Below are 57,289 nucleotides of genomic sequence, written 5' to 3' on the forward strand. Positions count from 1 at the left end.
CCGGCCGGCGGCCGGGACGGGCCCGCCGCCGGGGTCGCCCCCCCCCGCGCCGGCCCGGCGGCCGGCGGCCGGCGGCGCCCCGTCGGCCGCCGCCCGACGGCCGGCGCCGGAGACCGGGCGGACGCCCGGGTCGATGCCGGGTGCACCACGACGGCCCGGTGCGGGCGCGCCACTCTCCGGGGCCGCCCGACGGCCGGCGCCGGAGACCGGGCGGGTGCCCGGGTCGGCGTCGTCGGGCAGGGCCCGCCGGCCGCCACCGGAGACGGGCCGCGCCGCCGGGTCCACGCCATCCGGCCGGGGGCCGCCGGCCGGACCGGCGGGCGCGTCGGCGCCGTGCCGGCCGCGGGGGGTGGGCGGAACCGCGTTCCGGGCACCGCCCGGGCCCGGCCAGGCGGGACCGGGGTTCGGCCCGCCGTAACCGCGTTCGGGGGCGGGACCGGCGCCCGGTACGGCGCGGCCGGGAACCGGGCCGGCGGGGGGCGCGACGCGCGGGCCGGACGGGCCACTCACCCGGCCGGGAGCCGACGGCTGCTGACCGGTCGGCGCATCCGGCTCACGGCGCGGCGGGCGGGACGCCTCACCGGGGCCGCGGGTGGGCTCGGCGGGGCGCCGGGGCGGTTCCGGTGCGCCGGGCCAGGGGCCGTCGACGGGGCGGCGTGGGGCCGCCGGATCCGGGCCGCCGGGGCGGGCCGGTGGCGTGGCGGGGCCCGCCGGGTGGGCATCGGGAGCACGGCGGGCGGGCGGGGCCTCCGGTCCGGGCCGGGGGGCCCCGGGCGGTGGCGTCATGCCCGGGCGGGCACCCCCGGATGGTTCGGGTGCGGGCGGACCGGGCCGCGGCCCGGGAGCCGCGGGCGGCTGTCCGCCCCGCGCGGGCGGCACCGCGCCGGGCGCCTCGCCGTCCGGGCCGAGGTCGCTGCGCTGCTGCTTGGCCGTCCGCAGGTCGTCGATCCAGCCGAACTCCTCGCCGCCGGTCGCCTCGGCCGGCTCGGCGTCGGCCCTGCCCCGCCCCCACCGGCGGCCCTTGGCACGCGGGTCCCGCCGCTCGTCGGGGCCGTCCGCCGGCCGCTCCGGACCACGCGCCATCACTGCTGACCCTCCCCGACGGCGTCGCTGCCGCCCTCGTTCGCGCCGTCGGCCCGCGCGGCGTCCGCCGGGCGGCCACCGCTCACCGCGGCCTCGACCCGCGCCGGCGGCGCGGGCAGCCCGCGCACGATCCGCCGCAGCAGCGGGAGCCGGGTGGCCACCGCCCGCTCCGCGCCGTGCCCGCTGGGCTGGTAGTAGTCGGTCCCGACGAGGTCGTCCGGGACGTACTGCTGCGTGACCACGCCACGGTGGTCGTCGTGGGGGTAGCGGTAGCCGGCGCCGTGCCCGAGGCCCCGGGCGCCGGCGTAGTGGGAGTCGCGCAGCCCGCGCGGCACCGCCCCGCCGCGGCCGGCGCGCACGTCGGCGATGGCCGCGCCGATGGCGGTGGTGGCCGAGTTGGACTTCGGGGCGGTGGCCAGGTGGATGACCGCCTGGGCCAGGTTGAGCTGGGCCTCGGGCAGGCCGACGTATTCCACGGCGTGCGCGGCGGCGGTGGCGACGGTCAGCGCGGTGGGATCGGCCATGCCGACGTCCTCGCTGGCGAAGATCACCATGCGCCGGGCGATGAACCGGGCGTCCTCGCCGGCGACCAGCATCCGGGCCAGCCAGTGCAGGGCGGCGTCGACGTCCGAACCGCGCATGCTCTTGATGAACGCGCTGGTCACGTCGTAGTGGGCGTCACCGTCGCGGTCGTAGCGGACGGCCGCCACGTCGACCGCCTGCTCGGCGACGGCGAGGTCGATCCGGTCGACGCCGCGCGCGGTCGCGGTGGCCGCGGCCGCCTCCAGCGCCGTGAGCGCCTTGCGGACGTCACCGCCGGCGAGGCGGACGAGGTGGTCCTCGGCGTCGGTCGCCAGCGTGAGCGCGCCGCCCAGCCCGCGCTCGTCGGCGACCGCCCGGCGCAGCAGCCCGCGGACGGCGTCGTCGTCCAACGGCTGGAGGGTCAGCAGCACGCAACGGGACAGCAGCGGCGAGATGACCGAGAAGTACGGGTTCTCGGTGGTCGCCGCGAGCAGCGTGACCGTGCGGTCCTCGACGGCGGCGAGGAGCGAGTCCTGCTGGGTCTTGCTGAACCGGTGCACCTCGTCGATGAAGAGCACGGTCGGGGGGCCGCCGGCGCGGCGCTGGCGGCGCGCGGTCTCGATGACCGCCCGGACGTCCTTCACCCCGGCCGTCAGCGCCGACATGGCGACGAAGCGGCGGTCGGTGGCCCGGGCCACCAGGTGCGCGATCGTGGTCTTGCCGCTGCCGGGCGGCCCCCACAGGATCACCGACATCGGGGCCGCGGACTCGACCAGTTGGCGCAGCGGGGCCCCGGGAGCGAGCAGGTGGTCCTGACCGACGAGCTCGTCGATGCTGGCCGGGCGCATCCGGACGGGCAGCGGCGAATCCGCCGCGGCGGCGGTGAACCCGTCGACGCCGCCGGAACCCGCGTGGGCGCTGGGCGCTCCGGCGGGTTCGCCGAGGGTGAAGAGGGCGTCGGATTCCATCACGAGAACAGTACCGGGCCGGGCCGACGACGCTGGAATCGCGCCGCCGGGCCGGCCCGGATGGTCGTTTCCGGTCAGCCGCGGCCCGGGCGCCGGCCCCGGTACCACCGGCCGCCGCCGGCGCCGCGCGGGCCGGAGCCGACGCCGGCCAGGTAGAGGGAGAGCAGCAGGAAGCCGATGAGCATGAGGGTGTGGGTGTTGAACAGGTCGGGCGCGCCGAGGTTCGTGTTGAGGAAGTCGATCAACAGGGCGAAGCCGAACACGATGGCCGCGAGAATGGCGAGCATGGTCGTTCCTCCGGTGGGGGGTCCCAGTAGGTCGGCGACGGATGTACCCGATCGGTCTGTTCGCCAATCTCCACCGTGGAACGCCCGTCCCGGGAACGGCGGGTCGCGTCAGCGGTCGGTGGCGAGGATCGCGTACCGCACGGAGTCCCACCAGGAGCCGCGGACCAGCAGGTGATCCCGGCTGATCCCCTCGTCGCGCAGGCCGGCCTTCTCCAGCACCCGCCGCGAGGCGGCGTGGTCCGGCCGGGTGGTCGCCTCCACCCGGTGCAGCCCCACCGGCCCGAACGCCAGGTCGAGCAGCAGGCGGGCGATCTCGGTGCCGAGGCCCCGGCCCCAGTGGTCGGGGTGCACCACGTAGCCGATCTCGCCGCGCCGGTGCGGCACGCTCTCCACGGTCAGGGTGCCCAGCCCGAGCAGGCGGTCACCGTCGACGGCGGCCAGCCGGTACTCGGGCCGCGGCTCATCCCCCGCCTGCTCCCGCCAGGTCGACACGGCGTCGCGGACCTCGGCCCGGGTGGGCGCCCGCTCGTCGAGCACGCGGTCCAGCACCCGCGGCTCGGTCAGCAGCGCGTGCAGTGCCGGCACGTCGTCGTCGGCCCATTCCCGCAGCACACAGCCCCGGCCGGGCAGGCGCACCGGTCGTACGGAGTGGATGGGGGTCACGACTTCTCCTCTCGTAGGCTGGTCGCATGATCACTGCCGACCAGGTCCTGCTGGGGCGGGAGACCCTGCTCGCCGCCACCGGTCACCACCCGTACGCCCGGCACGCCCTCTGGCGCGACCAGCAGGCGCAGGGCTGGCGTCGGGACGGCGCGGTCGGCTGGCTGCTCCCGCCGGAGCACGGGCCGGCCGGTGGCGCGCTCGGGGCGGCCGGGCCGGCGCTGGACGTCTTCGCGGGCCTGGTGGCGGACGGGACGCTGCGGGCCGGCCAGTGGCTGCACCTGCCCCGGACCGCCCCGGCGGAGGTGGCCGACCGGCTCACCGTGGCCCGGCTCGACGAGTGGGACTTCCTCTGGACCGCCTCCGCGCCGCCGGAGCAGCCGGCCGAGGAGCGGGTGGTCCGCCTCACCGCGGCCGACCACCCCGCGCTGGCCGCGCTGATCGACGAGGCCTTTCCCAGCACGACCTCCCGTCCGGGCGACCCGCGCGTCGTGGACTGGTACGGCATCCGCGACGGCGACCGCTTGGTGGCCTGCGGCGCCGACCGCAGCCGGGGCGACATCGGTTTCCTGGCCGGGCTGACGGTGGCGCCCGACCGCCGGGGCCGGGGGCTCGGCGCGGCGCTCACCGCCGGGATGACCCGCGCCCTGCTGGCCCGGTTCGACCAGGTGGCGCTCGGCGTGTACACCGCCAACACCGGGGCGATCCGGCTCTACCGGCGGCTCGGGTTCGCCGGCACCGAGCCCCGCACCTCGGTCCACCTGGGCTGATCCACCGACCACCGCCACCTCCTCGACTGCGGCTTCCGCACGCTGCCCGGCCCCGCCGGGGCGGCGGGGCCGGGCAGGGGCGGTCAGTCCGACCGGCCGGGCGCCGAGGCGGCGGCCGGGATCGGGTCCACCGGGCCGGCGGGGTCGAGCGCCGGGCCGGGGTGCCCCGGGCCGGCTGCCGAGTCACCGGGCCGCTGCTCGCCCGCGTCGGGCTCCGCCGCCCGGCGCCCGGCCCGCCAGGCGGGCAGGTAGAGCGGGGCGGCCACGGCGAGCACCACCCCGCCGACCAGCATGGCGATCGTGATGCTGGTGGCGTCGGCCAGGGCAGTGAGCACCACCCCGCCGAGCGCGCCGGCCGGCTGGCCCATCATCGAGTTCAGCGAGAGCACGCTGGTCCGGTAGGGGCCGTCGACCTGCCGGTGCAGCAGCCCCATGTGCAGCGGGTTCGACGCGCCGTGCACGGTGTAGCAGGCCAGGTAGGCGACGAGCACCCCGACCGGGCCGGCGAGCAGGCCCATCCCGACCACCGTGACGCCCTGGAGCACCCGCATGAGCGCGGCGGCGGGCGCGGCGCCGAGCCGGCGCAGCAGCAGCGGGGTCAGCGCGGCGCCGGCCGCGTTGGCCAGCCAGGCCGCCGAGCCGGCGGGGCCGAGCAGCGCCGCGGCCCGGTCGGAGTCCCCGACCACCTCGGCGAGGCGCACCGGCAGCAGCGACTCGAAGGTGATCATGCCGAAGCCCCAGAACAGCTCGACGGCGACGAGCGCGAGCAGCACCCGGTTGCTGCGGAGCAGGCCGACGGCCTGTCCGACCATCCGCGGCGCCTCGGCCACCGAGGCCCGCACCGCGGCGGCGCCCTGGGCGGGCCGGTGCTCGACCAGCAGCACGGTGAGCGCGACCAGTGCGACCGCCTGGAGGACGATGGCCACCAGCACGGGCAGGGCCAGCGCGCTGACCGGCCCGACCGGCCCGAGCGCGACCAGGCCGCCGCTGAGCAGCGCGCCCGCGCCGATGGCGATGCCGATGACCGTGCCGGCCCAGCCCAGGCCGCGCTCGTACTCGGCCTTCGGGTCGGCGGCCAGGGTGGCGTCGACGTACCAGGACTCCAGCGGGCCGCTGTCGAGCGCCCGGTAGACCCCCTGCAGGGCCCAGACCAGGAAGAACATCCAGAACGTGTCGGCGACCGCGAAGAGCACCAGCGAGGCCAGGCAGACCACCCACGCGACGACCAGCACGGGCTTGCGGCCGAGCGCGTCGGCGAATCCGCCGGTGGGCAGTTCGAGCGCCAGCACGACCAGGCCCTGCGCGGTGGCGACCAGGCCGATCTGGGACAGCGAGAGCCCGCGCTCCTGCATGAGCAGGATCATCACCGGGATGAGCAGACCGCTGGGCAGCCAGCGCAGCCCGTAGAGGGTGAGGTAGCGGAACCGGATCTGGCGTACGGACAGCACGCTCACGACTTCTCCTCGGTCGACGGCAGGGCGGACTGCGGAAGCGCCGCCCGCATCGGGAACGCCGCGAGGTAGAGCTGCACCGTCTCGGCGTCGGGGTCGGCGGGGTCGGTCTCGTCCCGGTGCCGCTCGAAGACGGCGAAGACCTCCTCCTTGATCGCTTCGAGGCGGGCGACCGGGATCCGCATGAAGAAGTCACCCATGCCGAACGCGTCGCGCCAGGCGGCTGGCCACTCGTGCCGCTGGGCGAACCACCGCTCGGCGTGCTGGGCGAAGAAGCGGACGTAGTCCGCCTCGATCCACTCGATGGCCGCTCGGGAGTCCGGATCGTCGTCGAAGTCGCTGGACTCCCAGTTGGTGACGTCGTGCGCGGCCCGCCAGTAGCGCTGCCGGCCGGTGCCGAGGCTCGGGTCCTCGACGACCAGGCCGACCTCGGCGAGCTGGCGCAGGTGGTAGCTGGTCGCGCCGGTGTTGGTGCCGAGCATCTCGGCAAGGGCGGTCGCGGTGGACGGACCCACCACGCGCAGCGCCCCGACCAGCCGCATGCGCAGGGGCTGGGCCAGGGCGCGCACCTGCCGGTGGTCGATGCGTACCGCACGTGGCCCGGGCCGCTTCTGCTCTTCCATGAGATGCACAATATCTGTGCACACTTTCCATGCACAAGACCGTTGCAAAGAAAGTGTGGAATCAGGCGTACAACTCGGTGACGCCGCGCAACCGCGTGCGCAGCAGCCCGGTCGCGCGCGCGGAGTCCAGCACCACCTCGGCAGGCCGGTGCAACCCGGCTTCCGCGATCGTGGTGGTCGTCAGCCCGTTCGCATCCACTCCGTCGTGCCGGGCCACCAGCAGGCCCAGCTCGGCCCGGCTCACCGCGTCCGGCCCGGCCACGTTCAGCGACCCGGCGTGGCCGCCCGGCACCAGTTCCAGCACGGCGGCGGCGAGGTCGGCGACATGGATCGGGCAGCGCAGCTCGTCGGTGAAGAGGACGGCCCGTCCGGCCAGGGCGTCCCGGCAGAGCTGGATCTGCTTGCTCCCCTCCCCCACGATCAGCGACGTCCGCACCAGCAGCGCCCCGGGATCCACCGCCCGCACCGCCGTCTCGGCGGCCGCCTTCGCCGCCCCGTACGGGTGCACCGGCGTGGGCACGTCGTCGTCGGCGTACGGCGTCGGACGGCCGGCGTGCAGCGCGTCGCTGGACAGGTGCACGAGCCGGGCGCCCACCTCGGCGGCGGCGACCGCGATGTGGGCCGCCCCGTCGGCGGTGACCGCCCAGTCGTCGTACCGGTAGGGGGTGGCCACGACGGCGTCGGGGCGTACCTCGGTCAGCAGCGCGCGGACCGCGGCCGGGTCGGTGACGTCGAGCCGGCGCCGCACGACACCCGGCACCGCGACGGCGCCCGAGTGGCACGTGCCGACCACCCGGTGCCCGGCGGCGACCGCCTGCCGGCACACCTCCGCGCCCAGGAAGCCGCTGGCCCCCACCACGAGCAGGTTCATCCCGTCCTCCAGACGTCGAAAGGCCCGCGCCATCATGGCGCGGGCCTCTCGGCGGATCCGGATCAGGTCGGGTCGGCCACCGGGGCGGCCGGGCCGGCGGTCCCGGCGTGCGGGCCCGTCGGGGCCTTCGGCTTGGCGTCGATGCCGGCCTCGGCGCGCTGCTGCCCGGTGATCGGCGTCGGCGCGCCGGTCAGCGGGTCGAAGCCGCCACGGGTCTTCGGGAAGGCGATGACCTCGCGGATGGAGTCGGCGCCGGCCAGCAGCATGCAGACCCGGTCCCAGCCGAACGCGATGCCGCCGTGCGGCGGGGCGCCGTACTTGAACGCCTCCAGCAGGAAGCCGAACTTGTCCTGCGCCTCCTCGGCGGTGATGCCGAGCAGGTCGAACACCCGCTGCTGCACGTCGCCGCGGTGGATACGGATCGAGCCGCCGCCGATCTCGTTGCCGTTGCAGACGATGTCGTACGCGTAGGCCAGCGCCCGGTCCGGCGCCTCCTCGAACCGGTCCACCCACTCGGCGTTCGGCGAGGTGAACGGGTGGTGCACGGCGGTCCAGCCGCCCTCGTCGGTCTTCTCGAACATGGGCGCGTCGACCACCCAGCAGAACGCCCAGGCGCTCTCGTCGACCAGGTTCGCCCGCTTGGCGATCTCGATCCGGGCCGCGCCGAGCAGCTCCTGCGCCTCCCGGGTGTTCGTGCTCGCCGCGAAGAAGATCGCGTCGCCGGGCTTCGCGCCGACCGCGTCGGCAAGGCCGGCCAGGTGCGCCTCGGAGAGGTTCTTGGCCACCGGGCCGCGCGCCTCGCCGGTCTCCGCGTCGAGCACCACGTACGCGAGGCCCCGCGCGCCGCGCGCCTTGGCCCAGTCCTGCCAGCCGTCCAGCTCCTTACGGGTCTGCGACGCGCCGCCCGGCATGACCACCGCGCCCACGTAGCCGCCCACGTCGATGGCGCCCGCGAACACCCGGAACTCGGTGCCCCGCAGGTAGTCGGTCAGCTCGGTCAGCTCGACGCCGTACCGCAGGTCCGGCTTGTCCGACCCGTACCGCGACATGGCGTCGTGCCAGGTGATCCGCGGGATGGGCCGGGTGATCTCGTGGCCGGCCAGCTCCGACCAGAGCTTCGCCACGATCGCCTCGCCGAGGTCGATCACGTCGTCCTCGGTGACGAACGACATCTCGATGTCGAGCTGGGTGAACTCCGGCTGCCGGTCGGCGCGGAAGTCCTCGTCCCGGTAGCAGCGGGCGATCTGGTAGTAGCGCTCCATGCCGCCGACCATGAGCAGCTGCTTGAACAGCTGCGGCGACTGCGGCAGCGCGTACCAGCTGCCCGGCTGGAGACGCACCGGGACCAGGAAGTCGCGGGCACCCTCCGGGGTGGAGCGGGTCAGCGTCGGGGTCTCGATCTCCAGGAAGTCCCGCTCGTGCAGCACCGTGCGGGCGAGCTGGTTGGCCCGCGAGCGCAGCCGCATGGCCTTCGCCGGGCCGCCACGGCGCAGGTCGAGGTAGCGGTACTTGAGCCGGATGTCGTCGCCGGCCTCGATCTGGTCGTCGACCGGCAGCGGCAGCGGCGCGGCCTCGGAGAGCACCTCCAGCGCGGCCGCGGTCACCTCGACCTCACCGGTCGGCAGGTCCGGGTTCTCGTTGCCCTCGGGACGGCGGGTCACCTCGCCGGTCACCTTGACGCAGAACTCGTTGCGCAGCGCGTGCGCGTCCTCCTCGCGGAACACCACCTGCACGACGCCGGAGGCGTCGCGCAGGTCGACGAAGATGACACCGCCGTGGTCGCGCCGGCGGGCCACCCACCCGGCGAGCGTCACCGTCGAGCCGGCGTCCGCGGCGCGCAGGCTTCCGGCATTGTGGGTACGGATCACGGCTTGCGTCTCCTCATCTGGTCCACGTCTGCTCCCCGCATTCTGTCAGGGCGGGCGGGCCGGCTCCCGGGCACCCGCCGGGACGGGCCGCGGTGAACCCCGGGCCGGGGCCGGTCCGGGCGGTTACCGTGGCCGGGTGCGTGCCGTACCGAGCTGGGCCGTGGTCACGGCCGCGGCCGCGCCCGTCCTGCTGGTGGCGGGCTGGACGGTGGCCGGCGCCCGGCAGCCGCCCGGCTACGACCCGATCCGGGACACGATCAGCGAGCTGGCCGGCGAGGGCGCGACCGACTCGTGGCTCATGGCCGGCTGCCTCGTGCTGCTGGGCTGCTGCTACCTGGGCACGGCGCTGGTGCTGCACGCGGCCGGCCTGCCCAGCCGGTTCCTGCTGGCCCTCGGCGGGACGGCCACCATCGCGCTGATCGCCTTCCCCCGGCCCCAGGTCGGCGGTTCGCCCGCGCACGGGACCGTGGCCACGGTCGCGGTGCTCGCCCTGTCGCTCTGGCCGGCCGGATCCGCGCTACGGCTGCCCCGGGCCGTCCGGCGGGACGTGGCCGCCACGCCCGCCGGCACGCCACCGTGGGCGTTCCGCCGCCCGGTGGCGCTGGCCGCGACGGCGCTGCTGCTGCTCCTCTTCGGCTGGTTCGTCGTGGAGGTGACCGGCGGGTCGCGGACCGGGCTGGCCGAGCGGGTCGCCGCGCTCGCCGTCGCGCTCTGGCCGCTGGCCGCGATCCTCTCCGCACGCCGGGCGCACCGCCACTGGTCGGCGCGGCAACCGGGCCCGCCGGTGACGGACCGGGCCCGGCCGGACGCGCCGCCGGTGACTCCGGTCGGTGATTGAGAACGCGGAACGGGCCGCCGGTCGTCCGGCGGCCCGTTCGCGTGCGGTCGATCAGAAGACGCTGACGCCGTAGACGCTCAGCGGCTCGGTGACCGGCTGGAAGTAGGTGGTGCCGCCGGAGGAGCAGTTGCCGCTGCCGCCGGAGGTGAGGCCCAGCGCGGTGCTGCCGGCGAAGAGCGAGCCGCCGCTGTCGCCACCCTCGGCGCAGACGGTGGTCCGGATCAGGCCGGAGACGCTGCCCTCGGCGTAGTTCACGGTCGCGTTGGTGGCGGTCACGGAGCCGCTGCGCAGGCCGGTGGTGCTGCCGGAACGCCGCACCGACTGGCCGACGTACGCGTTGCCGGCGCCGGTGATGTCCTGGTAGCTGCCGTTGTAGAGGTAGACGTTGCCGGTCGCGTTGGCCGAGTTGCTGTGCCGGACGATGCCGTAGTCGTTGCCCGGGAAGCTGGTGCCGGCCCGGGTGCCCAGGACGGAGGTCTGGCTGGAGTTCGAGTACCAGGTCGAGCCGAGGTTGGTGCAGTGCCCGGCGGTGAGGAAGTAGTAGACGCCGGAGCTGCTGCGCACGTTGAAGCCGAGCGAGCAGCGGTAGCCGCCGGTGTAGATGGCCTGGCCGCCGGAGATGCGGGTGGTCAGGACGCCGGGCTCGGCCTCGATCCGGACCGTGCCGCCGGTACGCGCGGCGGCGGCCTTGACCCGCTCCAGCTTGGCGCCGGTGACGGTGCTGTCCACCGAGACGACGACCTGGTTGGTGGCGGCGTCGGTCCACCAGGCGGTGCCCGGGATCTTGGCGGACTTCTCCAGCTCCGCGGTGGCGGCGCGGAGCTTGTCGGCGCCCCGGGTCACGAGCTTCGGGGTGGCGCCGGCGGCGCGGACCTGGCGGGCGGCCGCGGCGTCGGTCACCGCGACGACCATCTTGCCGCTGCCGTCGGCGTACGTGCCGGCGGCGCGGTCACCGAGCTGCGTGGCGAGGGCGGCGGCGGCGTCGGGCGAGGCGGGCGAGGCGGGGGCCGCCTGGGCGGGCGCGCCGAGCAGCGAGCCGGTGACCAGGGTGCCGGCCACGGCGATGGCAGCGGCGCGGCGGAGCGTGGACCTCGTGGGTCGCATGTAACAACCTCCGGATGGGGGTGACGGGCGCTGTCATGGGACGCGCCCGGGGACAACCCGGCCGACCTGGGGAAACCGGCCGGGTGACCAAAGTATTCACACATTTAAGATCGTAAGCAAGACATGGCTTTGCCCGAATTCGTACGACCGCGCGATGTAACGGCGAAGCAACAACATCGACATCGGGTGTCAGAGCCGGCCGGGGCGCTCAGTCCCGGCGGCGGGCGCCCGGGCCCGGGCGCGGCACCACGTCGCGCGGGTCGGTCACCTCGTGCCCCTCGGCGCAGCGCAGCGCCACCCGCACCTCTGCGCCGCAGTCACGGTGGGCCACGGCCAGCGGCGAGCCGTCCGGGTCGGCCAGGTAGCGGTCGCCCCAGCCGAGCACCGCCACGAGCACCGGCCAGAGGTCGAGCCCCTTGTCGGTGAGCCGGTACTCGTGCCGCAGCCGGCTGCCCGGCTCCCGGTACGGCTCCCGGCGCAGCACGCCCTGCTCGACCAGCATGGCCAGCCGGTTGGTGAGCACCTGCCGGGGAATGCCGGTGCGCACCCGCATGTCGTCGAAGCGGCGCACGCCGTTGAAGACCTCGCGCAGCACGACAAGGGTCCACCGCTCGCCGAGGATCTCCATGGCGCGGGCGATGGTGCAGTTCTCCACCGACCAGTCCAGTGCCGCGGGTCTCATGCCGACCAGGCTAGGTCTGATTGACAGACTCAGCAACGCGCTGCGAGGCTGAGTCCATGACACAGACGCAGGAGCGCAGCCGCACCTTCACCTGGTCCGACCCGGTCGCCGGGGCCGCGCACATCGGCCGGCGCGGCGGCCTGGAGCTGCTGCGCGCGATGATCGCCGGGGAGCTGGCCGCGCCGCCGGTCATGCACCTCATCGACATGACCCGGATGGAGGCCGACGAGGGCCGCGTCGCGGTCGAGCTGGTGCCGCAGGAGTTCCACTACAACCCGCTGGGCACCGTGCACGGCGGCGTCCTCTCCACGCTGCTGGACACCGCCGCCGCGTGCGCCGTGCACACCACCCTGCCGGCCGGCGTCGGCTACACCTCGCTGGATCTGAACGTGAAGTTCCTCCGCCCGGTCACCGTCGCCAGCGGCACCCTGCGCTGCGAGGGCACGGTGCTCCAGCGCGGCCGCCGCACCGCCCTGGCCGAGGCGCGGCTGACCGACGGGCGCGGCCGACTGATCGCCCACGCCACGTCGAGCTGCCTGCTCTTCCCCCTGGACCAGCCCGCCTGAGCGGCGGCCCGGTTCAGCGGGCCGCGGCGAGGCGGGCGGTGCGGGCCGCGCGCTTCTCCTCGAACCGGGACGCCTGGGTCTCCAGGGTGTCCAGGTGGGCGGCGATCTCGTCGCGGGCGGCCTCGCCGTCGGCGTCCAGCCCGGTCGCCTCGAACAGGTTCCACTGCCGCAGCACCGGGACCACCACCTCGTCCCGGTGCTGGCGCAGGTCGTAGATGCCGGCCAGGGCGATCGCCACCGACTTGCGGGCGAAGCCGTCGATGCCCACACCCGGCATCTGGAAGTCGGCGAGCACGTCCGCCACGGCCCGCATGGCCTGGCTCGGAGCCAGCTCGAAGGCGGCGCCCAGCAGGTTGCGGTAGAAGACCATGTGCAGGTTCTCGTCGGCCGCCACCCGGGCCAGCAGCGCCTCGCAGACGGGGTCGCCGGTCGCCCGGCCGGTGTTGCGGTGCGAGATCCGGGTGGCCAGCTCCTGGAACGAGACGTACGCCAGCGAGTGCAGCACCTCGTCGTCGTGGGTGTTCACGTAGCCCGCCGACATGTGCGTCATCCGGGCGCGCTCCAGCGCCACCGGGTCGACCGCCCGGGTCACCGTCAGGTAGTCGCGGATCGCCGTGCCGTGCCGGCCCTCCTCGGCGGTCCACCGGTGCACCCAGGTCCCCCACGCGCCGTCCCGCCCGAACAGCGTCGCGATCTCGTGGTGGTACGAGGGCAGGTTGTCCTCGGTGAGCAGGTTGACGATCAGCGCGGTGCGGGCCACCTCGGGCAGCGTCGAGTCCGCCTCCGTCCACGGCTCGCCGCCGAGCGGGCCGTCGAAGGTCCGCCCCTCGCTCCACGGCACGTACTCGTGCGGGAACCACTCCTTGGCCAGCGACAGGTGCCGGTCGAGGTTCTTCTCGACGACGGGTTCGAGTTCGAGGAGCAGGGCGGTCTGGCTGAGCACGGTCACGGCGATCTCCCTACGGTGGCGTAACTTACGCTACCGTAGGTCCAATCGTCGTCAGGCGCCAGCGGCGGCCGGCCCCACCAGCGGCTTCAGGTCGGCCCGGGGCGGCGTCCACTCCCCCGCCGCGGCGGCCACCTGCTCACCCGAGCGGATGTCCTTCACCTCGTCGCCCTCGGCGCCGGGGAACCAGACGTACGGGATGCCCCGCCGCTCGGCGTAGCGGATCTGCTTGCCGAACTTGGCCGCACTCGGCGACACCTCGGTGGGTACGCCCCGGGAGCGCAGCGCCTCGGCCACCCGGTTGCTGGCCGGCCGCTCCTCCTCGCTGGTAACCGCGACCAGCACGCAGGTCGGCACGTCCCGGGAGACCGACAGCTCGCCCGCGCCGAAGAGCAGGCCGAGCAGCCGGGTCACGCCGATCGAGATACCCACCCCGGGGAAGCGGACGTTGCCGGAGCTGGCCAGGTTGTCGTACCGGCCGCCGGAGCAGACCGAGCCGAACCGCTCGTAGCCGATCATCTGCGTCTCGTAGACCGTGCCGGTGTAGTAGTCCAGGCCCCGGGCGATCCGCAGGTCGGCCACGCACAGGCCGGGCGAGTGCGCGGCGGCGGTCTCCACCACCGCGGTCAGCTCGGCGATGCCCTCGTCGAGCAGCGGGTCGGTCACCCCGAGGGCGCGCACCGCGTCGGCGAAGGAGGCGTCCGGCGCGGAGATCTCGGCGAGGGCCAGGCACGCCTTGGCCTGCGCCTCGCTCGCCCCGGCGGTCTCGGCCAGCAGCTCCGCGACCTTCACCGGGCCGATCTTGTCGAGCTTGTCGACCGCGCGCAGCGCCGCCTCCGGGTCGGTCAGCCCGACGCCCCGGTAGAAGCCCTCGCAGATCTTGCGATTGTTGACCTGGATCCGCACCGGCGGGATCGGCAGCGAGCGCAGCGCGTCGCCGATCACCAGCGGCATCTCGGCCTCGTAGTGGGCCGGCAGGGTGTCCCGGTCGACGATGTCGATGTCGGCCTGGAGGAACTCCCGGTAGCGCCCCTCCTGCGGCCGCTCGCCCCGCCACACCTTCTGGATCTGGTAGCGGCGGAACGGGAACTGGAGCTTGCCGGCGTTCTCCAGCACGTACCGGGCGAACGGCACGGTCAGGTCGAAGTGCAGGCCGAGCGCGTCGTCACCGGCCGGACCGTCGGTCTCGGCCTGGAGCCGGCGCAGCACGTAGACCTCCTTGGAGGTCTCCCCCTTGCGCAGCAGCTGGTCGAGGGGCTCGACCGAGCGGGTCTCCAGCGGCGCGAAGCCGTACAGCTCGAAGGTGGCGCGGATCCGGTCGAGCACGAACTGCTCGATCATCCGCTGGGCGGGCGTCCACTCCGGGAAGCCGGAGATGGGCGTGGGCTTGCTCATGGCGTACTCCTTGCGTCCCGCGCGGACCACGCGGGGAGGTCAGTGGGTGCGGCTACAGGCCGCGGGTGGGCGCGGCCGGGCGCGCGCCGCCGGTGCCCGACACCTCGACGAGGTACGGGTTGGTCGCGCGCTCGCGGCCGATGGTGGTCTGCGGGCCGTGGCCGGGCAGGACGACGGTGTCGTCGGCCAGCGGGAGGACCTTCTCCCGGAGGCTGGCCAGCATGCGGGGCATGCTGCCGCCCGGCAGGTCGGTGCGGCCGATCGAGCCGGCGAAGAGCACGTCACCGGAGAGGCAGATCTGCTCGGCCTCCCAGGGCGAGCCGGCGCCGGGCAGCCGGAACAGCACCGACCCGCCGGTATGGCCGGGCGCGTGGTCGACGGTGATCTCCAACCCGGCCAGCGACAGCGTCGCGCCGTCGGTCAGCTCCGCCACGTCGTCGGGCTCGGCGTAGGGCAGCCGCCCGCCGAAGAGCTGGGTGAGGTCCATCGAGAGCGCCTTGGCCGGGTCGGCCAGCAGCTCCCGGTCCTCCGGGTGGACGTAGGCGGGGATGCCGCGCGCGCCGCAGACCGGGGCCACCGAGAAGGTGTGGTCGAGGTGGCCGTGGGTGAGCAGCACGGCGGCCGGGTGCAGGCGGTGCTCGGCGAGCACGGCGTCGAGCCGGTCGAGGACCCCGATGCCGGGGTCGACCACCACGCACTGCTCCCCCGGAGCGGTCGCCACCACGTAGCAGTTGGTGCCGAAGGCGTCCGCGGGAAAGCCGGCCACGAGCACGTCCGCTCCCCTTCCGTCCGGTCGTCGTCCCCTGTGAGCAGCCTAGCCGCACGGGCGACCGGGTTTCGCCGACCACCGCCCCAGTCGCCCCTCCAGGCACAGTGACAACGCCCGATAAACCCAGGCCCGACCTCGTACACCACTTTCACAGCCGGTACCCGTACACTCTGGCGGGCGTGTGGCGTGGCGCACCCCCGCGACAACGGGCGGGCAGCGCCCGGGGCCGGCGAGGACCAGGGTAGAGGAAGGGGAGCACGGGTGGCTTCCAGCAGGGACCGGCAGCGCAAACTGGCGCGGGCCAAGCTCGACCGGCAACTCGCCCGGCGGGCCGCGGCCGCCAAGCGTCGCCGGCAGATCCAGGCCGGCGTCGGCGCCGCCGTGGTGCTCGCGCTGATCGTGGTCGGTTCGGCCTGGGCGCTCGGCGCCTTCGACTCCGATCCGAAGAAGCCGGCCGCCGAGGAGACCTGCCTCTGGACGCCGCAGGACGCCACGGCCAACACGAACCTCAAGGACGTGGGCACCCCGGCCACCACCGGCCTGCCCACCTCCGGCACCCGGACCATGACGATCACCACCAACCAGGGCGGGGCGATCACCGCCGACCTGGACCTGGCCGCCGCCCCCTGCGGCGCGGCGAGCATCTCGTACCTGGCCGGCAAGTCGTTCTACGACAACACCAAGTGCCACGAGATCACCACCGAAGGGGCGCTGCGCTGCGGCGACCCGAGCGGCAGCGGCCTGGGCGGCCCGACCTACTCGTTCTACAACGAGAACGTCCCCACCACGCCGGAGGCCAGCCCGTCCGCCTCGCCGGCGCCGGCTCAGCCCCCGGCGTACCCGAAGGGCACGATCGCCATGATCGGCAACCCGCCGGGCAGCAACGGCAGCCAGTTCCTGATCTTCTTCAAGGACTTCAGCCCGGCCACGCCGGCGTACACCGTCGTCGGCAAGATCACCGGCGGCCTCGACGTGGTGGAGAAGATCGGCGCCCTGCCGACCGTGGACAATGGGAGTGGGGCCAAGGTCAAGCCGAAGACGGACGTGGTGATCCAGAGCCTCACCGTCGGCGAGCCGAACGCCGCACCGGCCGCCACGAGCGCGCCGGCGGCGAGCCCCAGCGCCGGCTGACCCGGCCCCGCCCCACCCTGAGCAGCGGCGAGCACCGCCGTACCCGAGAAGCATGTGAGGAGTGACCGTGACGTCCACGAGAGAGCGGCAGCGCGCGGCGGCGCGGGCCCGCCTCGAGCGGGAGATGACCGAGCGCGCCAGCAAGGCCCGCAAGCGCCGGCAGACCCAGGCCATCGTCGGCGCCGCGGCCGTGCTGGTGCTCGTCGTGGCGGGCACCGTCTGGCTGGCCACCTCGCTCGGCGGTGACGACAAGAAGCAGAACACCGCCGGCGCCGAGGGCTTCTCCCAGTGCGCGTACACCGAGGTCCCCAAGGAGGGGCGCCCGAAGCAGATCAAGGACGTCGGGCTGCCGACGGCCCAGCAGGCCAACAAGGGCACCCAGACGATGACGATCGACACCAACCTGGGTCCGATCACCGCGAAGCTCGACCGTGGCCTGGTGCCCTGCACCGCCGGCAGCTTCACCCACCTGGCCAGCAAGGGCTTCTTCGACAACACCAAGTGCCACCGGCTCGTCACCGAGGGCATCAAGGTGCTCCAGTGCGGTGACCCGAGCGCGTCCGGCAAGGGCTGGCGGGAGACCGACGGCACCGGCGGCCCGAGCTACAACCTGGCCGAGGAGAACCTGCCCACCGACAAGCGGCCCCCGTACCCGGATGGCGTCATCGCGATGGCCAACTCCGGCCAGCCGGGCAGCACCGGCAGCCAGTTCTTCATCGTCTACGGCGACTCGCAGCTCGACCCGAACTACACGGTGCTCGGCACCGTCACCGGCGGAATGGACCTCGTGAAGCAGGTCGCCGCGGCCGGTGACGACGGCGCCTTCGCCCAGCAGGCCGGTGGCGGTCACCCGAAGAAGGAGATCGTCATCAACAAGCTGAGCATGAGCGACATCCAGGGCGGCTGACCCGCCCGCACGACGACGAAGCGCCCGCCGGCAGACCGCCGGCGGGCGCTTCTCGTGTGCCCTGAGGTCAGGCGCCCGAGGTGACCCGGTAGGCGTCGAAGACGCCGTCGACCTTGCGGACCGCGGCCAGCAGGTGCCCGAGGTGCTTCGGGTCGGCCATCTCGAAGCTGAACCGGCTCACCGCCACCCGGTCCCGCGTGGTGGTGACCGTCGCGGAGAGGATGTTGACCCGCTCGTCGGAGAGGACCCGGGTCACGTCGGCCAGCAGCTTGTGCCGGTCGAGGGCCTCCACCTGGATGGCCACCAGGAAGGTCGAGGCGGAGGTGAGCTTCCAGCTCACCTCGACCACCCGCTCGCTCTGCGCCTTGAGGTCCTCGGCGTTGGCGCAGTCGTCCCGGTGCACACTCACCCCGCCGGAGCGGGTGACGAAGCCGAACACCGCGTCCGGCGGCACCGGGGTGCAGCAGCGGGCCAGCTTGATCCACACGTCGCTGACCCCGCGGACCACCACACCCGGGTCGTGGCTGGACGCCCGGCTGCGCGGCGGTCGCGTGGCGACGGCGGTCTCGGCGATGTCCTCCGCCGCGCCCTCCTCGCCGCCGTACGCGGCCATGAGCTTCTGCACCACCGACTGCGCGGAGACCTGGCTGTCGCCGACCGCCGCGTAGAGCGACGCCACGTCGGCCAGGTGCAGGTCCCGGGCGATCGCCATGAGCGCGTCCGAGGTGAGCATCCGCTGCAACGGCATGCCCTGCTTGCGCATCGCCTTGACGATCGAGTCCTTGCCGGCCTCGATCGCCTCCTCGCGCCGCTCCTTGTTGAAGTATTGGCGGATCTTGGTACGGGCGCGCGGGCTCTTGACGAAGCCCAGCCAGTCCTGCGTGGGGCCGGCCGTGTCGGACTTCGACGTGAAGATCTCGATCACGTCGCCGTTGGACAGCGTCGATTCGAGGGGCACCAGCTTGCCGTTGACCCGCGCACCGATGCACTTGTGCCCGACCTCGGTGTGCACGGCGTACGCGAAGTCCACCGGCGTCGACCCGGTCGGCAGCGGGATGACGTCACCCTTCGGGGTGAAGACGTAGACCTCCTGGCTGGAGAGGTCGAACCGCAGCGCGTCGAGGAACTCGCTCGGGTCCGCCGCCTCCCGCTGCCAGTCCAGCAGCTGGCGCAGCCAGGTCATCTCGTCGATGTGCGCCGGCGGGCCCACCACCGGGGTGCCCTTGTGCTCCTTGTACTTCCAGTGCGCGGCGATGCCGAACTCGGCGGTGCGGTGCATCGCGTAGGTGCGGATCTGCATCTCCACCGGCTTGCCGGTGGGCCCGATGACCGTCGTGTGCAACGACTGGTACATGTTGAACTTGGGCATGGCGATGTAGTCCTTGAACCGGCCCGGCACCGGCTGCCAGTTGGCGTGGATGACGCCCAGCGCCGCGTAGCAGTCGCGCACCGTGTCGACCAGGATCCGCACCCCGACCAGGTCGTAGATGTCGTTGAAGTCGCGCCCCCGCACGATCATCTTCTGGTAGATCGAGTAGAGGTGCTTCGGCCGGCCGGTGGTCTCCGCCTTGATCTTGGCGGCCTTGAGGTCGGTGGACACCTTCTGGGTCACCTGGCGCAGCAGCGCCTCACGCTGCGGCTGGTGCTCGCCGATCAGCCGGTTGATCTCCTCGAACCGCTTCGGGAACAGGGTGCCGAAGGCCAGATCCTCCAGCTCCCACTTGATGGTGTTCATACCGAGGCGGTGCGCCAGCGGGGCGAGGATCTCCAGCGTCTCCTTGGCCTTCTGCTCCTGCTTGGGGCGGGGCAGGAAGGTCAGGGTGCGCATGTTGTGCAGCCGGTCGGCCAGCTTGATCACCAGGACCCGCGGGTCCTTGGCCATGGCCACGACCATCTTGCGGATCGTCTCCGCCTTCGCCGCGTCGCCCAGCTTGACCTTGTCGAGCTTGGTGACGCCGTCGACCAGCAGGGCCACCTCGCCGCCGAAGTCGGCGCGCATCTGGTCGAGGGTGTACTCGGTGTCCTCGATCGTGTCGTGCAGCAGCGCCGCGACCAGCGTGGTGGTGTCCATGCCCAGGTTCGCCAGGATGGTCGCCACGGCGAGCGGGTGGGTGATGTAGGGGTCACCGGACTTGCGGTACTGACCCGAGTGCCAGCGCGCGGCCGTGTCGAAGGCGCGCTGGAGCAGCCGGGCGTCGGCCTTGGGGTGGTTCTCGCGGTGGGTGGCGATCAGCGGCTCCAGCACCTCGCTGACCTGCGAGGTCTGCCACGGCGCGTTGAACCGGGCCAGCCGGGCGCGCACCCGGCGGCCGGTCGGCGCGTTGGAGAGGGCGAAGCCGCCGCCGGACGTGGGGTCCGCCGCGCCGTCGGTCGGGAACGGCACCACGACCGCCCCGCCGTCCACCTTCCCGTCGGGCCCGCCGCCGGGACCGGTCACCCGCGCCGGCGGGTTGCCGTTCCGCTCGGTTACCGAGCCGTCCGCGTCGCCTGTCGGGTGCACCGTGCCCTCCACCGGAGGGACGACATCGTGGGACACCGGCCTCCTCACCGCTCGCCGGGATGCGCCGGCCGTCCGGCCGACGTCCTGTCCAACCGGCCGAGGGGCCGGAGTTGTTCCGCGCCGGGCACCGGAACCTCGCGGCCCCGGCAGCCCCGCGCCGCCGGACGGTCACCCGCCCGGTCAAGCAAAGGGCAATGCTACCCGTACGCAGGGTACGCCGCCGCTCCGCCGGACGGACCGCACCGGGTCCGCCCGACGGGCCGGTCAGCTCAAACGGTCAGCAGGGCATGGACCGGACGCGGGGCGAGCCGCTCCCGGCCCTTGAGGAAGCCCAGCTCCATCAGGACCGTGAAGCCGGCCACCGTGCCGCCGGCCCGCTCGACCAGGTCCAGGGTGGCCTCGGCGGTGCCGCCGGTGGCGAGCACGTCGTCCAGGACCAGGACCCGGTGGCCGGCTGTGAAGGCGTCCTGGTGCACCTCCAGGGTCGCCTCGCCGTACTCCAGGGCGTAGGAGGCCGAGTGGGTGGCCCGGGGCAGCTTGCCGGCCTTGCGCACCGGCACCACGCCGACCCCGGTCGCGTACGCGACGGCCGCGGCCAGCACGAACCCGCGCGCCTCGATGCCGACCACCGCGTCGAACGAGTCCCGTCCGTGGTACGCGATGATCTCGTCGATCACCTCGCGGAAGGCCGTGCCGTCGGCGAAGAGCGGCATGAGGTCCTTGAACATGACGCCGGGCTTCGGGAAGTCCGGCACGTCCAGCACCCGGCTGGCGACCAGTCGGGCGACCTCCGGGCCGCTGTCTCCCCGTACCCCGGCGGTGTGGGTCTCCGTCACGTGCGTCCTCATGTCCTCTCGAACGACGGCGGCGTCCGTCATGCCGCTTTCACAGCATGGCGGACGCCGCCGGGTCGATCTCTACCGGGTGTGCGGTCAGCGGCGCTTCGCGCCACCGGGCCGGTTGCCCCCGCCGCCGGCGGGGCGACCGCCCCGGGCGCCGCTGGGGCGCTTGCCGGCCGGCCGGGCGCCGACCTTCGGGGCGGCGCCGGCCAGGGCGGCCGCCTCGGGGTCGATGGCCTCGTCGGCCGTGGCCGCCGCGGCCCGCGGCGCGCCCTTCGGGGTGACCTCGCCGCGGGCGATGGCGCCCCGGCGGGCCAGCACCCGCTTGTTGTGGGCGCTGATCCGCGGGTCCTGGTTCTTCAAAAGGACCAGCAGCGGGGTGGCCAGCAGGATCGAGGTCAGGAAGGCCACCGCCATACCGACGAAGAGCACCAGACCCAGGTCCTTCAGGGTGCCCGCGCCCAGCAGGCCGGCACCGATGAAGAGCAGACCGCCGACCGGGAGCAGCGCGACCACCGAGGTGTTCAGCGACCGCATGAGGCTCTGGTTCAACGCCAGGTTGGCCGCCTCGCCGTAGGTCTGGTTGTTGTTCGCGGTGATGCCGCGGGTGTTCTCCTGGACCTTGTCGAAGACCACCACCACGTCGTAGAGCGCGAAGCCCAGAATCGTGAGGAAGCCGATGATCGTCGACGGGGTGACCTCGAAGCCGACCAGCGAGTAGATGCCGGCGGTGAGCACCAGGTTCGTGAACAGCGACGCGATCGCGGCGGCCGCCATCCGCCACTCGAAGCGGAGGATCAGGTAGATCGCCACCACCGCCACGAAGATCAGCAGGCCGAGCAGGGCGCGGGAGGTCACCTGACTGCCCCACGCCTCGGAGACCTGGCTGCCGCTGATCTGGTCGGCCGGGATGCCGAACGACTGCGCCATCTCGGTCTTGACCGCGTTGGCCTGCTCGGCGCTGAGCTGCCCGGTGCGCAGCTCGTAGTACTCGCCGCTGGTGCTGCCGACCTTCTGGGCGGTCACCACCTTGACGCCGTCGCCCTTGGCCGCGAGCGCGGCGTCGACCTTCGCCTCGGCCTGATCCAGGGTGCCGACGCTGGCCGGCACCTGGAACGAGTTGCCGCCGGCGAACTCGATGCCGAGGCTGAAGCCGCGGACCGCGAAGCTGAGCACGGCGATCAGCACCAGCACACCGGCGACGGCGAACCACAGCTTGCGCCGGCCGACGATGTTGAGATCGGCCTCGCCCCGGTAGAGCCGGGACGCCAGACCACTCTTAGCCATCTCAGGCCTCCTTGACACGCGGGTTGCGGGCGGAGCCCGACTCGGCCGACCGGGCGGGCAGGGCCCGGCCGAGACCGCTGACCCGCGGGGACAGGAACGCCCGGGTCCGGGCGAACATCGTCATGATCGGGTGGCGGAAGAGGAACACGACGACCAGGTCGAGGACGGTCGCCAGACCGAGCGCGAAGGCGAAGCCCTTAACCGCGCCGACCGAGACGATGTAGAGCACCACGGCCGACATCAGGGTGATGGCGTTGGCCGAGATGATCGTCCGGCGGGCCCGGACCCACGCCCGAGGCACCGCGCTGCGCGGACTGCGCCCCTCGCGGATCTCGTCCTTGAGCCGCTCGAAGTAGATGACGAACGAGTCCGCCGCCACACCGAGTGAGACGATCATGCCGGCGATGCCGGCGAGCGTGAGGGTGAACCCGATCGACCGGCCGAGCACCACCAGCGCGCCGAAGACCAGCAGCGCCGAGAGCACCAGGCTCAGGAAGATGACGGAGCCGAGCAGCCGGTAGTAGAAGAACGAGTAGATGATGACCAGCAGCATGCCGATGCCGGCCGCCAGCAGACCCGCCTTGAGGTGGCTGTCGCCCAGGGTCGCGGTGACGTTCTGCGCCTCCGCCTGGTTGAAGGTCACCGGCAGGGCGCCGTAGCGCAGCTGGCTGGCCAGCGCGTTGGCGCTCTTGTTGTCGAAGCTGCCGGTGATCTGCGAGTCGCCGGTCAGCACACCCTGGATCTCCGGGGAGGAGACGATCTCGTTGTCCAGCACCACGGCGACCCGGCACTTGCCGTCCGAGCCGAGAGCGGTCTGGTCGCAGGCCTGACCCTCGTTGTTGAACGCCTCGCGGGTCAGCGCGGTCCACTTCTCCTGGCCCTTGCCGGTGAAGTTCAGGCTGACCACCCAGGAGCTGGTCTGGTCGAGCACGGCGTTGGCGTCGTCGACGTCGGTGCCCAGCACCTTGGCCTTGTCCAGTAGGTACTTGGCGCCGGCCTCGCAGGCCACCGCCTGCTGGTTCTCGTCCTTGATCGACGCGGGCGGCCGCTTGTCGAGCTGGGCGCAGGTGATGGTCGGGACGTTGAACTGCATCCCGACCGGCAGCACCGCGATCTCCTGCGGGGAGAGCGTGCCGAACGGCTTGAGCTTGTCGGCCAGCGACGGGTCGGCGGTCAGGTCGGCCGGCGCCTGGAGGCCCGACGCGGCGGCCCAGGCGGCCGCTCCCACCTTCTGCTCGACGGCCTTGCGCTGCTGCTCGACGCTCTGCGGCACCGGCTCGGCGCTGGCGCTCGGGCTCGGCGCGGCGGCGCTCGGCGTGGCCGACGGGGTCGGCGCGGCGGCGCTGGCGCTCGGCGTCGGCGCCATGCCGCCCTGGCCGCCGGCGCTCGGCGACGCGGTGGCCTTGGGCGCGGCGCTGCCCGACGGCGCCGGGGTCGCGCTGCCGGACGGGGCCGGGGTCGCGCTGCCCGAGGGGGCCGGGGTGGCACTCGCGGTCGGGGCCGGCGCGGCGGCGGCGCCGCTGCCGTCGGTGGCCTTGAGCACCTTGCGGAAGCGCAGCTCGGCGGCGCTGCCGACATCGGTCAGATCCCGGTTCTCACCGGGCAGGGAGATGACGATGTTCCGGTTGCCCTCGGTGACCACCTCGGCCTCGGCCACGCCGTAGGCGTTGACCCGGCTCTCGATGATCTGACGCGCCTCCTCGAGGTTGGCGGCAGTCGGGGGCTTGCCGTCCACGCTGTTGGTGGCCTCGAGCGTCACGCGGGTGCCGCCGACCAGGTCCAGGCCGAGCCGGGGCTCCAGCCGATCCTTCCAGCCACCGCTGGCGCCGCCCGAGAAGAACACCAAAAGATAGAGGACGACGAAGATGAACCCGAGCACGGCGAGCTGCCGTCCGGGGCGCATCTGTCCCTGAGGTGGTGCCACGGCTGTCCTGTCTCCCTGTACGGTCGCGCCGCTTCGGCAGCGGCGAGATGGTCGGGCCGGGGGTGTCCGCCCGACTGCTCCGGCGGGTCGGCGCCGCCGGACGGCACGCCTCCCCGGCGCACGACGCGGCGGCGTCGCGCGGGGTTCCCCGCGTGCCGGCGTCGGACGCCGACCCAACTATCCACTTGTGTGAGTGAATCCGCTGCCCCGTCCGGGGCCGGTGGTCACTCCTTGACCGGCTCGGCTTCCTCGGTGATCGTCTCGGCCTCCGGGGCCTCGACCCGCTTCACCACGCGCGCGATCGCCGGGCGCGCGTACCGGGTCTGCACGCCCGGAGCGACCTCGAGCAGGACGGTCTCGTCCTCGACCCCGGTCACCGTGCCGTAGAGCCCGCCGATGGTGACCACCTCGTCGCCCACGCCGAGCGCGGACTGCATCTGCTCGGCCTCGCGGCGACGCTTCTGCTGGGGGCGGATCATCATGAAGTACATGACGCCGAAGAGCAGAGCGATCATGAGGATCGGCGTCAGACCGCCGGCTCCCCCGCCACTCGCTGCTGCGTAAAGCACGGTTGTCGACCTTCCCATTGGCCTCTGCGCCGCCCTGTGGGGCACCGGAGCGGAGGCGAGTTCTCACGTCCTGTACAAACCGCGGCGAAGTCTAATCCCTGCACCTGAGAACACCGAATGCGGCACAGATCACGTTCGCATCACGGCTGATCGGTCTGCGCCGAGAACAGATCGGGCACCGGAGCGGCATCCGCACCAAATGTACCATTCGGCGGCGTACGCCCCAGATGGTGCCAGGCGGCCGCCGTGGCGACCCGGCCGCGCGGCGTGCGCGCCAGCAGCCCGGCCCGGACCAGGAACGGCTCGCACACCTCCTCGACCGTGTCCGGCTGCTCCCCCACCGCCACGGCGAGGGTGGACAGCCCGACCGGGCCGCCCCGGAACGAGTCGACCAGCGCGGTGAGCACCGCCCGGTCCAGCCGGTCGAGGCCGAGCGCGTCGACGTCGTAGACGGTCAGGGCGGCCTGGGCGGTCTCCAGGTTGACCACCCCCTCGGCGCGGACCTCGGCGAAGTCGCGGACCCGGCGCAGCAGCCGGTTGGCGATCCGGGGGGTGCCCCGGGACCGGCCGGCGATCTCCGCCGCCCCGTCAACCGTGATCGGCACGCCGAGGATCCGGGCGGACCGGTGCAGCAGCGCCTCCAGGTCGGCCGGCGAGTAGAAGTCGAGGTGCGCCACGAAGCCGAACCGGTCCCGCATCGGCCCGGTCAGCAGGCCGGACCGGGTCGTCGCGCCGACCAGGGTGAACGGCTCGACGTCGAGCGGGATGGCGGTCGCCCCCGGGCCCTTGCCGACCACGACGTCGACCCGGAAGTCCTCCATGGCGCTGTAGAGCAGTTCCTCGGCCGGTTTCGCGATCCGGTGGATCTCGTCGATGAAGAGCACGTCGCCCTCGGCGAGGCTGGTCAGGATGGCGGCCAGGTCGCCGGAGCGCTCGATGGCGGGGCCGCTGGTCACCCGGATCCCCGAGCCCAGCTCGGCGGCCACGATGTTGGCGAGGGTGGTCTTACCGAGGCCAGGCGGCCCCGAGAGGAGGATGTGGTCGGGCGGGGAGCCGCGCCGCATCGCCCCCTGAAGCAGCAGGTCGAGCTGGTCGCGGACCCGGTGCTGGGCGATGAACTCCTCCAGCCGTTTGGGCCGGACGCTGGCCTCCGCGTCCCGTTCGGCGTCGCTCACGTACGCCGAGACGAGGTTCTCGTTCGTCATCGGGTGCGGCCCAGGAGGCGGATGGCCTGCTTGAGCAGGACCGGCACGGGCGGGGTCTCCCCGTCGACGGTCTCCGCGACCGCCGCCACCGCCTGCTCGGCCTGCGCGGCGGTCCAGCCGAGCCCGACCAGCGCCTGACGGACCTGCTCCGGCCAGGCGCCGGCGGTGACCCCGGCCACGCCGTCGGCGCCCACCGGCACCGGGCCGATCCGGTCACGCAGTTCGAGGACGAGCCGCTCGGCGCCCTTCTTGCCGATGCCGGGCACCCGGGTCAGCGCCGCGGTGTCGGCGTTGGCGATGGCCTTGCGGACCGCGTCCGGGGTGTGCACGGCCAGCACCGCCTGGGCCAGCCGCGGCCCCACTCCGCTGGCGGTCTGGAGCAGCTCGAAGAGCTGCTTGGCATCGTCGTCGGCGAAGCCGTAGAGGGTGAGCGAATCCTCCCGGACGACCAGGCTGGTGGCCAGCCGGGCGGGCTGGCCGACCCGCAGCTCGGCGATCGTGCCGGGGGCGCACTGCACGGCCAGGCCGATGCCGCCCACCTCCACCACGGCGTGGTCCGGACCGGTCGCGGTCACCGTGCCGCGCACGCTGGCGATCATCGTGCTCCTCCTCGTCGTGCCCGCTCGGCGGCGGCGGCCAGCTTGGACCGGGTGCCGCCGCGCCAGATGTGGCAGATGGCCAGGGCCAGGGCGTCGGCGGCGTCGGCCGGGCGGGGCGGCTCGGGCAGCCGCAGCAACCGGGTGACCATGGTGGTCATCTGCGCCTTGTCGGCCTGACCGGACCCGGTCACCGCCGCCTTCACCTCGCTCGGCGTGTACGTCTGCACGGGCAGCCCGGCCCGCGCCCCGGCGAGCACGGCGATCCCGCTGGCCTGGGCGGTGCCCATCACGGTGCGCACGTTGTGCTGGCTGAACACCCGCTCGACGGCCACGGCGTCGGGGCGGTGCTCGGCGACCAGGTCGGTGAGCGAGCGGTCCAGGTGCAGCAGGCGCAGCGGCAGGTCGTCGCCGGGGTCGGTGTAGACCACGTAGTAGGCGACGAGGGTGCAGGGGCGGCCCGGCACGCCCTCGACCACGCCGACCCCGCACCGGGTCAGCCCCGGGTCGACGCCCAGCACGCGCACGCCGCCTCCTCCCCGAGCCACCGGCAGAACGTGTGTTCGACACCCTACTGGTGCGTCCCGGCACCCGGCCGGGCGGACACGCCGGAGGCCGGCGGACGGGATCCCCGCCACACACTGAAGCGGTCGAGTATGTGCCGCCGCCCCATGTGCCGCCGGCCACACAGCTCGTAACTTCTTGCGCCATGACGGCAGAACCCGTGGCGGTCCCCCACGTCGTGAACGTCGACCTCTCCGGTCGCGCCGCGCTGGTGACCGGTGGTGGCAGCGGCATCGGACGGGCCTGCGCCCTGCGCCTGGCGGCGGCCGGCGCGGCGGTGCTGGTGGTCGACCGCAACGTGGAGGCGGCCAAGGCGGTGGCCGCGGAGGCGGGCGGCCGGGCGGAGGGCGTCGACCTGGCCGACGCGGAGGCGGTGGACCGGCTCGACGTCGACGTGGACATCGTCGTGAACAACGCGGGCCTCCAGCACGTCGCGCCGGTGCAGGACTTCCCCGTCGAGCGCTTCGAGTACATCCAGCGGGTGATGGTGGAGGCGCCGTTCCTGCTGATCCGCCGGGCGCTGCCGCGGATGTACGCGAACGGGTGGGGCCGGATCGTCAACATCTCCTCGGTGCACGGGCTGCGCGCCTCGCCGTACAAGGCGGCGTACGTCTCGGCGAAGCACGCCCTGGAGGGGCTGTCGAAGGTGGTGGCGCTGGAGGGCGCCGCGCACGGGGTGACCGCCAACTGCATCAACCCGGCGTACGTGCGGACCCCGCTGGTGGAGAGCCAGATCGCCGACCAGGCGGCCAGCCACGGCATCGGCGAGGACGAGGTGGTCGAGAAGATCATGCTGGCCCGGGCGGCGATCAAGCGCCTGATCGAGCCGGAGGAGGTGGCGGAGCTGGTGGCCTACCTGTGCTCGCCGCCCGCCGCGTTCATCACCGGCGCGTCGATCGCCCTCGACGGGGGCTGGACGGCCAACTAGTGGCCTCGCGCACAATGTCGGTCATGTCGTCGCCGGTCGAGTTCCTGGAGCTGCTGGCGCGGGAGGCCGCCCCGGTAGAGTTCGAGGGGCCGCTGGTCGCCGCCCGCGCCGCCGGCCTGCCCGCCGAGCGCCTCGCCGAGCTGGAGCAGGCGAAGCTGGTGGCGCTGCGGGTCCGCGCGCTGCTGGAGCGCCGCCGCCGCCGGGAGACCGAGCTCTCCGGCCTGTACGACACGGCCAGCGACCTGGCCGGGCTGCGCGACCTGGACGACGTGCTGCGGGCCATCGTGCACCGGGCGCGGATCCTGCTCGGCACCGACGTGGCGTACATGACGCTCAACGACGACGAGCGCGGCGACACCTACATGCGGGTGACCGACGGTTCGATCTCGGCGCGCTTCCAGCGGCTGCGGCTGGAGATGGGCGACGGCCTGGGCGGCCTGGTGGCGCAGACCGGCACCCCGTACGTCACCTCGAACTACCAGGAGGACGAGCGGTTCCGGCACACCGGGGAGATCGACGGCGGGGTGGGCGAGGAGGGCCTGGTGGCCATCCTCGGTGTCCCGCTGCGGCTGGGGTCGAGCGTGATCGGCGTGCTGTACGCGGCCAACCGCTCCGCCCGGCCGTTCGCCCGGGAGGAGGTGTCGCTGCTGGTCTCCCTGGCCGCGCACGCCGCGGTGGCGATCGACACCGCCCGGCTGCTGGCCGAGACCCGGTCGGCGCTGGAGGAGCTGTCGGCGGCGAACAGCACGATCCGGGCGCACAGCAGCTCGGTGGAGCGGGCCGCCGCCGCACACGACCGGATGACCGCCCTCGTGGTGCGCGGCGGCGGGATGGAGGACGTGGCGGCGGCGGTCACCGAGGTGCTGGGCGGGGCGCTGCTGGCGCTCGACGCCGAGGGGCGGCGGCTGGCCCGGGTGGGCGAGATCGAGGAGCCGGACCGGGCGGACATCGTCGAGGCGGTGGCCGCGTCCCGCACCGAGGGGCGCAGCGTCCGCCGGGGTCCGCTCTGGTACGCCGCCGTGGTGGCCGGCGCGGAGAACCTGGGCGCGCTGGTGCTGCGCCCGGACGGGGAACTCGTCGACGCCGACCAGCGGATCCTGGAGCGGGCCGCGCTGGTCACGGCGCTGCTGCTGCTGTTCCGCCGGACGGTGGCGGAGGCCGAGGGGCGGGTCCGGGGCGAGCTGCTGGACGACCTGATCGCCCGGCCGCTGCGGGACGCCGACGCGCTGCGCAGCCGGGCCCGCCGGCTCGGCGTGGACCTGGACGCCCCGCACGTGCTCGTGGCGGTCGGGGACGACGCGTTCGCCGCCACCGGCTCGGCCCGGCAGCGGGTGCTGTCCTGGGCCACCACGTACGCCTCGACCCGGGGCGGGCTGGCCGCGGCGCGCGACGGGCGGGTGGTGCTGATGCTGCCCGGGCAGGACGCGGGCGGCGCGGCCCGGGCGGTGGCCCGGGACCTGTCCCGGGTGACCGGCCGTCCGGTGACCGCCGGGGCGAGCGGACCGTCGACGGGGCCGGCCTCACTGGCCACCACCTTCGCCGAGGCGGAGCGGTGCCTGACCGCGCTGGGCGCGCTGGGCCGGGCCGGGCAGGGGGCGAGCACTGCCGAGCTGGGCTTCGTGGGGCTGCTGCTGGGCGCGGTCGGCGACTCGGGCGACCGGGACGTCGCCCGCTTCCTCACCGCAACGGTGGGGCCGGTGGTCGACTACGACGCGCGGCGGGGCACGGCGCTCGTGCGGACCCTGGAGGCGTACTTCGGCGTGGGTGGCAGCCTGGCCCGCGCGGCGGAGCTGCTGCACGTGCACGTCAACACGGTGACCCAGCGGCTGGAGCGGGTGGGGCAGCTGCTCGGCGCGGACTGGCAGAAGCCGGAACGCGCCCTGGAGGTGCAGCTCGCCCTGCGCCTGCACCGCCTGCGCACCCCGGCCGCCTGACGCGAGCGGCCGGGGCCACGGATCAGCGGGCGCGGAGGCCCTCGAGGACGCTGTCCACGACCCGCTCGGGGAGGATCCGGTCGTCCAGCTCGGGGTGCCAGCGCAGCACCCGCTGGAGCAGCATGGGGCCGCTGAGCAGCGCCATGGCCAACTCGATGTCGAGGTCGGCGCGGAGTTCGCCGCTGTCCACCCCGCGGCGCAACACTTCCCGCATCAGCTTCCGGCGCGGCGCCACGATGTTCTGGTAGAGCTGGAAGTGGTCGGGGCTGCGGTTCACCTCGGGCACCAGGCAGGGCATGATCTTGGCGGCCCGCGGGTCGACGTTGTGGCCGACCGCGCCGACGAGCAGCACCAGGTCGTCGCGGACGGAGTGCCCGGCGGGCTGGGGCGGCACCCCCTTGAGCCGGCGCAGCGCGTCCATGAGCAACGCGTCCTTGCCGGACCAGCGGCGGTAGATGGTGGCTTTGCCCACCCCGGCGCGGGCGGCGATCGCCTCGATGGAGAGCGCCTCGATGGTGCTGCCCTCGGCGAGCAGGTCGAGGGTGGCCTCCACGATCGCCTCGTCCGCGCGGACGCTCCGCGGTCGCCCGGGCGACCGCGGAGCATCAGCCGTCGAAGTCATGTCAGACATTGTCCCCGAACCTACGCGGTCCCGGCCAACTCCGGCTCGGTGGCCGGCCGGGCCTCGGGCTCGATCACCGGCCGGCCCGGCATCCAGCGCAGCACGATGGCCATGCCGAGCAGCGCCACCAGCGCGGAGATCCCGGCCGCCCAGTGCATCGCCGAGACGAACGAGTCGTTCGCCGCGTCGATGAGCCGGGGCGCCCCGGCCCCGAGCCGGCCGGCGACGGCGTACGCCCCGGAGATCGACTCCTGGGCCGCGTCGCGGACGGGGCCGGGCAGGCCGGCCACGGTCGAGGCCACGTCGCTGCGGTAGACGGCGGAGAGCACCGAGCCGAGCACCGCCACGCCGAGCGCGCCCGCGACCTGGCGGACCGTATTGCTCACGGCCGAGCCCACGCCGGCCTTCTCCCGGGGCAGCGCCGACATGATCGACTCGGTGGCCGGCGGCATGATGTTGGCCATCCCGGCGCCCTGCACGAAGCCCAGCGCCGAGAAGATCCAGATCGGGGTGTCCGCGTCGATGAGCACGAACGCGCCGAGCGCGGCGGCGGTGAGCAGCAGCCCGACCCCGGCGACGGCCCGGCCGCCGTAGCGGCGGACCATGGCGGCGCTGCGCGGCGCGAAGATCAGCTGGGCGGCCGCGAAGGGCAGGAAGAGCAGGCCGCTCTCCAGCGGGCTGTAGCCCCGGACCAGCTGGAGGTAGAACGCGCCGAAGAACATCACGCCCATGGCGGCGAAGAAGACCAGGCCGACCAGCGCCACCGGGGCGGCGAACCGGGGCACCCGGAACAGCCGCACGTCCAGCGACGGGTGGTCGCTGCGCAGCTCGTGGGAGACGAACCAGCCGAGCACCGCGAGCCCGCCGACGATCGCCGCCCAGACCCGCAGCCGGTCGAAGCCGTGCTCGCCGCCGTCGATGATGCCGTAGGTCAGGGCGACCAGGCCGACCACGGAGAGCAGCACGCCGAGCAGGTCGACCCGGCCCGGACGGGGGTCGCGGGACTCCGGGACCAGGGCGGCCACGAGCACCACGCCGAGCGCCACCACCGGCACGTTGATCAGGAAGACCGAGCCCCACCAGTAGTGCTCCAGCAGGGCGCCACCGAGCACCGGGCCGATGGCCACGGCCAGGCCGACCGCGCCGGCCCAGACGCCGATCGCCTTGGCCCGCTCCCGGGGGTCGAAGACGTTGGAGATGATCGACAGGGTCACCGGCATGATGGCCGCGCCGCCGACGCCCATGAGCGCGCGGGTGGCGATGAGCTGGCCCGGGTCCTGGGCGTACGCGGAGAGCAGCGAGGCCAGCCCGAACAGGGCCAGGCCGACCATCAGGAAGCGCTTGCGGCCGAGGCGGTCGCCGAGGACGCCGAAGGTGAACAGCAGCCCGGCGAAGACCAGCGTGTAGGAGTTGATCGCCCACTCCAGCTCGCCCTGGCTGGCCCCGAGGCCGTGCACGGGGTCGGCGAGGGTACGCAGGGCGACGTTGAGGATGGTGTTGTCGAGGACGACCACGAGGAGGCTGATCACCAGCACCCCCAGGATCGCCCACCTCCTCGGGTGTCCGGTGTTCTCGTGCACTTCCACTCGGGTTCTCCCCCCGGCTCACCCGCGTCGAAATACGATACGGGGCAGACTCGTAACGCTGCCGAGCGTAGGTGAGATGGTTTCGATACGGAACCGGTTCGTATCGTTTGTGTGCCAGGTCACCCCGGCGGAACACGGACGAACCCCGGGCGGCACGGCCACCCGGGGTTCGTCGAGGGAGAGGTCACCCGCGGCGGGCGGCTCCCCGACGCCGGGCCAGGTGGGCGATCGTGCCCCAGATGCCCCGCCGGAACAGCAGCACGACCAGCACGAAGATGCCGCCGGTGACCAGGCCGATGGCCTCGAAGCCGGAGAACGACAGCCAGTCCTCCAGCCGTACCACCAGGGCCGCGCCGAGCACGCCGCCCCAGAGCGTCCCGATACCGCCGAGCACCACCACGATGACCGCCTTGCCGGAGGTCGTCCAGTGCAGCACGTCCAGCGAGACGAACCGGTGGCCGACCGCGAAGAGCCCGCCGCCCAGCCCGGCCAGGAAGCCGGACAGGACGAACGCGGTCAGCTTGTAGCGGTGCACCGGGTAGCCGAGCGCGCGGGCCCGGGCCGGGTTGTCCCGGATGCCGACCAGCACCCGGCCGAACGGCGAGTGCACGATCCGCCAGGCGGCGCACAGGCCGAGCAGCACGATCGGCAGGATCGCGTAGTAGAAGTAGTAGTCGTCGGAGAGGTCGGCGCCGAAGAACTCCCGGGGTACGCCCTGGAGGCCGTTCTCGCCCTGGGTGACCGACCGCCACTCGTTGGCCACGTAGTAGACCATCTGCGCGAACGCCAGCGTGACCATGGCGAAGTAGATGCCGGTGCGCTTCACCGCGAGGTAGCCGATCGGCAGCGCGAGCAGCGCCGCGGCCAGGGCGCCGGCCAGCACGGCCGCCGGGAAGGGCAGGCCGGCGTGAATCGCCACCAGCCCGGTCACGTACGCCGAGGTGCCCCAGAAGGCGGCGTGCCCGAAGGACATCAGCCCGGTGAAGCCGAGCAGCAGGTCCACCGAGACGGCGAACAGCGCCCAGCACAGGATGTCCACGGCCACCGCCGGGTAGAGCCCGTTCGGCAGCCAGAGCGCCACGACCAGGCCGGCGGCGAGCAGGGCGTACCGGATCCAGCCGGGCGCCCGGGCCACGGTGAGCAACCCCGACGGCGGCGCGGGCCGGGCCGACTCCTCGGCGGGGGTGTCGACGGCACTCGTCATGCCGGTGCCTCCTCACGGCCGAACAGGCCGGCCGGCCGCCAGAGCAGCACCGCGGCCATCACCACGAACACGACGGTCTGCGACACGATCGGGAAGTCCGACAGGTACGCCTCGCCCCACGCCTGGATGAGGCCGATGCCGAAGCCGGCGGCGACCGAACCGAAGATCGAGCCGAGCCCGCCGATCACCACCACCGCGAAGACCACGATGATCAGGTCGGCGCCCATGAGCGGGTTCACCGCCCGCATCGGCGCGGCGAGCACCCCGGCCAGCCCGGCCAGGGCGATGCCGAAGCCGAACACCGGGGTCACCCACTTCCCCACGTCGATGCCGAAGGCCCGGGTCAGCTCGGGACGCTCGGTGGCGGCCCGGACCACCATGCCGACCCGGGTCCGGCCGAGCACCCACCAGACCGCGACGCAGAGCAGCACGGTGAAGCCGAGGATGAAGACCCGGTAGGTGGGGAAGTCGAACAGTCCGAAGTCGACCGTCCCGCTCAACTCGGCCGGGGTGGCGTACGGGCTGGACTGCACGCCGTACCGGGACTTCACCAGGTCCTGCAGGATCAGCGTGAGGCCGAAGGTGAGCAGGAAGTTGTAGAGCGGGTCGAGCCGGGTCAGCCGGTGGATCACCGCCCGCTCCAGCACCATGCCGAGCAGGCCCAGCGCCAGCGGCATGATCACCAATGCGGCCCAGAACGGCACCCCCGCCTCGGCGAGCAGCACGTACGCCCCGAAGGCGCCGAGCATGTAGAAGGCGCCGTGGGCGAAGTTCACCACCCGGAGCATGCCGAAGATGACCGCGAGCCCGAGGGCGAGCAGGGCGTAGAACGCCCCGCCCACCAGCCCGTTGAACGTGTTCTGCAGGAAACCTGACATCAGCTCGTCGTCACCTCGCCGTCTTCCGTTCGCGACTGCGGGGCTCGCAAAACCGGCTCATTCCTCGCGCTCACATCTTGCAGTCCGGCGACGGCGCACGGAACGCCTCGGCCGCCGGGATGGTCTTGAGGATCTTCACGTAGTCCCACGGCTCGCTCACCTCGGCCTGGGGCTTCACCTGGGCGAGGTACGCGTCGTGGATGACCCGATGGTCCTCGGCGCGGATCTTGCCGTTGCGCAGGAAGAGGTCGTTGACCTCCTTGCCCTCCAGGGCCTTGACCACGGTGTCCGCGTCGTCGGTGCCGGCGGCCTGCACGGCCTCCAGGTACTGCATGGCGGCGGAGTAGTTGGCCGCGTGGGCGAAGGACGGCCGGGTGCCGGTCTCCTTCTGGAACCGGTCGGCCCACTCCCGGTTCTGCTGGTCGAAGTTCCAGTACCAGGCGTCGGTGTAGGTGGTGCCGGCGAGCGCGGCCGGGGTGAGCGAGTGGATGTCGGTGATGAACATGAGGCCCACGGCCAGCCCGACGCCCTTGTCCCGCAGCTTGAACTCGTTGTACTGCTTCACCACGTTGACCAGCTCGGCGCCGGCCTGCATGGTGCCGAGCACCTGCGGCTTCGGGTTCAGCGTCGGGGCCTTGAGCAGGAAGGAGGAGTAGTCGCCGCTGGTGTTCGGGAACGGCGCGCCGTCCTTGCCGACGACCTGCCCACCGGCGGCGGTGATGGCGGCGGAGAAGCTCTTCTCCATGTCCTGCCCGAACGCGTAGTTCGGGTAGAGGATGTACCAGTTCTTGCCGACCTGCTCGGTGGTCACCGTGCCGGTGCCGTGGGCCAGCATGTAGGTGTCGTAGGCGTAGTGGAACGTGTACCTGTTGCAGCTCTTGCCGGTCAGGTCGGTGGTCGCCGCGCCGATGTTGAAGTAGAGCTTCTTCTTCTCCTTGGCCACGTCGGCGACCTTGAGCGCGGCCGAGGAGGTCGGCACGTCGAGGATGGCGTCGACGCCCTTGCGGTCGTACATCTCCTGGGCCTTGCTGTTGGCCACGTCCGGCTTGTTCTGGTGGTCGGCCGTCTCCACGCTGATGTTCTTGGTGACGGCCTTGTCGCCGTACTTGGCCTTGAAGTCGGCGATGGCCATCTCCACGGCCTTGACCGAGTTCCGCCCGGACAGCTCCGAGTAGGCCCCCGACTGGTCGTTGAGGACACCCAGCACGATCTTGTCGCCGGTCAGCTTCTGGTCGCCCCCGGACTGCGGGCCACCGCCGCCGCAGCCCGCGACCAGCACCACCGCCGCCGAGGCGGCGGCCACACCCACGCTCCTGCGCATCTCGTATCCTTCCCTGCCGCGCGGTCCGCGCGGGTCAGCCGTCGTTGTCAGATCCCGAGGTACGCCAGCAGCTCGCGCTCCCGCGAGCGCACCTCGGAGTTGTCCATCGCCTCCGCGATCCGTCCCTCGGCCAGCAGGTAGTGCCGGTCGGCGACGCCGGTGGCGAAGTGCAGGTTCTGCTCGACCAGCAGCACGGTCACGCCGTGCTTCTTGGCCTCCCGCAGCAGGTCGCCGACCTGCTGCACGAGCAGCGGGGACAGGCCCTCGGTGGGCTCGTCGCAGAGCAGCAGGCGGGCGCCCATGCGCAGCACCCGGGCCAGGGCGAGCATCTGCTGCTCGCCGCCGGAGAGCATGGTCGCCGCCGAGTCGCGCCGGGTGTACAGGGCGGGGAACGCCTCGTAGACCCGCTCCAGTGACCACGGGTCGGGGCCGACCCGGGGCGGCAGGGTCAGGTTCTCGGTGACGGTCAGGGTGGCGTACGCGCCCCGGTCGTCGGGGACCCAGCCGAGCCCGAGCCGCGCCCGCTTGTACGCGGGCAGCTTCGTGACGTCCCGGTCGGCGAAGGTGACCGTGCCGCGCTGGCCGGGGTGCAGCCCCATGACGGAGCGCAGCAGGGTGGACTTGCCGGCGCCGTTGCGGCCGACCAGGGTGACCACCTCGCCGGCGGCCACCTCCAGGCTCACCTCCCGCAGCACCCGGGCCTCGCCGTACCAGACGGAGAGGTTCTCAATGCGCAGCATCGGCGGCTCCCAGGTAGGCGGTGATGACCCGCTCGTCGGCGCGGACCTGCTCATACGGCCCCTCGACCAGGACCTTGCCGGCCTGGAGGACGGTGACCGTGTCGGCGAGCCGGCCCACCACGCTCATGTTGTGCTCGACCATGACCACCGTCCGGCCCGCGCGGACCCGGGCGATCAGGTCGACGGTGCGGTCCACGTCCTCCAGCCCCATCCCGGCGGTGGGCTCGTCGAGCAGCAGCACCTTCGGGTCGAGGGCGAGCGCGATGGCCAGCTCCAGGGCGCGCTTGCGCCCGTACGCGAGGGCCTCGGCCGGGGCCTCGGCCAGCTCGGCGAGACCCACCATGTCGAGCAGCTCGTCGGCCCGCTCCCGGTAGCGGCGCATCAGCTTCGCCGAGCGCCAGAACCGCCAGCCCAGCCCGCTGGGCGCCTGGAGGGCCAGCTCGACGTGCTCCCGCGCGCCCAGCTGGGGGAAGAGGCTGGTGATCTGGAAGGAGCGCGCCACGCCGAGCCGGGCGACCCGTTCCGGGGGCAGGCCGGTGACGTCCCGGCCGGCCAGCTCGATCCGGCCGGCGCTGGGCGGCAGGAAGCCGGTGAGCAGGTTGAACAGGGTGGTCTTGCCGGCGCCGTTCGGCCCCACCAGGGCGTGCACGGTCTCCGGCGCCACGTCGAGGTCGACCCCGTCGACGGCCCGGAAGCCCCGGAAGTCCCGGGTCAGCCCACGGGCCGACAGGATCGCTTGCCCGGCCATCGCCTCACCCTCCGCAGGTCCGTCCCGCGCCGGCCAGGTCGGTGACCGGGGTCACAGGGCGGACGCGTGCAGGAAACCTACGGCGCACCGGCGGAGTCGAGCCATGTCGATCCCCCACACATTCACCCCCCACGGCACGGGCCCGCTCCCCATAGGGGGCGGGCCCGTCCGCCGACGTCCGGACGGATCGGCGGGTGTCGACATGTGGGGCGCCACCGTCACCGGGCGGCCGCGTACTCCGGCAGGTCCAGCCCGTCGGCCTTGCTGAAGAACAGCCGGGTGGCGAGCCCGCGCAGTGGGCGGGAGGTCATGGCCCGCATCGACGCGTCGCGCATCCGGATGGCGGCCCGGCTCTCCGGCAGGAAGCCGCCGATGCCGCCGCCCGGCAGCTCCTGGCCGCGGGTCACGTGCGGCCGCAGCAGCTCCTCGTAGCGGCGGTAGGCCAGCGCGTGATCGCCCCGCGCCGCGGCCAGCTCGCCGGCCAGCAGGTACGCCCCGACCAGCGAGAGGCTGGTGCCCTGCCCGGTGAGCGGCGACGGGCACCAGGCGGCGTCGCCGAGAAGCGCCACCCGGCCGGTGCTCCACGACTCCATCCGCACCTGGCCGTACCGGTCGAAGTAGAAGTCACCCGCGTCGGGCGCCGCGGCCAGCAGCTCGGCGGCGCGCCAGCCGACGCCGGCGAAGCGCTCGGCGAGCAGCCGCTGCTGGGCCGCCCGGTCCCGCCGGTCCACGTCGAGTGCACCCGAGCGGAAGCTGAAGAAGGCGGCGGTCCGGCCGTCGCGGGTCGGCCGGGTGCCGACCACCCGGCCACCGGGGGCGTTGTGCAGCAGGAACCAGCCGGTCTCGTCCCGGTACGGCGTGGAGAAATAGGCCAGGTACGCGCCGAGCGGCCGGACGTACGCCGATTCGGGGCCGAAGGCGAGGGCCCGGGTGTGGGAGTGCGAGCCGTCCGCGCCGATGACCAGGTCGACGGTGCGCGGGGCGGACCGGGCGAAGGTGAGCCGCACCCCGTCCCCGGTCTGCTCCAGCGTCTCGATGGAGTCGTCGAAGACGTACTCGACGTCGTTCCGGGTCGCCTCGTACAGCAGCCGGGCCAGATCGCCCCGCTCGATCTCGATGTCGGCGACGATCCCCTCGCCGTCGAAGGCGTGCACCGGCAGCCGGGCGCGGGTGGCGCCCCGCTCGTCGACGTACGCCATGCCCTTCTCCCGGACGGTCTCGGCCCGGATGCGGGCGGTCAGCCCCATCCGGTCGACCACCTCGCGGGCGGTCCCCCGCACGTCGACCGCCTGCCCGCCGGGACGCAGCCCGGGGGCGCGTTCCACCACGGTCACGGCGAAGCCGTGCCGACGCAGCCAGAAGGCGAGGGCCGGGCCGGCCACGCCGGCGCCGGAGATGAGCACGGTCCTGTCGTTCATGGCGTCCTCCCGAGATCGCGCGTACACCGTCCATCCGGTGCGGGTAGGACGCTAGGGTCCGGCGCGGCTGGGCGCTCCCGGCGACCTAGTACGCTGCCCGTTCAGGGCCGCCCCGCGAGGCGGGTGTACTAGTACGCTGCCGGGATGTCGCAACGGGATCGGGGTCCGGAACCGCCGTACCGCAGGATCGCCGCCGAGATCCGCCGCCGCATCGACCTGGGCGAGCTGCGGCCCGGCGACCGGGTGCCCTCGGCCCGGCAGCTCACCCGCGAGCACGGGGTGGCCATCGCCACCGCGACCCGGGTGCTCGCCCTGCTCCGCGCCGAGGGGCTGGTGCTGACCCGCCCCGGCGCCGGCACCGTGGTCGCTCCGCCACGGCGGGAGCCGGCGCGAACGGAGCCGGAGCTGAGCCGGGAACGGGTGCTGCGCACCGCGCTGGCACTGGCGGACGAGGGTGGCCTGGCGGCGGTGTCCATGCGGCAGATCGCCGGCGAGCTGGGGGTCGCCACCATGTCGCTCTACCGGCACGTGCGCGGCCGCGATGAGCTGATCCTGGCGATGGCCGACGCGGTGCTGGCCGACGCCCCGCTGCCGGCCGCCGAGCCGGCCGGCTGGCGCGCCCGCCTGGACGTGCTGGCCCGGGCGCAGTGGGCCGTCTACCGGCGGCACCCCTGGTTGCCGCACGTCATCTCGATCGCCCGGCCGCAGCCGCTGCCGCACGGCATGGCACACACCGACCGGGCCCTGCGGGCCACCGCCGGGCTGGGCCTGGACCGGCAGGTGCGCTGGCACGTGGCGATCACCCTGATGGCCTACGTGAAGGGCATCGCGACGAACCTGGAGATGGGCGCGCAGGCGGAGCAGGACACCGGCCTCACCCACGACCAGTGGGTGGAGCGGCAGCAGGCCACCTTCCAGCAGCTGATGGCCGGCGGCGGGCTGGCCACCATGGACGCCCTGACCAGCGGTGGCGTCGACGTGGACCTGGAGACGGTCTTCGACTTCGGCCTGCGCCGGCTGCTCGACGGGATCGCCGCGCTGATCGAGGGCGAGGCCGAGATCAGTCCGGGAAGGTGACCACCCAGCGGGCGCCCTCGCCCCGGGCCAGCCGGGCCAGTGCCGCGGGCGCCTCGGCCAGCGGGATGGCGCCACTGACCAGGGGCGCCAGGTCCAGACTGCCGTCGGCGAGCGCGGCGGCCAGTTCCGGCACCTCCCGGTCCGGGTCGGAGGAGCCGTAGACCGAGGAGCGCAGGGTCCGGGCCGAGTGGAAGATGTCCAGCGCCGACAGGCTCACCAGGTCGTCCTTGCCGCCCATGCCGACCACGGTGACCGCTCCCCCGCGCCGGGTCGACCGCCAGGCGGCCCGGATGGTGACGGACCGGCCGACGCACTCGAAGGCGTGGTCGACGCCCCGGCCCTCGGTGCGTGCCCGGACCTCCTTGGCGAGGGTGTCGTCGGAGCGGAGGAAGTCGGTGGCTCCGGCGGCGAGGGCGAGGTCCCGCTTCGCCTCGGCCACGTCGACGGCGAGGATCGGTCCGGCGCCGGCCCGCCGGGCGGCGGTGAGCACGGCGAGGCCCACCCCGCCGAGGCCGATCACCGCCACCGACTCGCCGGGGCGGACCCGGGCGGTGTTGCGGACCGCGCCGGTGCCGGTGAGCACGGCGCAGCCGAGCAGGGCGGCCTGCTCCGGCGGCAGGCCGGCCGGGACCTCGATGGCCGCCCGCTCGGGCACCACCACCTCCTCGGCCAGCGCGCCGAGACCCAGGGTCACCTGGAGCGGGCCGCCGTCGGCGGTCTCGCCGCGGGCCACCGAGGCTCCGGTGTTCGCGGCGCAGAGCCAGGGCTCGCCGTGCCGGCAGTGCCAGCAGGCACGGCAGGCGGGGGCCCAGTTGAGTACCACGGGCGTGCCGACGGCCAGCCGGGTGCCGGGGCCCGCCCCGGCGACCACGCCGGTCGCCTCGTGCCCGAGCACCAGCGGATAGGTGGGCGCCACCGTGCCGTCCACCATGGCCAGGTCGGAGTGGCAGATGCCGGCGGCCCGGATGCGGACCCGCAGCTCACCGGGGCCGGGGGCGGGCAGGCGGACGTCCTCGACGGCGGGGGTGGCGCCCCGGCCGCGGACCACGAGCGCCCTCACCGCTGGATCGCCTTCAGCTCGGTGAACTCCTCGACACCGTAGGCGCCGAGTTCGCGGCCGAGGCCGGACTGCTTGTAGCCGCCGAACGGGGCGAGCGGGTTGAACGCGCCGCCGTTGACGTCGACCTGACCGGTACGCAGCCGCCGGGCCACCGCCAGCGCCGCCTCCTCGTCGGCGGACCAGACCGCGCCGGCCAGCCCGTACCGGGAGTTGTTGGCGATGGCGACCGCCTCGTCGGTGTCGGCGAACGGGATGACCGCGAGCACCGGGCCGAAGACCTCCTCCTGGGCGAGGGCGCTGTCCGGGTGCACGTCGGCGAGGACGGTGGGCGCGACGAAGTGGCCGCGGGGCGGCAGCGGCGCGTCCGGGCCGCCGGCGACGAGCCGGGCGCCGTCGGCGAGGGCCCGGTCGACGTGCCCGCGGACCCGCTCGGCCTGGGCGCCGGAGACCAGCGGGCCGAGCCGGGTGGCCGGGTCGAACGGGTCACCGAGCCGGTATCCGGCCACGGCCGCCGCGACCACGTCCAGCGCCTCGGCGTAGCGGTCGCGGTGTACCAGCATCCGGGTCCAGGCGGTGCAGGTCTGTCCCGAGTTCAGCAGCGCGTTGCCGACACCGACCTTGACGGCGGCCGGCACGTCGGCGTCGGCGAGGAGCACGTTGGCCGACTTGCCCCCGAGTTCCAGGGCGACCCGGGCGATCCGGTCGGCGGCCAGGTGGGCGATCCGCCGGCCGGTGGCGGTGGAGCCGGTGAACGAGACGAGGTCGACGTCGGGGTGGGCGGCCAGGGCCTCGCCCACCACCGGCCCGGTGCCCGGCACCAGGTTGACCACCCCGGGCGGCAGCCCGGCCTCGGCGACCGCGTCGAACAGCAGGTACGCCGTGAGCGGGGTCAGCTCGCTGGGCTTGAGCACCACCGTGCACCCGGCGGCGAGGGCCGGGGCCACCTTGGCGACCACCTGGTGCAGCGGGTAGTTCCATGGCGTGATGGCGCCGACCACACCGACCGGCTCGCGGACGACGAGCGAGTTGCCGACGGTCCGCTCGGCCAGCGGGCGGGCGGCCAGGTCGACCATGCTGCGCAGCACGGTCAGCGGCAGGCCGGCCTGCACCCGGGTGGCGAGCTTCAGCGGGGTGCCCAGTTCGAGGGCCACGGTGCGGGCGATGTCGTCGGCCCGGGCGGCGAGCGCGGCGTGCAGCCGGTCGAGGTGGGCCGCGCGCTCGGCGGGGGCCGTGGCGGCCCAGCCGGGGAAGGCGGCCCGGGCGGCGGCGACGGCCCGGTCCACGTCGGCCGGAGTGCCGGCGGGCACCTGTCCCACGATCTCCCCGGTGGCCGGGTTCTCGACCGGGATCGTCTCGCCGTCCGCCGGGTCGACCCAGTCCCCGGCGAGGTGCAGATGGCGGCGGACCAGCAGGGCGGGGGGCGCGTCGGCGAGATCCATGGCGTCCCTTCGGGGGCGGGAAACTAGCAGTGGGAGTTTTGACGCTACCCCGGACCGGTGCCGCGTTCCAGAGGGGTCACCGTCCGGGCGTACTCGGCGGCGAGGCCGTGCAGCAGAGCGTCCAGGCCGAGGGCGAACGCGCCCTCGTCGACGCTGCGCTGGTGGCCGCGGAGCCGGTGCGCCTGGTTGAGGTGCGGGTGGGCCGCGTACAGCTCCGGGTCCTCGACGAACCCGCGGGCGAACGAGCCGAGCGCCGAGCCGGCCACGAAGTAGCGCAGGGCGGCGCCGATGTGGGTGGCCCGGGCCGGCGGCCAGCCCGCCCGGACCAGGGCGCCGTAGACGGCGTCGGCCATGGCCAGGGCGGCCGGCCGCCGCCCCGGCCCCTGCGCCAGGTACGGGACGATGTTCGGGTGGACGGCCAGGGCCTGGCGGTAGGACCCGGCCCAGCGCCGCAGCGCCTCGACCCAGTCGTACCGGTCGAAGACGCTGACGTCGACGGACGCCGTGACGCTGTCGGCGACCGCGTCGAGGATCTCGTCCTTGGTGGCGAAGTGGTTGTAGAGCGAGGGGCCCTGCACGTTCAGCGCGGCGGCCAGCCGGCGGGTGGAGAGGGCGCCGAGGCCGTCGGCGTCGATCAGCGCGAGCGCGGTCTCGACGATCCGCTCCCGGTTGAGCAGGGCCTGTCGGGGTCTGGGCACGTCAGGCCACCCGCGCCGGGCCGCCGCCTGCGCCGCGCGCCTCTCGCCGGTCGAATCCCGCCACGCCGCCTCCCCCGTCGGAACACCTGCTCACGCACCCTAACCGGGGCAGGGCCGACGGGCCTCACCGCGACGGTCGGTGGAGGGGTCTGGACGGATGAAAACTTGCACCGCTAGTTTAAGAGTGACCGCCGCCGCCCGCGGCGGTCGCCACGCCGACCGAGGGAGCAACGTGGACTTCGCACTGTCCGACGAGGAACGGGCCGTCCGGGACACCGTTCGCGCTTTCGTCACCCGCGAGGTGCTGCCGCTGGAGCAGGAGGTGCTGCGCCGCGAGCGCGCCCACCGGCCCGGCCTGGACCGGTCCGAGCTGCGCGAGTTGCAGCTCAAGGCGAAGAAGTTCGGCTTCTGGGGCCTGGCCACTCCCGAGGAGTACGGCGGGATGGACCTGCCCGCGGTGCTCCAGTCGCTGATCTGGACCGAGCTGGGCCGGTCCTTCGTGCCGTTCCGCTTCGGTGGCGAGGCGGACAACATCCTGTTCCACGCCACCGAGGAGCAGAAACGCGAGTTCCTCCTCCCCACCATCGAGGGCGAACGGATCTCCTGCTTCGCGATCACCGAGCCGGGCGCCGGCTCGGACGCCGCGAACATCAAGCTGCGCGCCCGCCGCGACGGCGACGACTGGGTCCTCGACGGCGAGAAGACGTTCATCACCAACGGCAACGACGCCGACTTCGCCATCGTGGTGGCGGTGACCGACCCGGAGAAGGGCGCCCGCAACGGCGGTGCGACCGCGTTCCTCGTGGACCGGGCGATGGGCTGGCGGTCGGAGTTCATCCAGACCATGGGCGAGGGCGGTCCGGCGTCGCTGATCTTCGACGGCGTACGCGTGCCGCACCGCAACATCCTCGGCGAGATCGGCCAGGGGTTCACCCTGGGCATGGAGTGGATCGGCAAGGGCCGTTACACCATCCCGTCGCACGCCATCGGCATCGCCGAGCGGGCCCTGCAGATGGCGATCGACCACGCCAACACCCGGGAGACCTTCGGCGCGAAGATCGGCACGAACCAGGCGATCCAGTGGATGATCGCTGACTCGGAGACCGAGCTGGAGGCGGCCCGCTGGCTGGTGCTGAAGTCGGCGTGGACCGTCGACCAGGGCCTGGACCCGCGGCACGCCTCGTCGATGGGCAAGCTCTACGGCGCCGGCATGGTCAACCGGGTGGTCGACCGGGTGCTCCAGATCCACGGCGGCATGGGCTACACCCGGGAGCTGCCGATCGAGCGCTGGTACCGGCAGGTCCGGCTGTACCGGATCTTCGAGGGCACCGACGAGATGCAGCGGCTCATCATCTCCCGCGACCTGCTGCGCGGCTACACGAAGATCGGTGGCCACCTGGCCTGAGTCCAGGGGCGCGCCCGCCCGGTCCCGGGGCGGGCGCGCCCCCGTTCAGCCGGCCAGCGCCGCCGCGGCCCGGTCGACGTCCTCCTCCGTGGTGTAGAGGTGGAACGAGGCGCGGACCCGTCCGGCGCGGACCGCCGCGCGCACCCCGGCCCGGGCCAGCCTCTCCTGCGCGTCCGGCACCTCGACGGTGACGATCGCGCTGTCGCCCGGGGGCCGGCCGAGTCCGGCCAGGAACCGGTTGGCCAGCGCCACGTCGTGGGCGTGCACGGCGGGCAGCCCGATCTCGGCGAGCAGTTCCAGGGCGGGCGCCGCCCCGACGTAGCTGAACCAGGCCGGGGAGATGTCGAACCGCCGGGCGTCGTCGGCCAGCCGCAGCGGCGGGCCGTAGTAGGACGACTGCGGGTCCTGACCCGCGTACCAGCCGGCCGCGTCGGGGCGCAGCCGCTCACGCAGGGCTGGTGCCAGGTAGGCGAAGGCCGCGCCGCGCGGGGCCATCAGCCACTTGTACGCGGCCACCGCCACCACGTCGGCCAGTCCCGCGTCGAAGGGCAGCCAGCCGGCGGCCTGGGTGGCGTCCACCGCCACGAGGGCGCCGTGCGCCCGGGCCGCCGCGACGACCGTCTCGTACGGGGCCACGGTGCCGTCGGCGGACTGCACGAGGCTGAACGCGACCAGGTCGGTGTCGGCGTCGATCGCGTCGGCCAGGCCGGCGAGCGGCACCGTGCGTACCCGGACGCCCCGCTCCTCCTGCACCAGCCAGGGGAACAGGTTCGAGGTGAACTCCACCTCCGGGACGACCACCGTGGCGCCCGCCGGCAGCGCGGCGGCCACCGGGGCGAGCAGCTGCGAGGCCGTGCTGCCGATCGCCACGTCGGCCGGCGCCACCCCGACCAGCCGGGCGAACGCCGAGCGGGCCCGACCGACCGACTCGCCCCAGCCCTCGAAGGAGACCCGCCCGGCCCGCCAGTCGGCGAGCACGTCCTGCACCGCCGTCCAGGCCGGATCGGGCGGCAGCCCGTAGGTGGCGGTGTTCAGCCAGCCGGCCTCCGGCTGCCACAGCTTCTGCGCCTGCTCCAGGTCCATGCCACCGACGCTAACGATCGCCATCGGCGACCGGGACGGCCAATTCCCCGGCGGCGGCCTGCGCCGCACGGGGCCGGGCCGGATCGACGTCCGGCCCGGCCCGGGACACGTCCGGGCTGCCCGCCGGCTCAGGACGGCGCGTCGGCCAGCCTGGCGGGCTGGTGCGCCGGCACCTCCGCGGTGTCCCCGCCGGCCGGCGGCTCGTCCTCGTCCAGCATGGTCGTCTCGTCGAACGGGCGCTGCCCGCTGAGCACGGCCGCGGCCTGCGCCCGGTCGAACTCGCCGGTCCAGGTGCCGACCAGCACGGTGGCCACCGCGTTGCCGGCGAAGTTGGTCAGCGCCCGGGCCTCGGACATGAACCGGTCGATGCCGACGATCAGGCCGACCCCGTCGACCAGGTCCGGCCGGTGCGACTGGAGGCCGCCGGCCAGGGTGGCCAGGCCCGCGCCGGTCACCCCGGCGGCGCCCTTCGAGGCGATGATCATGAAGGCCAGCAGGCCGATCTGCTCGCCGACCGCCATGGGCTTGCCCAGCGCGTCGGCGATGAACAGCGCGGCCATCGTCAGGTAGATCGCGGTGCCGTCGAGGTTGAAGGAGTAGCCGGTGGGGACGGTGATGCCGACGACCGGCTTGCTGACACCGAAGTGCTCCATCTTGGCGATCAGCCGGGGCAGCGCCGACTCCGACGACGAGGTGGACAGGATCAGCAGGAACTCCCGGCCCAGGTAGCGCAGCAGGCCGAAGATCGAGACACCCGAGACCAGCCGCAGCAGCGCGCCGAGCACCACGATCACGAAGATCAGGCAGGTGGCGTAGAACCCGAGCATGATCTGGGCCAGGCTGGTCAGCGCGTCCACGCCGGTCGCGCCGACCACCGCGGCGATCGCGCCGAACGCGCCGATCGGGGCCACCCACATGATCATCGCGAGCACCTTGAAGACCAGGCGCTGGATGACCTCCACCGCCCGCAGCACGGGCTCGCCGCGCCGGCCCATGGCCTGCACGGCGAAGCCGACCAGCAGGGCGACGAGCAGCGTCTGGAGCACCGAGCCCTCGGTCAGCGCGGAGAAGAGCGAGGTGGGAATGACGCCGAGCAGGAACTCGACGGTGTCACCGCTCTCGCCACCGGCGGCCGACTTGCCCGCGTCCGCCACCTCCGGGCCGAGGTTCAGACCCGAGCCGGGGTGAATGATGTTGCCGACCACCAGGCCGATGGCGAGCGCCACCGTCGACATGAGCAGGAAGTAGCCGAGTGCGAGGCCGCCGACCTTGCCGACCCGGGCGGCCTGCCGGACGGATCCGACGCCGAGGACGATCGTGCAGAAGATGACCGGGCTGATCATCATCTTGATCAGGTTCACGAAGCCGGTGCCGAGCGGCTTCAACTCCTTGCCGACCTCGGGCGCGGCGAGGCCGACCACGATGCCGGCGACGACGGCCACGATGACCGCCAGGTAGAGGTACCGGGTCCGGTCCCGGCGGGTGGGCCGGGCGGCCTCAGGGGTGGGTGTGGTGGTGGTGGTGTCCATGCCCACAATGTGAGGCCGATCTCACTGCGGGGCACGCTTGCGTTCATTCTGTTCACCCGCGTATCGCACGGGCGAAACCGCACCGGCGGGGTGCGCCAGACTTGCCGACGACCGGCGGCGGGAGGAGGGGAACGTGGCCCGACGGCAATGGAGCATCGCGGGGCAGCTCTTCGCCCTCCAGGCGGTGGTGGTGACGCTGCTCGTGCTGGCCGGCGCGGCCGGCGCCGTCTGGCTGGCCCGCAGCGACTCCCACCAGGCCGCGAAGGACGAGGTGCTGGCCGTGGCACAGGCCGTCGCCGGCTCCCCCAACGTGCACACGGCCCTCACCGGCGCCGACCCGCCGGCCACCCTCCAGCCGTACGCGGAGGCCACCCGGGTCGCCACCGGAACGGACTTCGTGGTGGTGATGGCCCCGGACCGGACCCGCTACTCGCACCCGAACCCGAAGCTCATCGGGCAGCCGTTCATCGGCGACATCGGTCCGGCGCTCTCCGGGGAGCCGTTCACCATCACCAACGTCGGCACGCTCGGCGAATCGGTGCGCGCGGTCGTCCCGGTGTACGACGGCGAGCACCGCATCATCGGGCTGGTCTCCGTGGGCATCACCACCAAGGCCATCAACCGGAAGCTGCTCGCCCAGGTGCCGATCCTGCTCGGCGCCGCCGGGCCCGCCCTGGCCCTCGCGGCCACCGGGTCCTGGCTGCTCAGCCGCCGGCTCCGCCGGCAGACCCACGGCCTCGGGCCGAACCAGATGACCCGGATGTACGAGTACTACGACGCGGTCCTGCACTCCGTGCGCGAGGGGCTGGTGGTGCTGACCCGGGACTGCCGGGTGGCGCTGGTCAACGACGAGGGCCGGCGACTGCTCGGCCTGGCCGACGACGCCGCCGTGACCGACCGGCCGGTCAGCGGGATCGACCTGCCCCCGGCGGTGGCCGAGCTGCTCGACTCCGGCCGGGACGCGCACGACGAGCCGATCCTGGCCGGCGACCGGGTGCTGGTGGCCAACCAGCGGACCACCCGCTTCGAGGGCGCGGCGCTCGGCACCGTGCTGACCCTGCGCGACCAGACCGAGCTACGCAACCTCGCCAGCGAGCTGGACTCGGTGCGCGCCCTCACCGAGGCTCTGCAGGCGCAGACCCACGAGTCGGCGAACCGGCTGCACACCGTGCTCACCCTGGTCGAGCTGGGCCGCACCGACGAGGCCGTCCGGCTGGCCACCCGCGACCTGGCGCTCGCCCAGCAGCTCACCGACCGGGTGGTCGGAGCGGTGACCGAACCGGCGCTGGCTGCCCTGCTGCTCGGCAAGTCGGCGCGGGCCGGCGAGCGCGGCGTGGACCTGGTGATCGAGCCGGACTGCCGGCTCGACGACAGCCCCCTGCCCGGCACCGACCTGCTCACCGTCGTCGGCAACCTGGTCGACAACGCCCTGGAGGCGGTCGCCGGCACCCCGCCGCCGCGCCGGGTCCGGATCTTCGTCGGCACGGTCGACGACGAGTTGGTGATCCGTGTCGGCGACAGCGGCCCCGGGCTGGACCCGGGCCGGGTGGCGGACGCGTTCCGGCGCGGCTGGTCCACCAAGAGCGCCGGCCGGGGGCTCGGCCTGGCGCTGGTCGGGCAGGTGGTCCGCCGGCACGGCGGCACGTCGGAGGTCGTCCGCACCGACGACGGGGAGACCGTTTTCACCGTCCGGCTGCCGGTGGCGGGGGCGGCCCGATGAACGACGTCCGGGTGCTGGTGGTGGAGGACGAGCCGCTGCTGGCCGAGGCGCACCGGGCGTACACCGAACGGGTGCCCGGCTTCGTGGTGGTCGGCGTGGCGCACACCGCGCGGGACGCGATGGCGGCGCTGCGCCGGAGCGGCGGTGCGGACGTCGACCTGGTCCTGCTCGACTTCCGGCTACCCGACCTGCACGGCCTGGACGTGTGCCGGGCCCTGCGGGCGGCGGGCAGCAGCGTGGACGTGCTCGCGGTGACCTCGGCGCGGGACCTCGCGGTGGTCCGCACCGCGGTGTCCCTCGGGGTGACCCACTACCTGCTCAAGCCGTTCACCTTCGCCGCGTTCCGCGACAAGCTGGAGCGGTACGCCGAATACCGGCGGCAGGCCCTCGCCGACGGCGAGGTGGCCGCCCAGCACGAGGTGGACCGGATGTTCGCCACCCTGCGCGGCGCGACCCGGCACACCCTGCCGAAGGGCCTGGACGAGCAGACCCTGCACACCGTGCTGGCGGCACTCGGTGACGGCGGGCTCTCCGCCACCGAGGTCGGCCACCGTACGGGGATCTCCCGGGTGACCGCCCGGCGCTACCTGGAGTACCTGGTCTCCGCCGACCGCGCGGTCCGCGCACCTCGCTACGGCACCCCCGGGCGGCCGGAGGTCGAATACCGGCCGGTGTGAGCCGGCCGCCGCGGACGCCCCGGCCGGGGCGGTCCTACCGGATGTTCCCGGTGTGCCCCAGCGAGTAGCGGCCGGGCTGCGGCCAGATGGTCAGGCCGTGCGGTCCCCGGCCGACCGGTATGCGGGCCAGCAGCTTGCCGGTCTCCGTGCTCAGCACGTACACCTCGTCGTGGTACCGCCCGGAGAGCCAGAGCTGCTTGCCGTCCGCCGAGAGGCCGCCCATGTCCGGACTGCCGCCGCCGGGGATCCGCCAGGTCGTCCTGGGTTTCAGGCCGGCCAGATCGAGTACGGTCACGCTGCCCTCGTCCCGGTTGGTGACGTAGGCGAGCGTGGCCTCGCGGTTGAAGTAGATGCCGTGGGCGCCCCGGCCGGTGCGGATGAACCCGGTCTGCCGGGTGGCCCGGCCGTCGAAGACGTACACCCCGTTGGCGTGCATGTCCGCGACCAGGAAGTGCTGCCCGTCGGGGGTGAGCCGGGTGTCCTGGGGCATGCCGTCGGCCGTCTCGGTGAGCCGGAACTCGCGCAGCTTGCGGAGGCTCGCGGTGTCCAGCACCAGCATCCGGTTGGCGAACTCGCAGCTGAACAGCATCGTCCTGCCGTCGGCGGTGTAGTCCATGTGGTTGATGCCGCCGCACTCGGGGAACCGGACCGACCGCACCCGCTGCCAGGTCTTCACGTCGTAGAAGTCCAGCCGCTGGTACGCCTCGGCGACCACGATCGCCTGCTTGCCGTCGGGCGTGAAGTAGAGGTTGTAGACGTCGTCGAGCTTCCGGAACGGGCCCGGCCTGCCGGTCCGCGCGTCGATCGGGACCAGGCCGCCCCGCGGGATCTGGCTGGATGCCACGTAGAGGGTGCGCAGGTCGTAGGAGGGCACCACGTGCTGCGGCTCGGGGCCGCCAGGGAACTTGTCCACCACCTTGTAGGTAGTGGGGTCGATCACCCAGACGTCGTTGCTCTTGGTGTTCGGCACGTAGACCAACGGCCGGTCGCCGCGGACCTGGGCGGCGAGCTGGTCGGCGCCGGCCGCCGCGTACACGTTTCCGGCCGCCGGGTACGTCGGCATGCCCGCCACCAGCGGCCCGAACGTCCCATCCGGCGAGGCCGCGGCGGACGGGCTGGTCAGCGCCTCCGTGGTGGGTTCCCGGACGGTGCAGGCGACGAGCCCGGCCGACAGGATCAGGACCGGCACGGCGGCCAGCAACTGCCTACGGGACATTTCCCCACGATAACGACAAATACCCGCCTGATCGGCGAGAGTCGCCAACCCTCGGCACCCGGCGGTCGCTGTTGCCGCACGATCGCGCCCGGCCCCGGAGGCATCGGCCTCGTGCCGTCGGCGGGGCCACCACCTCCCGGACTGAGTGCGATCCTGGCGGGCGCCGGCGGTCAGCTCACATTGGCCGGGCCGAGGACGCTCTTCAGGTCGCCCATCAGCGCGGTGGTGGCGGCCACCCGGAACGGGCCCAGGCGCAGCGTGGTGGTCTTGCCGCCGTTGAGCAGCTTGACGTGCACCTCGGTGTCGCCCGGGTGCAGCACCAACGTCTCCTTGAGCTTCTCCACCAGCGGCGGCGTGCAGCGGTGCACCGGGATGGTGAGGGTGACCGGCTTGTTCGCCGGGTTGCTGCTGATGTCGGGCATCTGCATGTCCATCGCCATGATCCGCGGCGTGTCGTCGCGGCGGTCCACCCGGCCCTTCACCACCACGATGGCGTCCTCGGCGATGTACTGCCCGATCACCTCGTAGGTGTTGGGGAAGAACAGGGTCTCCACCCCACCGGCCAGGTCCTCCAGGGTGGCCGACGCCCAGGCCCGGCCCTGCTTCGTGACCCGGCGCTGCACGCCGGAGAGGATGCCGGCCAGGGTGACCACCGCACCGTCGGGTACGCTGCCCTCCTCGGAGAGCGCGGTGATGGTGGTGTCCGCCGCCGCGCCGAGCACGTGCTCCAGCCCGAAGAGCGGGTGGTCGGAGACGTACAGGCCGAGCATCTCGCGTTCGAAGGCGAGCTTGTCCCGCTTGTCCCACTCCCCCTCGGCGATGACCGGCATCACCGTGGTGCTGCCGGTGTCCACGTCGCCGAAGCCGGCGCCGAAGAGGTCGTACTGGCCGACGGCCTCCTTGCGCTTGACGTCGGCGTACGCGTCGATGGCGTCCGCGTGCACGGCGAGCAGGCCCTTCCGGCTGTGGCCCAGCGAGTCGAAGGCGCCCGCCTTGATCAGCGATTCGATGGTCTTCTTGTTGCAGGCGACCGCGTCCACCTTGGACAGGAAGTCGTAGAAGTCGGCGTAGTCGCCCTTCTCCTCGCGGCACCGCATGATCGCGGCCACCACGTTCGCGCCGACGTTGCGCACGGCGGCCAGGCCGAAGCGGATGTCCTCGCCGACCGGGGTGAACGGCCCGGCCGAGGTGTTGACGTCCGGCGGAAGGACCTGGATGCGCATCCGGCGGCACTCGGAGAGGTAGAGCGCCATCTTGTCCTTGTCGTCGCCGACGGAGGTGAGCAGCGCCGCCATGTATTCCGCCGGGTAGTGCGCCTTGAGGTACGCGGTCCAGTACGACACCAGGCCGTAGGCGGCGGAGTGCGCCTTGTTGAACGCGTAGCCGGCGAACGGGACGAGGACGTCCCACACGGCCTGGATGGCCTGGTCGGAGTAGCCGCGCTCGCGGCACCCGTCCCGGAACGGGATGAACTCCTTGTCGAGGATCTCCTTCTTCTTCTTGCCCATGGCGCGGCGGAGCAGGTCGGCCTGGCCGAGGCTGTAGCCGGCGAGGATCTGCGCGGCGCGCTGCACCTGCTCCTGATAGACGATGAGGCCGTAGGTGGGGGCGAGGATCTCGCGCAGCGGCTCCTCCAGCTCCGGGTGGATCGGTGTGATCTCCTGGAGGTTGTTCTTGCGCAGCGCGTAGTTGGTGTGCGAGTCCACGCCCATGGGGCCGGGCCGGTAGAGGGCCAGCACGGCGGAGATGTCCTCGAAGTTGTCCGGCTTCATGAGCCGCAGCAGCGAGCGCATGGGCCCGCCGTCGAGCTGGAACACGCCCAGCGTGTCACCGCGGGCGAGCAGCTCGTAGGCCGCCTTGTCGTCCAGCGGCAGGCCCAGCAGGTCCAGCTCCTTGCCGTGGTTGAGCTGGATGTTCTTGACCGCGTCGTCGATGATCGTGAGGTTGCGCAGGCCGAGGAAGTCCATCTTGAGCAGCCCGAGCGACTCGCAGGTCGGGTAGTCGAACTGCGTGATGATGACGCCGTCGGAGTCCCGCCGCATGAGCGGGATGTGCTCGATGATCGGCTCGGCGGACATGATGACGCCGGCGGCGTGCACGCCGGTCTGCCGGATCAGGCCCTCGATGCCCTTCGCCGTCTCGATGACCTTCTTGACGTCCGGGTCGGACTCGTAGAGGCCGCGGATCTCGCCCGCCTCCGCGTAGCGCGGGTGCTTCGGGTCGAAGATGCCGGACAGCGGGATGTCCTTGCCCATCACGGCCGGGGGCATCGCCTTGGTGATCCGGTCGCCCACCGCGTACGGGTAGCCGAGCACCCGCGCCGAGTCCTTGATCGCGGCCTTCGCCTTGATGGTGCCGAAGGTGGCGATCTGCGCGACCTTGTCCTCGCCCCACTTGTCGGTGACGTAGCGGATCACCTCGCCGCGCCGGCGCTCGTCGAAGTCGATGTCGACGTCCGGCATCGAGATGCGCTCGGGGTTGAGGAACCGCTCGAAGATCAGGCCGTGCGGGATCGGGTCCAGGTCGGTGATGCCCAGGGCGTACGCGACCAGCGAGCCGGCGGCCGAGCCACGGCCCGGGCCGACCGCGATGCCCTGGCTCTTCGCCCACTGGATGAAGTCGGCGACCACGAGGAAGTAGGACGGGAAGCCCATCTGGATGATGACGCCCAGCTCGTACTCCGCCTGGACGACGTGCCCCTCCGGGATGCCGTTCGGGAAGCGGCGCTTCAACCCCGCGAAGGTCTCCTTGCGGAACCAGGACTCCTCGGTCTCCCCCTCCGGGATCGGGAACCGCGGCATGAGGTTGTGGAACTCGAACATCCCGGCCGGGTCGACCTTCTCGGCCACCAGCAGGGTGTTGCGGCAGCCCTGCTGCCACAGCTCGGACGAGTCGACGGCGCGCATCTGCTCGGCCGACTTGACGAAGTAGCCCCCGCCCTCGAAGCGGAACCGGTTGGGGTCGGCGACGTTGCTGCCGGTCTGCACGCAGAGCAGCACGTCGTGCGCCTCGGCCTGCGCCTCGTGGGTGTAGTGCGAGTCGTTCGTGACCACCGGCGGGATGTCGAGCTTGCGGGCGATCTCGGTGAGCCCGTCGCGGACCCGGCGCTCGATGTCGAGGCCGTGGTCCATGATCTCCAGGAAGTAGTTGTCCTTGCCGAAGATGTCCTGGTACGCGGCGGCGACCTTGAGCGCCTCGTCGAACTGGCCGAGCCGCAGGCGGGTCTGCACCGCGCCCGAGGGGCAGCCGGTGGTGGCCATGATGCCCTCGGCGTGCTCGGCGATCAGCTCCATGTCCATGCGGGGCCACTTGACGTAGTGGCCCTCCATGGAGGCGCGCGAGTTGAGCTTGAAGAGGTTGTGCAGGCCGTCGCGGTTCGCCGCCCACATGGTCATGTGGGTGATGGCGCCGTTGCCGGAGACGTCGTCGCTCTTCTGCTCCGGGCGGCCCCACTTGACCCGCTGCTTGTGGAAGCGCGACTCCGGCGCCACGTACGCCTCGACGCCGAGGATCGGCTTCACCCCGGCGGCCATGGCCTGCTTGTAGAAATCGTTCGCGCCGTGCATGTTGCCGTGGTCGGTGATCGCCACCGCCGGCATGCCGAGCCGCGCGGCCTCGGCGAAGAGGTCCTTGAGCCGGGCCGCCCCGTCGAGCATCGAGTACTCGGTGTGTACGTGCAGATGCGCGAACGAATCGCCCATGCGTGGCGCCCCCCCGGTCGTGGTCATGGGTCGGTCAGCTCACCCTAGCCCCGCGCCGGCGACGACCTCCAGCGGCCGCGCGGGGCGGACCGCCGGGGGTGGTGTGGATCTCCCCGGCCGACGGCGCCGGGGCCGGCCCACCGAGGCCCTGTGCGGATTGGTTCCGCACCCCTGTTCGGCGGCGGTGAACAGGGCGGACATCCCTACGGTCAGCCGGTCCCCGGCGGCTGACCACGCCGCCTCCACCGTCCGGAGGGATCTCCATGAAGCCACCCCTGGCCGCACGCCGCGGCGGACGCCGGCGGCTGCTGCGCCGGATCTTCGGCGCGGCACTCGCGACCGCGCTGGCGGTCACCCTGCCCGCCACGCTGCGGCCGGCCCCGGCCACCGCCGCGACCGGCGATCTGATCATCAACGGTACGTTCGACCACGGCAGCACCGAGCCGTGGTGGACGCGACTGGCCGCGACCCGCACCACCGTGGAATCCGGCCAGCTGACCATTCGGACCGCCGGCCCGCAGGCGGCTCCCCACACCTGGGACGACCTGGTCGGGCACTTCGAGTTCGGGGTGACCGCCGGGCAGCGCTACCGGCTCCGGTTCGACGCGGCGGCGAGCATCGCCCGTGATGTCCGCGTCTCGGTCTCGCGGGTCGACAGCCCATACACCTCCGCCGTCGACCGCACGGTGGACCTCGACGGCACGACGCGGCGCTTCTCGTTCGACTTCGTCTCCCCGTTCGGTGACCCGAAGGCGGTGCTGCTGTTCCACCTCGGCGCCCGGCCCGCCGCCACCGTACGGCTGGACAACGTCTCGCTCGTGCCGCTGCCCGCCGACCCGGCGACGGACCCCGTCCTGTACTGGGATGAGGTGCTGACCCAGACGTTCCGGGCGGTGGACCGGCAACCCACGGTGATCGCCCGCGAGGCCGCCATCATGCACGCGGCGATGCACGACGCGGCCGTCTCCGTCACCGGCGTCGGGCAGCCGTACCGGGTCCGGGTGCCGGTGCGGTACCCGGGCACCCTCGACGACGTGACGGCGCCGTCGCTGCACGCCGCGGTCGACCGGGCCGCGTACACGGTGCTGACCGCCCTCTACCCGGGCCGGTCGTTCGCCGCCGCGTACGACGGGGCCGTCGCCCGCCGGCCGTCGGCAACCAACTCCGACGAGGTGAGCCGGGGCGAGTCGGTCGGCACGGCGGCGGCCGAGGCCAACCTCTCGGCCCGGGCCGCCGACGGCTCGGCCGACGCGGACGACCCGCCCTACCAGCTCGACGGGGTGCGGGGCTCCTGGCGGCCGACCGAGGGCCGCCCGGCCGGGACCCCCAACTGGGGTCTGGTGACACCGTTCGCCCTGACCTCCGGCCGGCAGTTCCGTCCCGGTCTGCCCGCCGGCGCCGCCAGCTACGAGGCGCTGCTGGGCACGGCCGAGTACCAGAGCCAGGTGCAGGAGGTACGCGACTACGGCGGGCGGGTGTCGGCCGCGCGCACGCCCGAGCAGACGCAGATCGCCTTCTTCTGGGCCAACGACCTGGGCGGCACCTACAAGCCGCCGGGCCAGCTGCTCACGCTCACCCGGACGGTGGCGGTGCAGCGCCAGCTCGGCATCCTCGCCAACGCCCGGCTGTTCGGGCTGGTCAGCCTCGCCCTCGCGGACGCCGGCATCGCCGCCTGGGACGCCAAGTTCCAGACCCGGATCGACCTCTGGCGCCCGGACACCGCGATCGACGACCTCGGCGACGCCGGCTGGGAGCCGCTCTCGCAGGACCGGGCGGGCATCTCCTTCTCCCCCTCGTTCCCGGCGTACATCTCGGGGCACGCCACGTTCGCGGGCGCCTGGTCGGCCGTCATGCGGCGCTATTTCGGCACCGACGCGATCGCGTTCGACGCCACCACCGACGACCCGAATGCCCAGGGCGTCGTCCGCCGGATGACCGGGTTCGACGCGGCGGCCCGGGAAGACGCGATGAGCCGGCTCTACCTGGGGGTGCACTACCGCTTCGACGCCGACGCCGGCCTGGCCACGGGCCGGTCGGTCGGCGAGTACGTCTACGCGAACCAGCTGCGCCCCTGACGTCGGGGACCGCCGCGACGCCCCACCCGGCCGGCTGCCGGGTGGGGCTTCCCGCGCGCCACGTCACCCCCCTGGCGCACACCGGCGACGTTGGCATCCCCTGGCGCATCCGGATCCACCGCGCCGCCGTACGGCCAGCACGCCCGCCGCGCCGGCCAGCACGCCAACCGCACAGGCCACCACCACACCCGCGGCGCGGCGTTGCGGCCCCGCGTCGTCGGGCGGTACGCCCTCGCGGCGGGACGACGCCACCAGGCGCGTCTGGTCCGGCCGGGCCGCCTCGGCCAGGCGCGTCTCGATCTCGTTGCGTTCCGCCAGCCAACGCCGCGCCTCCGCATCCGGCGTGCCGCACGCCGCGAGCAACGCCAACACGACGCGTTCGTGGGGCAGGGTGACACGGGCCAGGGCGGCGGCCAGGGTGCTGGGTGGCAGCCAGTGCCCGGCGGCGGTCGCGCGCCGGGCTATCTCCCGGTACGTGAGCCCGGAACCCTGCCGGAGCTGACGCAGCGCCGCCACGTACTCCCCCGGCGTCGCCGCGCCGGACGGGCACGCCGGAACGACCTCGGTCATCGGTACCTCCCCCATGAAGTGGCACACCTGCGGCCGGCACTGCGGCTCGCGGAGCCTCACGGTAGGTAGCACGATCGTGACCGGCAATGCCCTCGGCGGGGCGCGAGGCCATCGGCGCTGGTCAACCCCGCGTGTCCGGGTTTCTGTCCGGATCGTCGGACAGCGGCGCCGATGGCCCGCCCCGTCACTGCCGCAGAATGATCAGATGGATCACGGGGAATATCAGCTCGACCGGATCACCGACCCGGCCGGCTTCCTGGCGGCGCTGCGCACGCTCAAGGAACGGTCCGGCCTCACCTACCGGCAGTTGGCGCAGCGGGCCGCCGGCAACGGGGACGTCCTGGCCCGCAGCACGATCGCCGACGTCCTGAACCGGGACACCCTGCCCCGCCCGGAGGTGGTGGCCGCCTTCGTCCGCGCCTGCGGCCAGGGCGACCTCGTCGCCGCGTGGCTGCACGCCCGGGACCGGCTCGCGGTCGCGGCGCTCGTCCCCGCTCCGCCCGCCCCCGGCTCCGCGCCGTCCGCTTCCGATCCCACGCGGTCCGTACCCGGCACCGCGCCGCCCCCGCCCGGTCCGGAGGCGGACGCCGGCGGTCCGACGCCCCCAAGCCGCCCGGACCCGGCCCCCGGCGGCCGGGGCCGGAACCTCGTCCGAGGGCTGCTCGCGCTCGCCGCCGTGGCCGTGACCGTCGCCGTGGGAACCGGCGTCTGGCTCGCCACCCCCGGGTCCGGCGT

49 protein-coding genes and 1 pseudogene (1 of these 50 cut by a window edge) are annotated in these 57,289 nt (G+C 73.5%); 13 read left to right on the top strand and 37 right to left on the bottom strand.

Annotated features, from left to right (window positions below; all coding sequences use genetic code 11):
- The 4 genes and pseudogenes from ABZW14_RS27885 to ABZW14_RS27900 all read right to left on the bottom strand — a co-directional run.
- Positions 1-1,083, bottom strand: a pseudogene (locus ABZW14_RS27885) (hypothetical protein); the annotation flags it as partial.
- Entirely contained in the window at positions 1,083-2,573 is a 1,491-nt protein-coding gene (locus ABZW14_RS27890) for a replication-associated recombination protein A (protein ID WP_355351933.1), read from the bottom strand. The pseudogene ABZW14_RS27885 and the gene ABZW14_RS27890, both read right to left, overlap by 1 nt.
- A gap of 74 nt (positions 2,574-2,647) precedes the next feature.
- Positions 2,648-2,860, bottom strand: a complete 213-nt coding sequence (locus ABZW14_RS27895) for a hypothetical protein (protein ID WP_091263738.1) — start codon at positions 2,858-2,860, stop codon at positions 2,648-2,650.
- Between the two features lie 108 nt (positions 2,861-2,968).
- Complete coding sequence (locus ABZW14_RS27900; RefSeq protein WP_355351937.1) at positions 2,969-3,523, bottom strand: GNAT family protein; 555 nt, start codon at positions 3,521-3,523, stop codon at positions 2,969-2,971.
- 26 nt (positions 3,524-3,549) lie between these two features.
- Here ABZW14_RS27900 and ABZW14_RS27905 point away from each other — a divergent pair, with 26 nt between their 5' ends.
- Positions 3,550-4,290 carry a GNAT family N-acetyltransferase gene (locus ABZW14_RS27905; protein WP_355351940.1) on the top strand — a complete coding sequence of 247 codons (741 nt, stop codon included), beginning with the start codon at positions 3,550-3,552 and terminating at the stop codon, positions 4,288-4,290.
- Between the two features lie 83 nt (positions 4,291-4,373).
- Here ABZW14_RS27905 and ABZW14_RS27910 read toward each other — a convergent pair whose 3' ends face one another.
- The 4 genes from ABZW14_RS27910 to aspS form a co-directional block, all read right to left on the bottom strand.
- Positions 4,374-5,744 (bottom strand): MFS transporter, encoded by a 1,371-nt coding sequence (locus tag ABZW14_RS27910; RefSeq protein WP_355351943.1) that lies wholly within the window; start codon positions 5,742-5,744, stop codon positions 4,374-4,376.
- Positions 5,741-6,364: a helix-turn-helix domain-containing protein gene (locus tag ABZW14_RS27915; RefSeq protein WP_355351946.1), complete on the bottom strand. Its 624-nt coding sequence runs from the start codon at positions 6,362-6,364 to the stop codon at positions 5,741-5,743. Before ABZW14_RS27915 ends, ABZW14_RS27910 begins: the two co-directional genes overlap by 4 nt.
- Positions 6,365-6,425: 61 nt before the next feature.
- The gene (locus ABZW14_RS27920) at positions 6,426-7,235 is read right to left on the bottom strand and encodes a sugar nucleotide-binding protein (RefSeq protein WP_355351949.1); all 810 of its coding nucleotides are present in this window, start codon (positions 7,233-7,235) and stop codon (positions 6,426-6,428) included.
- Between the two features lie 62 nt (positions 7,236-7,297).
- Entirely contained in the window at positions 7,298-9,103 is a 1,806-nt protein-coding gene (aspS, locus tag ABZW14_RS27925; protein ID WP_355351952.1) for an aspartate--tRNA ligase, read from the bottom strand.
- Between the two features lie 136 nt (positions 9,104-9,239).
- Between aspS and ABZW14_RS27930 the strand changes: the two genes are divergently transcribed.
- The gene (locus tag ABZW14_RS27930) at positions 9,240-9,941 is read left to right on the top strand and encodes a DUF998 domain-containing protein (RefSeq protein ID WP_355351955.1); all 702 of its coding nucleotides are present in this window, start codon (positions 9,240-9,242) and stop codon (positions 9,939-9,941) included.
- 51 nt (positions 9,942-9,992) lie between these two features.
- Here the strand turns inward: ABZW14_RS27930 and ABZW14_RS27935 are convergent, their stop codons facing one another.
- Entirely contained in the window at positions 9,993-11,045 is a 1,053-nt protein-coding gene (locus ABZW14_RS27935; RefSeq protein ID WP_355351958.1) for a S1 family peptidase, read from the bottom strand.
- Positions 11,046-11,253: 208 nt separating this feature from the next.
- A complete protein-coding gene (locus ABZW14_RS27940) occupies positions 11,254-11,727 on the bottom strand; it encodes a helix-turn-helix domain-containing protein (protein ID WP_355351961.1) in 474 nt (157 codons plus the stop codon).
- Positions 11,728-11,783: 56 nt separating this feature from the next.
- Between ABZW14_RS27940 and ABZW14_RS27945 the strand changes: the two genes are divergently transcribed.
- The gene (locus ABZW14_RS27945) at positions 11,784-12,293 is read left to right on the top strand and encodes a PaaI family thioesterase (protein ID WP_355351964.1); all 510 of its coding nucleotides are present in this window, start codon (positions 11,784-11,786) and stop codon (positions 12,291-12,293) included.
- Positions 12,294-12,306: 13 nt separating this feature from the next.
- Here the strand turns inward: ABZW14_RS27945 and ABZW14_RS27950 are convergent, their stop codons facing one another.
- The 3 genes from ABZW14_RS27950 to ABZW14_RS27960 are packed head-to-tail and all read right to left on the bottom strand — an operon-like array spanning position 12,307 to position 15,406.
- Complete coding sequence (locus ABZW14_RS27950; protein WP_355351967.1) at positions 12,307-13,242, bottom strand: acyl-ACP desaturase; 936 nt, start codon at positions 13,240-13,242, stop codon at positions 12,307-12,309.
- A 51-nt stretch (positions 13,243-13,293) separates the two neighbouring features.
- Positions 13,294-14,634: a histidine--tRNA ligase gene (gene hisS, locus ABZW14_RS27955; RefSeq protein WP_355351969.1), complete on the bottom strand. Its 1,341-nt coding sequence runs from the start codon at positions 14,632-14,634 to the stop codon at positions 13,294-13,296.
- A 52-nt stretch (positions 14,635-14,686) separates the two neighbouring features.
- The gene (locus ABZW14_RS27960; RefSeq protein ID WP_355351972.1) at positions 14,687-15,406 is read right to left on the bottom strand and encodes an MBL fold metallo-hydrolase; all 720 of its coding nucleotides are present in this window, start codon (positions 15,404-15,406) and stop codon (positions 14,687-14,689) included.
- Between the two features lie 258 nt (positions 15,407-15,664).
- Between ABZW14_RS27960 and ABZW14_RS27965 the strand changes: the two genes are divergently transcribed.
- Both ABZW14_RS27965 and ABZW14_RS27970 read left to right on the top strand, forming a co-directional pair.
- Positions 15,665-16,534 (top strand): peptidylprolyl isomerase, encoded by an 870-nt coding sequence (locus tag ABZW14_RS27965; protein WP_355351975.1) that lies wholly within the window; start codon positions 15,665-15,667, stop codon positions 16,532-16,534.
- Positions 16,535-16,601: 67 nt separating this feature from the next.
- Positions 16,602-17,441, top strand: coding sequence for a peptidylprolyl isomerase (locus ABZW14_RS27970; RefSeq protein WP_355351978.1), 840 nt, complete (start codon positions 16,602-16,604; stop codon positions 17,439-17,441).
- Positions 17,442-17,508: 67 nt separating this feature from the next.
- On the opposite strand, the gene ABZW14_RS27975 is transcribed toward ABZW14_RS27970, so the two are convergent.
- The 8 genes from ABZW14_RS27975 to ruvC form a co-directional block, all read right to left on the bottom strand.
- The gene (locus ABZW14_RS27975) at positions 17,509-19,953 is read right to left on the bottom strand and encodes a bifunctional (p)ppGpp synthetase/guanosine-3',5'-bis(diphosphate) 3'-pyrophosphohydrolase (RefSeq protein ID WP_355352116.1); all 2,445 of its coding nucleotides are present in this window, start codon (positions 19,951-19,953) and stop codon (positions 17,509-17,511) included.
- Between the two features lie 257 nt (positions 19,954-20,210).
- Entirely contained in the window at positions 20,211-20,777 is a 567-nt protein-coding gene (locus ABZW14_RS27980; protein WP_355351981.1) for an adenine phosphoribosyltransferase, read from the bottom strand.
- Between the two features lie 96 nt (positions 20,778-20,873).
- Entirely contained in the window at positions 20,874-22,067 is a 1,194-nt protein-coding gene (gene secF, locus ABZW14_RS27985; protein ID WP_355351985.1) for a protein translocase subunit SecF, read from the bottom strand.
- Between the two features lies 1 nt (position 22,068).
- The gene (secD, locus tag ABZW14_RS27990; RefSeq protein ID WP_355351988.1) at positions 22,069-23,991 is read right to left on the bottom strand and encodes a protein translocase subunit SecD; all 1,923 of its coding nucleotides are present in this window, start codon (positions 23,989-23,991) and stop codon (positions 22,069-22,071) included.
- Between the two features lie 224 nt (positions 23,992-24,215).
- Positions 24,216-24,560: a preprotein translocase subunit YajC gene (yajC, locus tag ABZW14_RS27995; protein WP_187399590.1), complete on the bottom strand. Its 345-nt coding sequence runs from the start codon at positions 24,558-24,560 to the stop codon at positions 24,216-24,218.
- 140 nt (positions 24,561-24,700) lie between these two features.
- Positions 24,701-25,765: a Holliday junction branch migration DNA helicase RuvB gene (ruvB, locus tag ABZW14_RS28000; RefSeq protein ID WP_355351991.1), complete on the bottom strand. Its 1,065-nt coding sequence runs from the start codon at positions 25,763-25,765 to the stop codon at positions 24,701-24,703.
- Positions 25,762-26,364, bottom strand: a complete 603-nt coding sequence (gene ruvA / locus ABZW14_RS28005) for a Holliday junction branch migration protein RuvA (protein WP_355351994.1) — start codon at positions 26,362-26,364, stop codon at positions 25,762-25,764. Before ruvA ends, ruvB begins: the two co-directional genes overlap by 4 nt.
- Positions 26,361-26,888: a crossover junction endodeoxyribonuclease RuvC gene (gene ruvC / locus ABZW14_RS28010; protein ID WP_355351997.1), complete on the bottom strand. Its 528-nt coding sequence runs from the start codon at positions 26,886-26,888 to the stop codon at positions 26,361-26,363. The genes ruvA and ruvC overlap by 4 nt, the downstream gene beginning before the upstream one ends.
- Positions 26,889-27,070: 182 nt before the next feature.
- On the opposite strand from ruvC, the gene ABZW14_RS28015 reads away from it, so the two are divergent.
- On the top strand, positions 27,071-27,853 hold the full coding sequence (locus tag ABZW14_RS28015) for a 3-hydroxybutyrate dehydrogenase (protein ID WP_355352000.1): 783 nt from the start codon (positions 27,071-27,073) through the stop codon (positions 27,851-27,853).
- Positions 27,854-27,867: 14 nt separating this feature from the next.
- Complete coding sequence (locus tag ABZW14_RS28020; RefSeq protein ID WP_355352003.1) at positions 27,868-29,787, top strand: helix-turn-helix domain-containing protein; 1,920 nt, start codon at positions 27,868-27,870, stop codon at positions 29,785-29,787.
- 22 nt (positions 29,788-29,809) lie between these two features.
- On the opposite strand, the gene ABZW14_RS28025 is transcribed toward ABZW14_RS28020, so the two are convergent.
- From ABZW14_RS28025 to ABZW14_RS28060, 8 genes are all read right to left on the bottom strand, one after another.
- Positions 29,810-30,418, bottom strand: coding sequence for a TetR/AcrR family transcriptional regulator (locus ABZW14_RS28025; RefSeq protein ID WP_355352006.1), 609 nt, complete (start codon positions 30,416-30,418; stop codon positions 29,810-29,812).
- An 11-nt stretch (positions 30,419-30,429) separates the two neighbouring features.
- Complete coding sequence (locus tag ABZW14_RS28030) at positions 30,430-31,995, bottom strand: MFS transporter (RefSeq protein WP_355352009.1); 1,566 nt, start codon at positions 31,993-31,995, stop codon at positions 30,430-30,432.
- Between the two features lie 184 nt (positions 31,996-32,179).
- Complete coding sequence (locus tag ABZW14_RS28035; protein ID WP_355352012.1) at positions 32,180-33,199, bottom strand: branched-chain amino acid ABC transporter permease; 1,020 nt, start codon at positions 33,197-33,199, stop codon at positions 32,180-32,182.
- Positions 33,196-34,077 carry a branched-chain amino acid ABC transporter permease gene (locus tag ABZW14_RS28040; RefSeq protein WP_091309901.1) on the bottom strand — a complete coding sequence of 294 codons (882 nt, stop codon included), beginning with the start codon at positions 34,075-34,077 and terminating at the stop codon, positions 33,196-33,198. Before ABZW14_RS28040 ends, ABZW14_RS28035 begins: the two co-directional genes overlap by 4 nt.
- 70 nt (positions 34,078-34,147) lie before the next feature.
- Complete coding sequence (locus ABZW14_RS28045) at positions 34,148-35,398, bottom strand: ABC transporter substrate-binding protein (RefSeq protein ID WP_355352016.1); 1,251 nt, start codon at positions 35,396-35,398, stop codon at positions 34,148-34,150.
- A gap of 47 nt (positions 35,399-35,445) precedes the next feature.
- Entirely contained in the window at positions 35,446-36,138 is a 693-nt protein-coding gene (locus ABZW14_RS28050) for an ABC transporter ATP-binding protein (RefSeq protein ID WP_355352019.1), read from the bottom strand.
- On the bottom strand, positions 36,125-36,886 hold the full coding sequence (locus ABZW14_RS28055; RefSeq protein ID WP_355352022.1) for an ABC transporter ATP-binding protein: 762 nt from the start codon (positions 36,884-36,886) through the stop codon (positions 36,125-36,127). Before ABZW14_RS28055 ends, ABZW14_RS28050 begins: the two co-directional genes overlap by 14 nt.
- Positions 36,887-37,104: 218 nt before the next feature.
- Entirely contained in the window at positions 37,105-38,304 is a 1,200-nt protein-coding gene (locus ABZW14_RS28060; RefSeq protein WP_355352025.1) for an FAD-dependent monooxygenase, read from the bottom strand.
- 144 nt (positions 38,305-38,448) lie between these two features.
- Here ABZW14_RS28060 and ABZW14_RS28065 point away from each other — a divergent pair, with 144 nt between their 5' ends.
- A complete protein-coding gene (locus ABZW14_RS28065; RefSeq protein ID WP_355352028.1) occupies positions 38,449-39,381 on the top strand; it encodes a TetR/AcrR family transcriptional regulator C-terminal domain-containing protein in 933 nt (310 codons plus the stop codon).
- On the opposite strand, the gene ABZW14_RS28070 is transcribed toward ABZW14_RS28065, so the two are convergent.
- Genes ABZW14_RS28070 through ABZW14_RS28080 form a run of 3 tightly spaced genes read right to left on the bottom strand, consistent with a single transcriptional unit; the run spans position 39,365 to position 42,578 of the window.
- Positions 39,365-40,441: a zinc-binding dehydrogenase gene (locus ABZW14_RS28070; protein WP_355352031.1), complete on the bottom strand. Its 1,077-nt coding sequence runs from the start codon at positions 40,439-40,441 to the stop codon at positions 39,365-39,367. The genes ABZW14_RS28065 and ABZW14_RS28070 overlap by 17 nt on opposite strands.
- Positions 40,438-41,880 (bottom strand): aldehyde dehydrogenase family protein, encoded by a 1,443-nt coding sequence (locus ABZW14_RS28075; protein ID WP_355352034.1) that lies wholly within the window; start codon positions 41,878-41,880, stop codon positions 40,438-40,440. The genes ABZW14_RS28070 and ABZW14_RS28075 overlap by 4 nt, the downstream gene beginning before the upstream one ends.
- Positions 41,881-41,924: 44 nt before the next feature.
- Positions 41,925-42,578, bottom strand: a complete 654-nt coding sequence (locus ABZW14_RS28080) for a TetR/AcrR family transcriptional regulator C-terminal domain-containing protein (protein ID WP_355352037.1) — start codon at positions 42,576-42,578, stop codon at positions 41,925-41,927.
- A 232-nt stretch (positions 42,579-42,810) separates the two neighbouring features.
- Between ABZW14_RS28080 and ABZW14_RS28085 the strand changes: the two genes are divergently transcribed.
- On the top strand, positions 42,811-43,983 hold the full coding sequence (locus ABZW14_RS28085) for an acyl-CoA dehydrogenase family protein (RefSeq protein WP_355352040.1): 1,173 nt from the start codon (positions 42,811-42,813) through the stop codon (positions 43,981-43,983).
- 45 nt (positions 43,984-44,028) lie between these two features.
- Here the strand turns inward: ABZW14_RS28085 and ABZW14_RS28090 are convergent, their stop codons facing one another.
- Positions 44,029-45,066 carry an aminotransferase class V-fold PLP-dependent enzyme gene (locus ABZW14_RS28090; protein WP_355352043.1) on the bottom strand — a complete coding sequence of 346 codons (1,038 nt, stop codon included), beginning with the start codon at positions 45,064-45,066 and terminating at the stop codon, positions 44,029-44,031.
- 128 nt (positions 45,067-45,194) lie between these two features.
- Entirely contained in the window at positions 45,195-46,595 is a 1,401-nt protein-coding gene (locus tag ABZW14_RS28095; RefSeq protein WP_355352046.1) for a cation:dicarboxylase symporter family transporter, read from the bottom strand.
- A gap of 133 nt (positions 46,596-46,728) precedes the next feature.
- Here ABZW14_RS28095 and ABZW14_RS28100 point away from each other — a divergent pair, with 133 nt between their 5' ends.
- On the top strand, positions 46,729-48,315 hold the full coding sequence (locus tag ABZW14_RS28100; RefSeq protein ID WP_355352049.1) for a sensor histidine kinase: 1,587 nt from the start codon (positions 46,729-46,731) through the stop codon (positions 48,313-48,315).
- A complete protein-coding gene (locus ABZW14_RS28105; RefSeq protein WP_355352052.1) occupies positions 48,312-48,992 on the top strand; it encodes a response regulator in 681 nt (226 codons plus the stop codon). Before ABZW14_RS28100 ends, ABZW14_RS28105 begins: the two co-directional genes overlap by 4 nt.
- Before the next feature lie 34 nt (positions 48,993-49,026).
- On the opposite strand, the gene ABZW14_RS28110 is transcribed toward ABZW14_RS28105, so the two are convergent.
- On the bottom strand, positions 49,027-50,208 hold the full coding sequence (locus ABZW14_RS28110; RefSeq protein ID WP_355352055.1) for a hypothetical protein: 1,182 nt from the start codon (positions 50,206-50,208) through the stop codon (positions 49,027-49,029).
- Between the two features lie 170 nt (positions 50,209-50,378).
- On the bottom strand, positions 50,379-53,909 hold the full coding sequence (gene dnaE / locus ABZW14_RS28115; RefSeq protein WP_355352058.1) for a DNA polymerase III subunit alpha: 3,531 nt from the start codon (positions 53,907-53,909) through the stop codon (positions 50,379-50,381).
- Positions 53,910-54,172: 263 nt separating this feature from the next.
- Between dnaE and ABZW14_RS28120 the strand changes: the two genes are divergently transcribed.
- Positions 54,173-55,984 (top strand): carbohydrate binding domain-containing protein, encoded by a 1,812-nt coding sequence (locus ABZW14_RS28120; protein ID WP_355352061.1) that lies wholly within the window; start codon positions 54,173-54,175, stop codon positions 55,982-55,984.
- Between the two features lie 63 nt (positions 55,985-56,047).
- Here ABZW14_RS28120 and ABZW14_RS28125 read toward each other — a convergent pair whose 3' ends face one another.
- Positions 56,048-56,554, bottom strand: a complete 507-nt coding sequence (locus ABZW14_RS28125; RefSeq protein ID WP_355352064.1) for a helix-turn-helix transcriptional regulator — start codon at positions 56,552-56,554, stop codon at positions 56,048-56,050.
- A 205-nt stretch (positions 56,555-56,759) separates the two neighbouring features.
- Between ABZW14_RS28125 and ABZW14_RS28130 the strand changes: the two genes are divergently transcribed.
- Positions 56,760-57,289: the 5' portion of a helix-turn-helix domain-containing protein gene (locus ABZW14_RS28130; RefSeq protein ID WP_355352066.1), read on the top strand. The gene runs 523 nt beyond the window's last position; the window shows 530 of its 1,053 coding nt (coding positions 1-530); its start codon is at positions 56,760-56,762; the stop codon falls past the right edge of the window.

It is taken from the genome of Micromonospora sp. NPDC004551 (assembly GCF_040609975.1).
Taxonomy (GTDB): domain Bacteria; phylum Actinomycetota; class Actinomycetes; order Mycobacteriales; family Micromonosporaceae; genus Micromonospora.

Excerpts from the sequence above, each read along its gene's own strand:
- ABZW14_RS27890 (WP_355351933.1), bottom strand. The coding sequence starts at position 2,573 with ATGGAATCCGACGCCCTCTTCACCCTCGGCGAACCCGCCGGAGCGCCC.
- ABZW14_RS27895 (WP_091263738.1), bottom strand. The coding sequence starts at position 2,860 with ATGCTCGCCATTCTCGCGGCCATCGTGTTCGGCTTCGCCCTGTTGATC.
- ABZW14_RS27905 (WP_355351940.1), top strand. The coding sequence starts at position 3,550 with ATGATCACTGCCGACCAGGTCCTGCTGGGGCGGGAGACCCTGCTCGCC.
- ABZW14_RS27915 (WP_355351946.1), bottom strand. The coding sequence starts at position 6,364 with ATGGAAGAGCAGAAGCGGCCCGGGCCACGTGCGGTACGCATCGACCAC.
- ABZW14_RS27920 (WP_355351949.1), bottom strand. The coding sequence starts at position 7,235 with ATGAACCTGCTCGTGGTGGGGGCCAGCGGCTTCCTGGGCGCGGAGGTG.
- ABZW14_RS27935 (WP_355351958.1), bottom strand. The coding sequence starts at position 11,045 with ATGCGACCCACGAGGTCCACGCTCCGCCGCGCCGCTGCCATCGCCGTG.
- ABZW14_RS27940 (WP_355351961.1), bottom strand. The coding sequence starts at position 11,727 with ATGAGACCCGCGGCACTGGACTGGTCGGTGGAGAACTGCACCATCGCC.
- ABZW14_RS27945 (WP_355351964.1), top strand. The coding sequence starts at position 11,784 with ATGACACAGACGCAGGAGCGCAGCCGCACCTTCACCTGGTCCGACCCG.
- hisS (WP_355351969.1), bottom strand. The coding sequence starts at position 14,634 with ATGAGCAAGCCCACGCCCATCTCCGGCTTCCCGGAGTGGACGCCCGCC.
- secF (WP_355351985.1), bottom strand. The coding sequence starts at position 22,067 with ATGGCTAAGAGTGGTCTGGCGTCCCGGCTCTACCGGGGCGAGGCCGAT.
- ruvB (WP_355351991.1), bottom strand. The coding sequence starts at position 25,765 with ATGACGAACGAGAACCTCGTCTCGGCGTACGTGAGCGACGCCGAACGG.
- ruvA (WP_355351994.1), bottom strand. The coding sequence starts at position 26,364 with ATGATCGCCAGCGTGCGCGGCACGGTGACCGCGACCGGTCCGGACCAC.
- ABZW14_RS28015 (WP_355352000.1), top strand. The coding sequence starts at position 27,071 with ATGACGGCAGAACCCGTGGCGGTCCCCCACGTCGTGAACGTCGACCTC.
- ABZW14_RS28020 (WP_355352003.1), top strand. The coding sequence starts at position 27,868 with ATGTCGGTCATGTCGTCGCCGGTCGAGTTCCTGGAGCTGCTGGCGCGG.
- ABZW14_RS28025 (WP_355352006.1), bottom strand. The coding sequence starts at position 30,418 with ATGTCTGACATGACTTCGACGGCTGATGCTCCGCGGTCGCCCGGGCGA.
- ABZW14_RS28035 (WP_355352012.1), bottom strand. The coding sequence starts at position 33,199 with ATGACGAGTGCCGTCGACACCCCCGCCGAGGAGTCGGCCCGGCCCGCG.
- ABZW14_RS28040 (WP_091309901.1), bottom strand. The coding sequence starts at position 34,077 with ATGTCAGGTTTCCTGCAGAACACGTTCAACGGGCTGGTGGGCGGGGCG.
- ABZW14_RS28045 (WP_355352016.1), bottom strand. The coding sequence starts at position 35,398 with ATGCGCAGGAGCGTGGGTGTGGCCGCCGCCTCGGCGGCGGTGGTGCTG.
- ABZW14_RS28050 (WP_355352019.1), bottom strand. The coding sequence starts at position 36,138 with ATGCTGCGCATTGAGAACCTCTCCGTCTGGTACGGCGAGGCCCGGGTG.
- ABZW14_RS28055 (WP_355352022.1), bottom strand. The coding sequence starts at position 36,886 with ATGGCCGGGCAAGCGATCCTGTCGGCCCGTGGGCTGACCCGGGACTTC.
- ABZW14_RS28060 (WP_355352025.1), bottom strand. The coding sequence starts at position 38,304 with ATGAACGACAGGACCGTGCTCATCTCCGGCGCCGGCGTGGCCGGCCCG.
- ABZW14_RS28065 (WP_355352028.1), top strand. The coding sequence starts at position 38,449 with ATGTCGCAACGGGATCGGGGTCCGGAACCGCCGTACCGCAGGATCGCC.
- ABZW14_RS28075 (WP_355352034.1), bottom strand. The coding sequence starts at position 41,880 with ATGGATCTCGCCGACGCGCCCCCCGCCCTGCTGGTCCGCCGCCATCTG.
- ABZW14_RS28090 (WP_355352043.1), bottom strand. The coding sequence starts at position 45,066 with ATGGACCTGGAGCAGGCGCAGAAGCTGTGGCAGCCGGAGGCCGGCTGG.
- ABZW14_RS28095 (WP_355352046.1), bottom strand. The coding sequence starts at position 46,595 with ATGGACACCACCACCACCACACCCACCCCTGAGGCCGCCCGGCCCACC.
- ABZW14_RS28105 (WP_355352052.1), top strand. The coding sequence starts at position 48,312 with ATGAACGACGTCCGGGTGCTGGTGGTGGAGGACGAGCCGCTGCTGGCC.
- ABZW14_RS28110 (WP_355352055.1), bottom strand. The coding sequence starts at position 50,208 with ATGTCCCGTAGGCAGTTGCTGGCCGCCGTGCCGGTCCTGATCCTGTCG.
- dnaE (WP_355352058.1), bottom strand. The coding sequence starts at position 53,909 with ATGGGCGATTCGTTCGCGCATCTGCACGTACACACCGAGTACTCGATG.
- ABZW14_RS28120 (WP_355352061.1), top strand. The coding sequence starts at position 54,173 with ATGAAGCCACCCCTGGCCGCACGCCGCGGCGGACGCCGGCGGCTGCTG.
- ABZW14_RS28125 (WP_355352064.1), bottom strand. The coding sequence starts at position 56,554 with ATGACCGAGGTCGTTCCGGCGTGCCCGTCCGGCGCGGCGACGCCGGGG.